Origin of the sequence: Halobacillus sp. SY10 (assembly GCF_045401165.1) — a bacterium.
Lineage (GTDB): Bacteria > Bacillota > Bacilli > Bacillales > Halobacillaceae > Halobacillus > Halobacillus aidingensis.
In genome coordinates this window covers 959,044-1,016,112 of sequence record NZ_CP174345.1, presented here as the reverse complement: position 1 = coordinate 1,016,112, position 57,069 = coordinate 959,044, and the positions used below count along the sequence as shown (strand labels likewise).

61 protein-coding genes and 1 other annotated feature (2 of these 62 cut by a window edge) are annotated in these 57,069 nt (G+C 43.3%); of the genes, 21 read left to right on the top strand and 40 right to left on the bottom strand.

The genetic code is table 11. The annotated features are described in order from the left end of the window. Positions 1 to 860, bottom strand: the 5' portion of a protein-coding gene (locus ACJA3J_RS05120) for a nucleotidyltransferase-like protein (protein WP_089653767.1). Its footprint begins 25 nt before the window's first position; the window shows 860 of its 885 coding nt (coding positions 1–860); it begins with the start codon at positions 858 to 860; its stop codon lies beyond the left edge, outside the window. 133 nt (positions 861 to 993) lie between these two features. Here ACJA3J_RS05120 and ACJA3J_RS05115 point away from each other — a divergent pair, with 133 nt between their 5' ends. Continuing rightward, positions 994 to 1,365: a YgzB family protein gene (locus tag ACJA3J_RS05115; RefSeq protein WP_089653769.1), complete on the top strand. Its 372-nt coding sequence runs from the start codon at positions 994 to 996 to the stop codon at positions 1,363 to 1,365. 106 nt (positions 1,366 to 1,471) lie between these two features. On the opposite strand, the gene perR is transcribed toward ACJA3J_RS05115, so the two are convergent. The 5 genes from perR to ACJA3J_RS05090 form a co-directional block, all read right to left on the bottom strand. Then, a complete protein-coding gene (gene perR, locus ACJA3J_RS05110) occupies positions 1,472 to 1,915 on the bottom strand; it encodes a peroxide-responsive transcriptional repressor PerR (RefSeq protein WP_089653921.1) in 444 nt (147 codons plus the stop codon). A gap of 122 nt (positions 1,916 to 2,037) precedes the next feature. Continuing rightward, positions 2,038 to 2,595 (bottom strand): cob(I)yrinic acid a,c-diamide adenosyltransferase, encoded by a 558-nt coding sequence (locus tag ACJA3J_RS05105; protein WP_406945687.1) that lies wholly within the window; start codon positions 2,593 to 2,595, stop codon positions 2,038 to 2,040. 1 nt (position 2,596) lies between these two features. Beyond that, positions 2,597 to 3,547: a D-2-hydroxyacid dehydrogenase gene (locus tag ACJA3J_RS05100; protein ID WP_406945686.1), complete on the bottom strand. Its 951-nt coding sequence runs from the start codon at positions 3,545 to 3,547 to the stop codon at positions 2,597 to 2,599. Between the two features lie 80 nt (positions 3,548 to 3,627). Beyond that, complete coding sequence (bcp, locus tag ACJA3J_RS05095) at positions 3,628 to 4,098, bottom strand: thioredoxin-dependent thiol peroxidase (protein WP_089653776.1); 471 nt, start codon at positions 4,096 to 4,098, stop codon at positions 3,628 to 3,630. Positions 4,099 to 4,162: 64 nt separating this feature from the next. Next, complete coding sequence (locus tag ACJA3J_RS05090; RefSeq protein ID WP_089653777.1) at positions 4,163 to 4,573, bottom strand: potassium channel family protein; 411 nt, start codon at positions 4,571 to 4,573, stop codon at positions 4,163 to 4,165. A gap of 190 nt (positions 4,574 to 4,763) precedes the next feature. Between ACJA3J_RS05090 and ACJA3J_RS05085 the strand changes: the two genes are divergently transcribed. From ACJA3J_RS05085 to ACJA3J_RS05075, 3 genes are all read left to right on the top strand, one after another. Further along, on the top strand, positions 4,764 to 4,850 hold the full coding sequence (locus ACJA3J_RS05085) for a YjcZ family sporulation protein (protein ID WP_089653779.1): 87 nt from the start codon (positions 4,764 to 4,766) through the stop codon (positions 4,848 to 4,850). A 199-nt stretch (positions 4,851 to 5,049) separates the two neighbouring features. After that, complete coding sequence (locus ACJA3J_RS05080; RefSeq protein WP_406945685.1) at positions 5,050 to 6,345, top strand: glutamate-1-semialdehyde 2,1-aminomutase; 1,296 nt, start codon at positions 5,050 to 5,052, stop codon at positions 6,343 to 6,345. 330 nt (positions 6,346 to 6,675) lie between these two features. Further along, entirely contained in the window at positions 6,676 to 7,743 is a 1,068-nt protein-coding gene (locus ACJA3J_RS05075; RefSeq protein ID WP_115894712.1) for an aromatic acid exporter family protein, read from the top strand. A gap of 151 nt (positions 7,744 to 7,894) precedes the next feature. Here ACJA3J_RS05075 and ACJA3J_RS05070 read toward each other — a convergent pair whose 3' ends face one another. The 4 genes from ACJA3J_RS05070 to ACJA3J_RS05055 form a co-directional block, all read right to left on the bottom strand. After that, positions 7,895 to 9,667 carry an ABC transporter ATP-binding protein gene (locus tag ACJA3J_RS05070; RefSeq protein WP_089653786.1) on the bottom strand — a complete coding sequence of 591 codons (1,773 nt, stop codon included), beginning with the start codon at positions 9,665 to 9,667 and terminating at the stop codon, positions 7,895 to 7,897. 69 nt (positions 9,668 to 9,736) lie between these two features. Then, positions 9,737 to 10,264: a DUF402 domain-containing protein gene (locus ACJA3J_RS05065; RefSeq protein WP_089653788.1), complete on the bottom strand. Its 528-nt coding sequence runs from the start codon at positions 10,262 to 10,264 to the stop codon at positions 9,737 to 9,739. A gap of 799 nt (positions 10,265 to 11,063) precedes the next feature. Then, positions 11,064 to 11,240: a gamma-type small acid-soluble spore protein gene (locus ACJA3J_RS05060; protein WP_089653790.1), complete on the bottom strand. Its 177-nt coding sequence runs from the start codon at positions 11,238 to 11,240 to the stop codon at positions 11,064 to 11,066. 100 nt (positions 11,241 to 11,340) lie between these two features. Then, complete coding sequence (locus tag ACJA3J_RS05055) at positions 11,341 to 12,390, bottom strand: LysM peptidoglycan-binding domain-containing protein (RefSeq protein WP_406945684.1); 1,050 nt, start codon at positions 12,388 to 12,390, stop codon at positions 11,341 to 11,343. 265 nt (positions 12,391 to 12,655) lie between these two features. Between ACJA3J_RS05055 and ACJA3J_RS05050 the strand changes: the two genes are divergently transcribed. Then, positions 12,656 to 12,880, top strand: coding sequence for a cytosolic protein (locus tag ACJA3J_RS05050; protein ID WP_089653794.1), 225 nt, complete (start codon positions 12,656 to 12,658; stop codon positions 12,878 to 12,880). Here ACJA3J_RS05050 and mutY read toward each other — a convergent pair. Further along, complete coding sequence (gene mutY / locus ACJA3J_RS05045; protein ID WP_406945683.1) at positions 12,870 to 13,958, bottom strand: A/G-specific adenine glycosylase; 1,089 nt, start codon at positions 13,956 to 13,958, stop codon at positions 12,870 to 12,872. The two genes, ACJA3J_RS05050 and mutY, sit on opposite strands and share 11 nt — an antisense overlap. A 64-nt stretch (positions 13,959 to 14,022) precedes the next feature. Here mutY and ACJA3J_RS05040 point away from each other — a divergent pair, with 64 nt between their 5' ends. Next, positions 14,023 to 15,012, top strand: a complete 990-nt coding sequence (locus ACJA3J_RS05040) for a metal-dependent hydrolase (protein WP_406945682.1) — start codon at positions 14,023 to 14,025, stop codon at positions 15,010 to 15,012. A gap of 76 nt (positions 15,013 to 15,088) precedes the next feature. Here ACJA3J_RS05040 and ACJA3J_RS05035 read toward each other — a convergent pair whose 3' ends face one another. Continuing rightward, on the bottom strand, positions 15,089 to 15,355 hold the full coding sequence (locus tag ACJA3J_RS05035) for a YfhJ family protein (protein WP_089653800.1): 267 nt from the start codon (positions 15,353 to 15,355) through the stop codon (positions 15,089 to 15,091). 108 nt (positions 15,356 to 15,463) lie between these two features. Here ACJA3J_RS05035 and sspK point away from each other — a divergent pair, with 108 nt between their 5' ends. Both sspK and ACJA3J_RS05025 read left to right on the top strand, forming a co-directional pair. Further along, entirely contained in the window at positions 15,464 to 15,640 is a 177-nt protein-coding gene (gene sspK, locus ACJA3J_RS05030) for a small acid-soluble spore protein K (RefSeq protein ID WP_370632777.1), read from the top strand. After that, a complete protein-coding gene (locus tag ACJA3J_RS05025; protein ID WP_115824006.1) occupies positions 15,633 to 15,776 on the top strand; it encodes a YpzG family protein in 144 nt (47 codons plus the stop codon). The genes sspK and ACJA3J_RS05025 overlap by 8 nt, the downstream gene beginning before the upstream one ends. A gap of 34 nt (positions 15,777 to 15,810) precedes the next feature. Here ACJA3J_RS05025 and ACJA3J_RS05020 read toward each other — a convergent pair whose 3' ends face one another. After that, complete coding sequence (locus tag ACJA3J_RS05020) at positions 15,811 to 16,152, bottom strand: YfhH family protein (protein WP_089653805.1); 342 nt, start codon at positions 16,150 to 16,152, stop codon at positions 15,811 to 15,813. A gap of 91 nt (positions 16,153 to 16,243) precedes the next feature. Between ACJA3J_RS05020 and ACJA3J_RS05015 the strand changes: the two genes are divergently transcribed. Then, positions 16,244 to 16,903, top strand: a complete 660-nt coding sequence (locus tag ACJA3J_RS05015) for an SDR family oxidoreductase (protein ID WP_089653806.1) — start codon at positions 16,244 to 16,246, stop codon at positions 16,901 to 16,903. A 160-nt stretch (positions 16,904 to 17,063) separates the two neighbouring features. On the opposite strand, the gene ACJA3J_RS05010 is transcribed toward ACJA3J_RS05015, so the two are convergent. The 3 genes from ACJA3J_RS05010 to glcT all read right to left on the bottom strand — a co-directional run bounded on the left by ACJA3J_RS05010 (position 17,064) and on the right by glcT (position 20,498). After that, a complete protein-coding gene (locus tag ACJA3J_RS05010) occupies positions 17,064 to 17,330 on the bottom strand; it encodes a phosphocarrier protein HPr (protein WP_089653809.1) in 267 nt (88 codons plus the stop codon). 15 nt (positions 17,331 to 17,345) lie between these two features. Beyond that, positions 17,346 to 19,382, bottom strand: a complete 2,037-nt coding sequence (gene ptsG / locus ACJA3J_RS05005) for a glucose-specific PTS transporter subunit IIBC (RefSeq protein ID WP_406945681.1) — start codon at positions 19,380 to 19,382, stop codon at positions 17,346 to 17,348. A gap of 273 nt (positions 19,383 to 19,655) precedes the next feature. After that, complete coding sequence (gene glcT, locus ACJA3J_RS05000; RefSeq protein WP_089653813.1) at positions 19,656 to 20,498, bottom strand: glucose PTS transporter transcription antiterminator GlcT; 843 nt, start codon at positions 20,496 to 20,498, stop codon at positions 19,656 to 19,658. A 188-nt stretch (positions 20,499 to 20,686) separates the two neighbouring features. Here glcT and ACJA3J_RS04995 point away from each other — a divergent pair, with 188 nt between their 5' ends. Next, on the top strand, positions 20,687 to 21,505 hold the full coding sequence (locus ACJA3J_RS04995) for an HAD family hydrolase (RefSeq protein WP_089653815.1): 819 nt from the start codon (positions 20,687 to 20,689) through the stop codon (positions 21,503 to 21,505). A 21-nt stretch (positions 21,506 to 21,526) separates the two neighbouring features. On the opposite strand, the gene recX is transcribed toward ACJA3J_RS04995, so the two are convergent. Further along, positions 21,527 to 22,339, bottom strand: a complete 813-nt coding sequence (gene recX, locus ACJA3J_RS04990) for a recombination regulator RecX (RefSeq protein ID WP_089653816.1) — start codon at positions 22,337 to 22,339, stop codon at positions 21,527 to 21,529. A gap of 110 nt (positions 22,340 to 22,449) precedes the next feature. On the opposite strand from recX, the gene ACJA3J_RS04985 reads away from it, so the two are divergent. From ACJA3J_RS04985 to ACJA3J_RS04965, 5 genes are all read left to right on the top strand, one after another. Then, complete coding sequence (locus tag ACJA3J_RS04985; RefSeq protein WP_406945680.1) at positions 22,450 to 23,355, top strand: TIGR01777 family oxidoreductase; 906 nt, start codon at positions 22,450 to 22,452, stop codon at positions 23,353 to 23,355. 98 nt (positions 23,356 to 23,453) lie between these two features. Then, positions 23,454 to 24,575, top strand: coding sequence for an amidohydrolase (locus ACJA3J_RS04980; RefSeq protein WP_406946274.1), 1,122 nt, complete (start codon positions 23,454 to 23,456; stop codon positions 24,573 to 24,575). Between the two features lie 218 nt (positions 24,576 to 24,793). Continuing rightward, positions 24,794 to 25,594, top strand: a complete 801-nt coding sequence (locus ACJA3J_RS04975) for a DUF4397 domain-containing protein (RefSeq protein ID WP_115824013.1) — start codon at positions 24,794 to 24,796, stop codon at positions 25,592 to 25,594. A 2-nt stretch (positions 25,595 to 25,596) separates the two neighbouring features. Further along, on the top strand, positions 25,597 to 26,277 hold the full coding sequence (locus ACJA3J_RS04970) for a class F sortase (protein ID WP_089653823.1): 681 nt from the start codon (positions 25,597 to 25,599) through the stop codon (positions 26,275 to 26,277). Between the two features lie 274 nt (positions 26,278 to 26,551). Beyond that, positions 26,552 to 27,100: a GNAT family N-acetyltransferase gene (locus tag ACJA3J_RS04965; protein ID WP_089653825.1), complete on the top strand. Its 549-nt coding sequence runs from the start codon at positions 26,552 to 26,554 to the stop codon at positions 27,098 to 27,100. Between the two features lie 184 nt (positions 27,101 to 27,284). Here the strand turns inward: ACJA3J_RS04965 and ACJA3J_RS04960 are convergent, their stop codons facing one another. The 4 genes from ACJA3J_RS04960 to ACJA3J_RS04945 form a co-directional block, all read right to left on the bottom strand. Continuing rightward, positions 27,285 to 27,968, bottom strand: a complete 684-nt coding sequence (locus tag ACJA3J_RS04960; RefSeq protein ID WP_244157229.1) for an RsiV family protein — start codon at positions 27,966 to 27,968, stop codon at positions 27,285 to 27,287. A gap of 157 nt (positions 27,969 to 28,125) precedes the next feature. Then, on the bottom strand, positions 28,126 to 29,133 hold the full coding sequence (locus ACJA3J_RS04955) for an aliphatic sulfonate ABC transporter substrate-binding protein (protein WP_115894701.1): 1,008 nt from the start codon (positions 29,131 to 29,133) through the stop codon (positions 28,126 to 28,128). Positions 29,134 to 29,151: 18 nt separating this feature from the next. Next, complete coding sequence (locus ACJA3J_RS04950) at positions 29,152 to 29,910, bottom strand: ABC transporter permease (RefSeq protein WP_089653829.1); 759 nt, start codon at positions 29,908 to 29,910, stop codon at positions 29,152 to 29,154. Continuing rightward, a complete protein-coding gene (locus tag ACJA3J_RS04945; protein WP_089653831.1) occupies positions 29,894 to 30,679 on the bottom strand; it encodes an ABC transporter ATP-binding protein in 786 nt (261 codons plus the stop codon). The genes ACJA3J_RS04950 and ACJA3J_RS04945 overlap by 17 nt, the downstream gene beginning before the upstream one ends. A gap of 206 nt (positions 30,680 to 30,885) precedes the next feature. Between ACJA3J_RS04945 and ACJA3J_RS04940 the strand changes: the two genes are divergently transcribed. Then, positions 30,886 to 31,245: a Lin0512 family protein gene (locus ACJA3J_RS04940; protein ID WP_089653833.1), complete on the top strand. Its 360-nt coding sequence runs from the start codon at positions 30,886 to 30,888 to the stop codon at positions 31,243 to 31,245. A 123-nt stretch (positions 31,246 to 31,368) separates the two neighbouring features. Next, entirely contained in the window at positions 31,369 to 31,728 is a 360-nt protein-coding gene (locus ACJA3J_RS04935) for a Lin0512 family protein (RefSeq protein ID WP_089653835.1), read from the top strand. Positions 31,729 to 31,777: 49 nt separating this feature from the next. Here the strand turns inward: ACJA3J_RS04935 and ACJA3J_RS04930 are convergent, their stop codons facing one another. The 6 genes from ACJA3J_RS04930 to ACJA3J_RS04905 form a co-directional block, all read right to left on the bottom strand. Next, positions 31,778 to 32,452 carry a TraR/DksA C4-type zinc finger protein gene (locus ACJA3J_RS04930; protein ID WP_089653837.1) on the bottom strand — a complete coding sequence of 225 codons (675 nt, stop codon included), beginning with the start codon at positions 32,450 to 32,452 and terminating at the stop codon, positions 31,778 to 31,780. A 100-nt stretch (positions 32,453 to 32,552) separates the two neighbouring features. Further along, a complete protein-coding gene (locus tag ACJA3J_RS04925) occupies positions 32,553 to 33,689 on the bottom strand; it encodes a bifunctional cystathionine gamma-lyase/homocysteine desulfhydrase (protein WP_089653839.1) in 1,137 nt (378 codons plus the stop codon). Between the two features lie 4 nt (positions 33,690 to 33,693). Further along, positions 33,694 to 34,611, bottom strand: coding sequence for a PLP-dependent cysteine synthase family protein (locus tag ACJA3J_RS04920; protein ID WP_406945679.1), 918 nt, complete (start codon positions 34,609 to 34,611; stop codon positions 33,694 to 33,696). A gap of 20 nt (positions 34,612 to 34,631) precedes the next feature. Further along, positions 34,632 to 35,093, bottom strand: coding sequence for an S-ribosylhomocysteine lyase (locus tag ACJA3J_RS04915; protein ID WP_089653843.1), 462 nt, complete (start codon positions 35,091 to 35,093; stop codon positions 34,632 to 34,634). Between the two features lie 4 nt (positions 35,094 to 35,097). Further along, a complete protein-coding gene (locus ACJA3J_RS04910) occupies positions 35,098 to 35,742 on the bottom strand; it encodes a class I SAM-dependent methyltransferase (protein ID WP_089653845.1) in 645 nt (214 codons plus the stop codon). 165 nt (positions 35,743 to 35,907) lie between these two features. Further along, a complete protein-coding gene (locus ACJA3J_RS04905; protein ID WP_115894699.1) occupies positions 35,908 to 37,080 on the bottom strand; it encodes a DEAD/DEAH box helicase in 1,173 nt (390 codons plus the stop codon). A 901-nt stretch (positions 37,081 to 37,981) separates the two neighbouring features. Between ACJA3J_RS04905 and ACJA3J_RS04900 the strand changes: the two genes are divergently transcribed. Then, a complete protein-coding gene (locus tag ACJA3J_RS04900; RefSeq protein ID WP_406945678.1) occupies positions 37,982 to 39,169 on the top strand; it encodes a M14 family metallopeptidase in 1,188 nt (395 codons plus the stop codon). A gap of 58 nt (positions 39,170 to 39,227) precedes the next feature. Here ACJA3J_RS04900 and ACJA3J_RS04895 read toward each other — a convergent pair whose 3' ends face one another. The 3 genes from ACJA3J_RS04895 to ACJA3J_RS04885 all read right to left on the bottom strand — a co-directional run bounded on the left by ACJA3J_RS04895 (position 39,228) and on the right by ACJA3J_RS04885 (position 42,274). After that, on the bottom strand, positions 39,228 to 39,566 hold the full coding sequence (locus ACJA3J_RS04895) for a hypothetical protein (RefSeq protein ID WP_406945677.1): 339 nt from the start codon (positions 39,564 to 39,566) through the stop codon (positions 39,228 to 39,230). A gap of 106 nt (positions 39,567 to 39,672) precedes the next feature. Beyond that, positions 39,673 to 41,046, bottom strand: coding sequence for an argininosuccinate lyase (gene argH, locus ACJA3J_RS04890; RefSeq protein WP_115894697.1), 1,374 nt, complete (start codon positions 41,044 to 41,046; stop codon positions 39,673 to 39,675). Continuing rightward, positions 41,039 to 42,274: an argininosuccinate synthase gene (locus ACJA3J_RS04885; RefSeq protein WP_115894696.1), complete on the bottom strand. Its 1,236-nt coding sequence runs from the start codon at positions 42,272 to 42,274 to the stop codon at positions 41,039 to 41,041. The genes argH and ACJA3J_RS04885 overlap by 8 nt, the downstream gene beginning before the upstream one ends. 52 nt (positions 42,275 to 42,326) lie before the next feature. After that, positions 42,327 to 42,539, bottom strand: a binding site (T-box leader). Positions 42,540 to 43,544: 1,005 nt separating this feature from the next. Here ACJA3J_RS04885 and queC point away from each other — a divergent pair. From queC to queE, 3 genes are read left to right on the top strand one after another with little or no spacing between them, the layout of a single operon-like run. After that, positions 43,545 to 44,210 carry a 7-cyano-7-deazaguanine synthase QueC gene (gene queC / locus ACJA3J_RS04880; RefSeq protein WP_115893333.1) on the top strand — a complete coding sequence of 222 codons (666 nt, stop codon included), beginning with the start codon at positions 43,545 to 43,547 and terminating at the stop codon, positions 44,208 to 44,210. After that, complete coding sequence (gene queD / locus ACJA3J_RS04875) at positions 44,210 to 44,677, top strand: 6-carboxytetrahydropterin synthase QueD (protein WP_406945676.1); 468 nt, start codon at positions 44,210 to 44,212, stop codon at positions 44,675 to 44,677. Before queC ends, queD begins: the two co-directional genes overlap by 1 nt. After that, positions 44,670 to 45,398, top strand: a complete 729-nt coding sequence (gene queE / locus ACJA3J_RS04870; protein ID WP_115893331.1) for a 7-carboxy-7-deazaguanine synthase QueE — start codon at positions 44,670 to 44,672, stop codon at positions 45,396 to 45,398. The genes queD and queE overlap by 8 nt, the downstream gene beginning before the upstream one ends. Before the next feature lie 44 nt (positions 45,399 to 45,442). On the opposite strand, the gene ACJA3J_RS04865 is transcribed toward queE, so the two are convergent. From ACJA3J_RS04865 to ACJA3J_RS04820, 10 genes are all read right to left on the bottom strand, one after another. Further along, complete coding sequence (locus tag ACJA3J_RS04865) at positions 45,443 to 45,610, bottom strand: YqaE/Pmp3 family membrane protein (RefSeq protein ID WP_089653864.1); 168 nt, start codon at positions 45,608 to 45,610, stop codon at positions 45,443 to 45,445. Positions 45,611 to 45,617: 7 nt separating this feature from the next. Beyond that, complete coding sequence (locus ACJA3J_RS04860; RefSeq protein WP_115893330.1) at positions 45,618 to 46,361, bottom strand: phosphatase PAP2 family protein; 744 nt, start codon at positions 46,359 to 46,361, stop codon at positions 45,618 to 45,620. Positions 46,362 to 46,849: 488 nt separating this feature from the next. Beyond that, positions 46,850 to 48,109, bottom strand: coding sequence for an OFA family MFS transporter (locus ACJA3J_RS04855; RefSeq protein ID WP_115893329.1), 1,260 nt, complete (start codon positions 48,107 to 48,109; stop codon positions 46,850 to 46,852). A gap of 686 nt (positions 48,110 to 48,795) precedes the next feature. Continuing rightward, positions 48,796 to 50,082 (bottom strand): IS110 family transposase, encoded by a 1,287-nt coding sequence (locus ACJA3J_RS04850; RefSeq protein WP_406945675.1) that lies wholly within the window; start codon positions 50,080 to 50,082, stop codon positions 48,796 to 48,798. A 636-nt stretch (positions 50,083 to 50,718) separates the two neighbouring features. After that, a complete protein-coding gene (locus ACJA3J_RS04845) occupies positions 50,719 to 51,507 on the bottom strand; it encodes an ABC transporter ATP-binding protein (protein ID WP_406945674.1) in 789 nt (262 codons plus the stop codon). Between the two features lie 53 nt (positions 51,508 to 51,560). Then, positions 51,561 to 52,742: an ABC transporter substrate-binding protein gene (locus tag ACJA3J_RS04840; RefSeq protein ID WP_406946273.1), complete on the bottom strand. Its 1,182-nt coding sequence runs from the start codon at positions 52,740 to 52,742 to the stop codon at positions 51,561 to 51,563. Between the two features lie 96 nt (positions 52,743 to 52,838). Then, on the bottom strand, positions 52,839 to 53,900 hold the full coding sequence (locus ACJA3J_RS04835) for a branched-chain amino acid ABC transporter permease (RefSeq protein ID WP_406945673.1): 1,062 nt from the start codon (positions 53,898 to 53,900) through the stop codon (positions 52,839 to 52,841). A gap of 4 nt (positions 53,901 to 53,904) precedes the next feature. Continuing rightward, positions 53,905 to 54,789 carry a branched-chain amino acid ABC transporter permease gene (locus ACJA3J_RS04830; protein ID WP_406945672.1) on the bottom strand — a complete coding sequence of 295 codons (885 nt, stop codon included), beginning with the start codon at positions 54,787 to 54,789 and terminating at the stop codon, positions 53,905 to 53,907. A gap of 1 nt (position 54,790) precedes the next feature. Continuing rightward, positions 54,791 to 56,674, bottom strand: coding sequence for an AMP-binding protein (locus ACJA3J_RS04825; protein ID WP_406945671.1), 1,884 nt, complete (start codon positions 56,672 to 56,674; stop codon positions 54,791 to 54,793). A gap of 15 nt (positions 56,675 to 56,689) precedes the next feature. After that, positions 56,690 to 57,069: the 3' end of an ABC transporter ATP-binding protein gene (locus tag ACJA3J_RS04820; RefSeq protein ID WP_115824041.1), read on the bottom strand. The gene runs 394 nt beyond the window's last position; 380 of the gene's 774 nt are visible here — the last part of the coding sequence; its start codon lies beyond the right edge, outside the window — the gene reads right to left on this strand; the stop codon is at positions 56,690 to 56,692.

Genomic DNA, 57,069 nt, shown 5'->3' with positions numbered 1-57,069 from the left:
GGCTTGTATCTTCTATGGAATATTTGCGGCCCTTTCGTATCCTGAGGCACAACTTCAATGACATGATGGTCTACAAGATATTCAATCATTGAAGATAAGTCCAAGATGTATTCTTGAATTTCAGGATGCACCTTCAGTTCTCCAAACGACCAGGGCTCTTCTCTTTCACTCATGAGCTGCAGCAAATGCTGAGCACTTGCCCTTGACCTTTTACTAATCGAGTGTTCCACAGCCAGGATCATTAACTGTATTCTTTTCTCTGTAGGTTCATCACTTTCAATGAGTTCCTGGTAAAGTTTATAGATTTCTGGTTCAATCCGCTTCACCTGGTTCCAAACCGTCACTTCTGGGTGGAACCCTTTTTCAATAATGGATAACCGCGCTAGATAATGAAGAGAGTTTACCATGCGACTGTAAGAATCCAAATACTGCTCGGAATCATACAAGTCTTTAGATTCGCTATAACTACGAATCAATTTTGCAAATTCAATCGCCTTCTTTAAATTGCGGGTTTGTTGAGGGAACTCCCGCAAGTGTTCCTTTAGATTCGTCAGATACTCATTTCTCTCAAAAATGACGTTGCCGTTAATGACCCATTCTACTGCTCGACGATAAGAACTTGTATCGATCCAATGCTGGAGGAGCTTTTCATCCACTATATGCATTGCTGCTGATTTATTTTCAAATTCATAATGTTTAACATACCATAGTTCCTCCGCGTCTCGGACAATAATGAATAGAATGACATCAAAATTATCCGTTACAGGACTAATCGGTTTCTTCTTCTCTAAAATAAGAATGCCCAGCGTGTTACTTTGACTGGCTTTCTCTTGATAAATCGGGCGTAATAGATCTTCCATATTCTTTCCCCCACATTCAATTTCCCTTTCTTTGTGTTTATTCGCTATGTTTAGGCAAAATCCTTTTTTCCTATTATATTTGCCTAAAGAAAATATGCTATACTACGTGGTAGATAGTAAGGAGGGACCCTGAGTGGCGTTAAAATACAGCAGCAAAATCAACAAGATTCGTTCCTTTGCTTTCTGGCTGATCTTCCTTGGCATCGGCGTGATGTACATCGGGTTGTTATTCAAAGATACGATGTGGGCAATGGCTACATTCATGATATTGGGCGTGGGGTTTGTCGGCCTCAGTACAGTCGTATACTTCTGGATCGGCATGCTTTCAACAAAAACCGTACAAATTGTTTGTCCGTCCTGTGAAAAACCGACCAAGATGCTCGGTCGTGTGGATGCATGCATGCACTGCGATCAGCCTTTGACGATGGACAAGTCTTTAGAAGGAAAAGATTTTGATGAGAAATATAATAAAAAGCGATATCAGAAGGAAACTCAAGGACAGTAATTCATGAACGATCCAATGATTTCAAGCAAAAAAACTCCGCTGCACGTGCAGCGGAGTTTTTTTTATGATTTATCATAAAAAAACTGAAAGCCTAGCGCTTCCAGTTTTAGTGAGCGTTATTCGATTGGCACTCTGTACATGTTCCATAGACTTCCATGCGATGATGACTTACATTAAATCCAGTCACCTGTTCAGCTAATGATTCCACTTCGTTCAAACTTGGATAGTGGAAGTCAACAATTTTACCGCATGATTCGCAAATCGCATGATAGTGATCGCTTGTATTACAATCAAAGCGGCTTGAAGAATCACCGTAAGTAAGCTCCCGTACGAGTCCAATTTCCCTGAATACACGGAGATTGTTATAAACCGTGGCTACACTCATATTCGGAAATTTACTTTCTAAAGCTTTATAAATTTCATCAGCTGTTGGGTGAGTCATAGAATTCAGCAGGTATTCAAGCACCGCATGACGCTGTGGAGTAATTCGTACACCAGAGCCTTTCAGTGTATCAATGGCATCTTGGAGTCGATGGTCTGACACGGTCATGCACCTCGCTTTCATAAACTGATTCTTGATTTATAATATTATTAAATTAGAATCCTTACAATTAGTGTAACCTTTCCTTAAAGGAATTGTCAATATAAAGCACTGCTCAAAAAGTTGGTCTCTCATACATCCGGGTCTAAAGGCGTCTCTGTTCCACCAAGTTGACGATTCACATATCGAGCCGCTACGAAGAGGAAATCAGATAGTCGATTCAAATAAGAGACGACGAGCTGGTTATCCAATTCTTCTTCTAGTGCCACCGATATCCTTTCTGCCCTGCGAACCACCGTCCGGGCAAGGTGAAGAGAGGCGGACGCCTGATGCCCGGAAGGCAGTATGAAATTCTTCAAAGGCTCAAGTGACTGATCCCATTCATCAATTTGTTTCTCCAACTCATCAATGTGCTCTTTTTTCAGCTTCCACATGACATCTTTCCCTTTAGGTGTAGCCAGTTCTGCCCCGACATGAAAAAGGACCGTCTGGATTTTCTGGAAGGTTTGAAGAAAAGCTTCCTTATCCGTCCAATCTTCACGATTCAAATGGCTGAGAGCAAGACCGATCATAGAGTTCGCTTCATCACATGTGCCATAAGCCTCTACTCGGATATCATTTTTAGCTACACGTTGACCATATATGAGAGAAGTTTCCCCTTTATCCCCTGAACGTGTGTAAATCCTCATCTTAATACCCCCGTTTTGGATCAATAATATTTCGTAATTCTCCATCTCCACTTATAAAAACAGACAGATTCTTTTCAAAGAGATCGAACCCTCTTGGGACATAGTGAGGAGAGATCCCTGATAAGTGCGGTGTTACCGTTACATTTTCTTCCCGCCATAGCGGATGATCTTCAGGTAAGGGCTCCTCCTCAAAGACATCGAGCACCGCGTGTGAAATCTCTTTCCGCACCGCATTTAAAATCACTTCCGATGCAACCAAGTCCCCTCTTCCCATATTGAGAAAAATAGCACGCTTGGGCATTACTTTAAAATGTTTCTCCTCAAGTAAATATTTCGTGTCAGGGGTACTCGGAAGAGCAGCCACAACGAAATCCGCGCGTGGAAGAACAAGTTCCAATTGTTGAACCGGAAAAGCCTGGTCGAAGTGCGGTTTCTTTTTCCCCGACTTGGATACACCGATCGTTTTCATTTGAAAAGCTTTTGCTAAACGGGCGACTTCTTGCTGAATGGCTCCTGTTCCGAGCAGAACCATCGTACGTCCGCTTATTTCATTCATTACGGGGCGGCGGCTCCATTCTGCATTCTCTTCTTGTTGTATGAGGGTTTTCGCTTTACGGGACACTTGCAGCAACATGGAAATCGCATACTCTCCCATAGGTTGTGCATGAATGCCTCTTACATTCGTTACGAGTATGTCTCTTTTGGCAATTTCATCAAAAGGCATCAGATCCATTCCTGCAGATAAGACCATAATCCATTTCAGTTTCTTAGCTGACTGTATCTTTTCTCTATCCAAATCTTCTCCATATGTAATGAAGACATCCGCTTCCTCAAGGTAATATTTAGCTTCTCCCATACCATGACAGAAAATGAAGGCAGCTTCAGGAAAACGTGTTTGAAGTCTCAGTTGGATTTCATCCGGGACTCTTTTAATGGCAGAAACGATCTTCATGAAATCAACTCCTTCCCCTTTACTTCTATATTAGACGATAAAGAAACCATAGTCACTTGTAGACTATGGTTCGGTTGATTTTACGATAGGTTTTCTCTAATATATTCCAGAGCGGATTCGACGTGGCCCTGGACTTTAACTTTCCGATATTCTTCAGCAAGCTTCCCTTCTTTATCAATGATAAAGGTGGAACGCTCAATGCCATAATATTCTTTCCCAAAGTTTTTCTTCAGTTTCCATACACCAAACTGTTCTGCCACTTGATGGTCTTCATCTGCAAGCAGAAGGAATGGAAGATCATGCTTGTTGATGAATTTTTCATGGGACTCCACTGGATCAGGACTGACACCTAAGATGACTGCATCCAGATCTTCGAAGCTCTCGTGATGATCACGAAAATCGCAAGCCTCCGTCGTGCAACCAGGAGTCATGTCTTTTGGATAAAAATAAAGGACTACGTTCTTCCCTTTATAATCAGAAAGGGATACGGATTCGCCGCTGTTTGCTGGTAGTGTGAAGTCTTGTACTTGTTTTCCTTTTTCAACTGTCATGATAAGACCCTCCTAAATGGTTTCTACCATTTAGGTTACCTTAAAAATAGACAAACTTCCAACTTCAGCGTTCCTCTTTATGCTTTAACCAAACTTTCGCAACAAGTGCAGCCGGTAGAGTATACCCCACCATCGCCTCGATGATTGCAATCCATTTTCCGATCCCTACAGGCGTCAAATCTCCATAACCGACAGTAAATAAGGTAACCCCGCTGAAGTACACACTTCTTATCATATCGTGAATCCAATAACCTTGGATAAACGGCACGTCTGCCTTGTAAACTTCTACCCCTTGGAGGATCAGGGCAGCATAAATAATTCCAAATCCAACCATGACAATCGTATATAACATCATAACAGACACAAAGAGTTGAACAGAAAATATTTTGTGTTCAAATTCGAGGGAGTGAAAAATCTGACGGAGACTCATTCCAATCAGTGCGAGGGAAAGAGTAGAAATAATGATCGTAATCATAGATAAGCCCCTTTTAAAACGAGTAAACAAGCCCTACTTGTTCATATGAATGCAAGGGGTCTTTTATGCTATGCCTCTTATAGATCGAACTGGTTGAAGGTCCATTTTTCAGGCAAAACCGGGCGAACGCACAGCCCGAGGATCAAAGTCTGCATAAGATACAGTAAACAATGGAAAGGGGGAATTGTGAATGAGTTACGGATATGGCGGAGGCTTTGCGCTAATCGTTGTTCTTTTCATCCTTCTAATCATCGTTGGTGCAGCATTCCTATACTAAGAACAGTTTTCACTGAGGCTTAAGTGTCCTCTGTGTTACTTTCCTCGTAATCGATCGGACTACTGTTTCAACGCTCTAGAGTGAAGGAACCTTTCAAAGGATGCTTTCCGGGTCCCTGGATCTGGGAAGCACCTTTGTGATTCAGGATGGACAAGCATGCTACAATAAACGTTGAAAAAGATTGTTTAGGAGGTAACTTATGAATTTTTCTCAATCGGAACACTTATATAAAGAAGCAAAAGAACATATCGTCGGGGGAGTCAACTCTCCTTCCCGCGCGTATAAAGGCGTAGGCGGCGGAACTCCTGTTTATATGGACCGAGCAGAAGGATCCCATTTCTATGATGTCGACGGAAATGAATACATTGATTACTTAGGAGCATATGGCCCAATTATCACGGGACATGCTCATCCGCATATCACAGAAGCCATAACCAAAGCTGCGCAGAACGGTGTACTGTACGGAACACCGACCGTCCTCGAAAACCGCTTTGCTAAAATGCTCAAAGAAGCCATTCCTTCATTGGACAAAGTAAGGTTCGTCAATTCAGGTACAGAAGCAGTGATGACGACCATTCGAGTTGCCCGCGCCTATACCGGCAGAAACAAAATCATTAAATTCGCCGGATGTTACCACGGGCACTCTGATTTAGTCCTCGTAGCTGCAGGTTCTGGTCCATCGACTCTAGGGACACCAGATTCTGCAGGTGTACCGGCATCGATTGCACAAGATGTCATCACCGTTCCTTTTAATGACATCGAACCATTCAAGCAGGCCCTTGAAAAATTCGGCGATGAAATTGCAGGTGTGCTCGTTGAACCGATTGTAGGAAACTTCGGAATCGTGGAACCAAAACCAGGTTTCCTCCAAGAAGTCAACGAACTTACCCACAACGCCGGCGCTTTAGTCATTTATGATGAGGTTATTACCGCTTTTCGCTTTACATACGGAAGCGCTCAGCAACTCTTAGATATAGAACCAGACATGACAGCTATGGGTAAAATCATTGGTGGCGGCCTTCCAATTGGTGCTTACGGTGGTCGCGCGGACATCATGGAACAAGTCGCTCCACTAGGACCTGCCTACCAAGCAGGAACGATGGCAGGTAATCCTGCTTCCATGTCTGCAGGTATCGCTTGTCTCGAGGTACTACAAGAAAACGGTGTATATGAAGAAATGGACAGGCTCGGCGCCCGTTTGGAAAAAGGAATTCTAGAACATGCCGAAAATTACGGCGTGCAAATTCAAATCAATCGTTTGAAAGGCGCGTTGACTGTATATTTCACGGATGAGAAAGTCGAAAATTATGAACAAGCAGAAAATACAGACGGAGACCGATTCGCTCGCTTCTTCAAGCTCATGCTTGCTGAGGGGATCAATCTCGCTCCATCTAAATATGAAGCATGGTTCTTGACGACCGCTCATACGGATGAAGATATCGACCAAACATTAAAAGCCGTCGAAAAAACATTCCAGACCATGGCCAACGATTAATCCCCCCTCTCCCCTATATCCCAGGGGAGATTTTTCTACTATTTTTTTCTGAATATTTAGTTGATTATATAAAATCTTCATGCTATTATATATACATAATTCTGAATATTCCCACGAATTATGATCTTTGTTTCATTTCTTTCCCTTTTCATAGGTTCCAGCTTAGGCTGGTTCCCCTTTGGCTTATGCGTATGACGCATAAGCTTTTTCTTTTGTTCTCCTCCATATAAAATGATGTATAATGGGAACATCCGGCTTTTCAATATAAAAGTCTCTTTTGTACGATTTTTCTTAATAAGATATTTTTACGGTTAAAGGATGATGACTTCCATGAAATTAGGCGCACGAATGATGAAGACAGGATTAGCTGTAGGGATTGCCCTTTATATCGGGCATTTGATCGGTTTCGTCTCCCCTCTACTCGCTGCGATCGCTGTCGTCTTTTCCATTCAACCTTCCATTTATCGATCTTATCAATCCATCATTGAGCAAGTACAAGGAAACACAATTGGTGCGTTGATTGCCATTATTGCCGTCTTTACCCTCGGCAACGACCCGTTCATCGTAGGTTTTGCAATCATTCTTGTCATCGGGATGACAACGACATTAAAAATGAACGAAAACACGATAGCCCTAGCCGTTGTAGCTGTTATTGCCCTGATGGATTCGACGGACCAAACCTTTTTATACTTCGCAGGTTCCAGGTTCACTTCCATGCTGCTCGGTATTCTCGCGGCATTTATCGTCAACCTTGTCTTTCTCCCACCGCGATATGAAACAAGGCTATTTACGAAAATTGACCGTGCAACCAACGATATTTTGCAATGGCTGAGAGTGACTACAAGAAACTTATCCGATGAACCTGCCCTTAAATATGAAATCACAAGAATCCAGGACGATATGCGTTGGATTGACCATACCTATCTTCTTTATTCAGAAGAAAGAACTTATTTCAAAGGGAGTCACTTCTCTAAAGGAAGAAAAATGGTGCTCTTCCGTCAATTGATTACAACAACAAAAAAATCTTTCGATGTCCTGAAAGCTTTTTACCGATTGGAACACAAAATTGAACAAATTCCAGAACAGTTTCAAGATGCCGTTGTACAAGAGCTCGATAAATTAGTCAATGCACATGAAAAATTAATTCTGAGTCTTAAGGGACGTATCAAGAATACTCACAAACAATCTTTGAGACGCATTGAAGAACCTGACATCCCTTTGCTCGTTGAACGACTGATGAGCGTTTATGAAAAAAGCAACAATCCTGATAAACTGGTATTCCTTCCCCTTGCCTCGCAATTGATGGAATACCACTATCAGTTAGAGCGACTCAAGAAGTTACTGAAAAGTTACCAGGCGCACCATCAAGATGACTTTATCCAAACATCAGAAAAATAGACGCCCAAAGCCGAGTATGCCTAGCATACTCGGCTTCTTTTATCCCCTTTACCAACACAGCTCCCCATTCTGTAAGACTCACATATTATTGAAAATCTCTTCATGCAAGAACGATAAAAAGAGCTCAAGGTTTTGAACCTTGAGCTCTTGATTACGTTCCCATATATTCTTGTTTATGATCATCCAGTTCCTGCACTTGGTACAGGTCATAATAATGGCCCTGCTTCTTCATTAACTCCTGGTGAGAACCGACCTCTACGATTTCACCATTCTCGATGTGGACGATCCGGTCCGCATGGGTGATAGTAGAAAGTCTATGAGCCACGATAAATGTTGTCCGTTCAGAAGCTAAACGTTCAAGAGCATTTTGAATAAGGTGCTCACTTTCCAAATCAAGAGCAGAAGTCGCTTCATCTAAAACGAGTAACGGTGGGTTTTTCAAGAATACCCGCGCGATTGCCACCCTCTGTTTTTGACCACCAGATAATTTCACACCTCTTTCACCGACTAACGTATCATAGCCATTCGGAAGCTCCATGATGAAGTCATGGGCATTAGCCGCTTTAGCAGCCTCGATCATCTGTTCATCGGTGGCTTCCGGGTTCCCCATTCGTATATTCATCGCAATGGATTCACTGAAGAGGATGTTATCCTGCAGCACCATTCCGATGTTATCTCTGAGAGACCTGGCTTCAAAGTCTCTAATATCTGTTCCATCAATAGAGATTCGACCTGCAGTGACATCGTAGAAGCGAGGGATTAAACTAATCAATGTCGACTTTCCTCCACCACTCATGCCGACAAAAGCGATGGTCTCTCCTTGTTTAATGTCCAAGTTAACATTTTTAAGGACGAGGGGATCTTCTTCATCATATCGAAAGGAGACATCCTCTACTTTGACATCGCCTCTCACGTGTTCCATTTTCTTTGCCCCCGGTTTATCGACAATGTCATATTTTTCATCCACAAATTCAAAAACACGATCCATGGAAGCAATGGATTGTGTAAGCACGGTCGCTGAATTCACGAGGCGCCGAAGTGGATTATACACCCGATCCATATATCCGACAAAAGCAACCATTGTACCGACGGTCAGGGAACCTGTAATGACTTGATACCCCGCAAAGGCAATGACTAATAATGGAGCAAGATCTGTAATCGTATTGGTCACAGAATAGGTGTAGGCGTTCCAGTTTGTATGGGTGATCGCTTTATCCAGGAAGTTCTTATTCTTCACATCAAACTGTTCCTGTTCATGATCCTCCAGAGCGAAACTCCTCGTTACAGGAACCCCCTGTACCCGTTCATGCAAATGTCCCTGAACTTCTGCAAGAGCCTGTGAACGATCGCGGGTAAGCTTTCGTAACCTCGCATAAAAATATTTGACCGCAAAGCCGTAAAAAGGGAACAAAGCAATAGATACCAATGTCAGCCACGGATCCATCGTCAACATAATAATGATCGCGATGACAATCGTAATCATATCCAGCCAAATGTTCATAAGGCCTGTAATGACGAACGTTTTCGTTTGCTCCACATCATGAATGACACGGGAGATGATTTCCCCTGTTTTCGTTCTAGAATAAAAGCGTAAACTCAAACGTTGGATATGGTCGAAAAGCTTCTCTCTAATATCATATAAGATGTTACTCCCAATCCATTGCGCCAAATATTGTCTGATGTATTCGATGGGCGGGCGCAAGATGAGGAAAACGAGAAAGGCTCCACCTAAAATGAGAAACAATTGATCCAGTCGTTCTGCCTGAGTCATGTCTTCCGCATTGATGATATCATCAATGACATATTTAATAATGAGCGGCATTAACAAAGGGATAGAAAATTTAACGATTCCTATAAGTACAGTGAGGATGATTTTCCCTTTGTAAGGCTGCACAAATCGCAAATACCTTTTTATACTGTCCAAAACAACACCTTCTTTCTAAACCATTCAAACAACAACGAAGCGCACTTTTTATAAGTGCGCAATCGGTCATTATCTATACGTTAAGTACCTTTCATACCACTGATCGATGAATTCTGGAGAAAACGGTCCTTTACGCTGACGAATCCATCTGATTAAAATATCAATGTTGTTATAGAGGATGCGATCCAACACATGAGGATAGTTCATCCGTTTTTTATGAATTTCATATTCATCTTCATCGAGTATTTTATAGGTCATATCAGGGAAAATTTTCACATCAAGGTCATAATCAATATATTTAATGGTTTCATCTTCATAAACGAAGGGAGAACTAATATTGCAGTAGTAATATACTCCATCATTCCTTAACATACCGATAATGTTGAACCAATATTTAGAGTGAAAATAACAGATGGCCGGTTCTCTGGTGATCCATCTTCTGCCATCACTTTCTGTTACTTCCGTACGGTCATTGGCACCGATGATCACATGTCTTGTCCCTTTCAATATTGTGGTACTATCCCAAACTCGGTGTAACTGCCCATTGTGCTTATAGCTCTGGATTTCTATCCGTTTACCTGCTTCTGGGCCGGGCATACAATCCCCCCTTCCCTTTCTATTCCATTTCACCTTCTACCTATTATAACGACAAATGAAGTGGATTGAAAACAATTGGACCAGAGCCAAGAGTATCACGAACAAAACATCCCCATTCTTCCACAATAGCTCCCTATTCTGGAAGACTCAGTTTCGAGACTTTTGGTGAGTGGATAGGGGCTGCGGGGAATAGCTCGCTTTCCGCGGGAGCGCGGTGAGCCTCCTCGGACTGCGTCCTGTGGGGTCTCACCATGCACTTTTTTCCCGCAGGAGTCTCGCCATTCCCCTCCGCCCCTTTGCCATATAAGGATCTCGAAACCACATCTGGAATAAGCTGCTATTATGCACATGGTAATTGGAGGGGAATCAACTCCCAAGGACGCTATTACGTATGCTAAAAGGTTGTTATAGTGCGCTTTATGCTTAAAACACCAGGATAGTGGAAGGCACCCTCTCACAGTGAAGGGGTTCGTTTCCTCCTGCATCGAACGGGGTGGTTGAGAAGCTGCGAGACTCCCGTGGGAGAAGGAGAAAGGCGAGATCCCGCAGGACGTAGTCCGAGGAAGCTCGGCGCTCCCCCACAGGAAAGCGAGTTGCTTCCCAGCCACCCCCACCGCTCAATACGGCAAACGAAACCCGAAACATCTCGAAATCAAGTCTTCAAGAAACCTGCCATATTGTTGAATAACATTATAAAGATATGTAAATAAAAGAAGCCGCCCGCTAAAGGGGCGACTTCTTCAATCGGGGGATTGATACAGGCTAAAAGGCAGCCTGGCCAACCTACCAACGACTCAGGTTATTTTTTCTTAGCCTGAGATTTTTGGTTCTGCTGCTGTACGTGCTGAGCGTCAGTTTGTTGAGCGAATTCAGCACCGTATTGGGATTTCCCTTGTGCAGCTTGTTGGTTTTGTTGTTTCACGTGGTTAACGTCTGTACCAGCTGCTGTTTTGTTTTGTTTCGGTTGCTTAGCCATGTTTATCACCTCCGCAAAAATTATTGTGCACAGGAGATGGGATTTTCATTCAAAAATCTTCTCAAAAAATAAACCGCTCCTTAAAAAGAGCGGTTTTGGATTAATGGGATAATCTTTTCGTACCGATATAACGTTGACTCCAGTAGTTACTGGACAATGAACTAATCTCAACACCATTTGTAGATCCAGTGTGGATGAAACTGTTATTACCTACATAAATCCCGGCATGGGAAGCACCTGGCTTATAAGTTTCAAAAAACACAAGATCTCCAACCTGACGATTTGAACCACTTACAGAATCCATTCTGCTATCTGCATATATAGATGCAACGGTACGTGGGATGCTTAAGCCTTCCTGAGCAAACACGTATTGAAGGAAACCACTGCAATCGAATCCTGCCGGGCTTGTACCTCCCCACTGATATGGTGTGCCTATATGCTTTTTCGCTTCCGCTATAAGACCAGAGCTTGACGCGGTGTTATTGTTCGTAGAAGTTTGCGTCGGTGAAGGAGTGACTTCACCGGCCACTTTTAACTTTTGCCCTGAATGAATAACATTACTGGATAGGTCATTCAAGTTCTTAAGATGAGAGACAGAAATTCCGTATTTAGTAGCAATCACCCATAAGGAATCTCCACTCTTTACCGTATATGTATCATTTGTTTCTTGTTTTGGCTCAGCCTTCTGTTCCTCGGACGTTCCTTTTTTAACAGGAGCGGATGGTTTTGGACTCACTTCTCCTGTGACGGTTAAATTTTGCCCCGAATAAATCACGTTACTTGTCAATCCATTCAACTCTTTCAGTTCTGACACCGACAAACCATAACGTTTAGCAATGGCCCATAGAGAATCTCCACTCTGCACTTTATAAGTAGTGGCTGAAACGGTTTCTGTCTTTTCTGGCTGTGTTTGTGGTGCAGCATCAGTCCCCTTTTCGACGACCAAGGTCTGTCCTACACGGATAAGATTTGAATCAAGTTTGTTCCATGATTTGATTTCGGAAACGGATGCATCGTATTTCGTGCTGATCCTCCATAATGTTTCCCCGGATTTGACTTTATGTAATTCATCAGCAAAAACGGAACTCCCCCACAATGACGCTCCAATCAAAGACCCACAGACAGCGGTTACCACTTTCGTTTTATTCATCTATAAAACCCTCTCATATGTATGGTATAAGTCAAAATGGATAATCGTTATGTTCTATTACTAATTATTCACAAATGACACCGAATTGTAAATAGTCTAAAACTTCGCCAAACGAGGTCATTTTTTGTCTTATCCTTGTCACATAAAGGATTGGATGGTTACGTTACATTTAAGTTACAAGTTTGTTACGTTTTATTAGGTGACTTTTTACATGTATGAGGAGGTCAGATGTACATAAAGTATCTAAGAAGGAGGATGAAATGGTATGTATGTAGGACGAGATTTATCCGCTTTATCTATGGAACCGAAACAAAAGTGGCAGGAAAAAGAGCTTGGTTACTTTCACTATGCACTTTCACAGTCTTCTCCGTATTTGAACTCGGAAGGAATCACCCTTTTACGTGAAATCAATGAAGAAATTAAGCGCCGCGGCGGCTTGGAGCAGCAAGAAGCTACTTGGACCAGCGGCACTCATCCTGTCATCGATTAATATGAGGGTGTGCTTTCTGATGGGACACCGGAAATGGATAGTCTTCCATGTCTTCAGGTGCAATGAATATTGCACGCTCATGGTCAAGCGTTCCTTCTTTTACAGTAACCTTGATGACTTCCATTTCCCATATCAAATGAGAAAATACGTGTTTGATGCGATCCACAGATTCCCCAACTTCCACCTTCAAACCATATTCACCATAAAACCAATTTGCAACCGCTTCATGACCTACGTCTTCAAGAGGAACCATCGGGTACTGCCATAAGGAAGCGAGCAGACCTGTGTCCGGTCTTTGCTCTATAAGTACATCTCCCTTTTCGTTTTGCACGAGAAGCAGTAAATATGGAGATTTCTTCTGTTTCTTTTTAGAAGCTTTAACCGGCAGCTCTGTTTCCACTCCTTCATCAAAGGCTCTACAGTGCTCTTGGACTGGACATAGCATACAGGAAGGGGTTTTGGGTGTACAGACAAGGGCCCCAAGTTCCATCAATCCCTGATTAAAAGAAGAGGGATCCTCATCAGATATCAATTCTTTTACAAGCCCTTCAAAAAGCTTCCTCGTACTTTGTTTGCTAATGTCATCTTCAACACGAAGAATTCTGGATAGGACCCTCATCACATTCCCATCCACAGCCGGTTCCGGTATATCATAGGCTATACTTAAAATAGCCCCTCGCGTATAGGGTCCTACGCCTTTAAGGTTGCCTAATTCTTCAGCATCAGCGGGAACGACTCCCTCGTACTCAGATACAACCTCTCTCACAGCGTTTTGCAAATTTCGCGCACGGGAATAGTATCCTAAGCCCTCCCACGCTTTCAAGACCTCCTGTTCATCTGCCTGGGCTAAAGCGTCAGGTGTAGGAAACTTATCCATAAAATGATTAAAATAGGGAATGACCGTATCAACACGTGTTTGTTGGAGCATAATTTCTGATACCCACACACGGTAAGGATCTTGATTTTCCCTCCATGGGAGAATCCGCTGCTCTTCTTTAAACCAATGAATCAGATCCTTTCTGTAGGATTCCTTGTCGAAGTTATTTAAAATATGTTTAATTCTTTCGGCTCTTTTCATCTTTCTTCACCCTTCGTGATAAACTACTGTTGGAATGTCCGACCTGCCAAAGGAGGTATGGAACTTGGATACAGGCACACATGTCGTCATGGGCGTCGCCTTAGGGGGACTGGCTACGCTTGATCCTGTTGTTAATGCAGACCCCGATCTTTTCAATGCTGTTCTAATAGGAACAATGATCGGATCACAGGCGCCCGACTCAGACACGGTACTAAAATTAAGGAACAATGCGGTCTACATTCGGCACCACCGCGGCATCACACATTCCATTCCTGCTGTGATGCTCTGGGGGATCAGCATTCCCAGCATCATTTATCTGTTCACTCCTGAGGTGAATTTTCTGCACCTTTGGCTTTGGACTTTTCTTGCTGTCATACTGCATGTGTTCGTTGATGTATTTAATGCTTATGGTACCCAAGCGTATCGCCCTATTTCCAAAAGATGGGTCGCTTATGGGTTCATTAATACATTCGATCCGTATATTTTCACCCTTCACATTGCAGGGATTGTCGCATGGAACTTAGGGGCAAACCCCGGAACTTTATGGCTGATCATATATTTTGTCATCGCACTCTATTACCTGAAAAGGTACTTTGACAAAAGAGAACTTGTTCGTCTGATTCATGAAAACATCAAGGATGTTAAACAAATTGCGACCTCCCCTACAATGAAGCAAAATGTTTGGAGGATTGCCATCACTACGCCTACTCATTATTACGTGGGAAGGGCGGAAAACGGACATTTAACTATCCTTGATACATTCACCAATAAACCAATCGATTATGAAGATCCCGTCATTCAAAAAGCTTTGACCGATCATAACATCAAAGCCTTTTTATCATTTTCTCCCGTGTACAGGTACGAGATGAGCTACTATGATGAATATACAGAAGTAAGGTTCATTGATCTTCGGTATCGCTCACGGGGACGTTACCCGTTTGTTGCATTGGCTCAAATTGATGATGAGCATGGAGACAATTTAAAAATTCTCAATTCCTATACAGGATGGGTGTTTACAGAAGAAAAACTTCAAAACAAAGTAAGCCCCATGTGAACGTATTGTAAGCGGGAGGAAAACATAAAGAAGGAGTCTCTCAAGATGAGAGGCTCCTTTTCAAATCCTGTGCTTTTTAATGGAAATACCCTTTTTTCTCAAGCATCTTTTTGTATTTGGGATTTGTAGCGACAAACTCATGAAGCTTCGGGCCATAATGGTGGATCCACTGCACGACAATCTGTTCAGTCACCTGTTTCCCTTGGTAATCATGCCCAGCTTTTGCTCTTGTTGATTCAAAATCTTCCCATAAAAGTTCCACCCATGTTCTTGCTTCGTCTATCGTAAGTTCCGGATTCTTCTCATATAATTTTTCAGCTAAACGCTGGTATATTTCATTCATGTGACCACTCCATATTTGGCAATGTTTACACTGCAATTGTAACACATACAGACGCAAAGAAGGTACATACTAATATTGTCTCTTCATTGAGACTCCTGAGGAGGGTAACTGATGCGTAATAAGGCAAAGAATTTCCCTAATGTAAAAATGACGCATGCACCGGATGATCAAAGCGAATATCTCGCGAAGCGTCCAGACGGTACGATCAATAGCAAACCTCAAGAGAGAGCGGCTAGATCGAGACATCGTGATGTCAACGATGTAGGGAGGAATTACCATGGGTAAACGTAATTTCAAATCGAAGGCCTCTGCCAACTATTCACACCGCAGCATCAAACATTTAAGCAGCCGTGTGAATGGGGAAACAGAACAAACGCAAGCAGACCAAATCACTGAAATCCAAATGCGTAAACGTAACTAAAAATACCGGGCACGTGTATACGTGCCCGGCTTCTTTAAATGTCGTCCAATTTGTGCCCTAACATAGAAATCGGCAAAGCTTCTTCGTCGTCGCTTGCTTTCTCCCCCTGTTTAGTTTTCCTGTATCCCCATGCAAACACGCCGTTCATATATTCAATATAAAACGTGTGCTCCGGATCTCCATCAATTTCGTAGGTTTCCCCAGCTTTAAAATCACCCGGGTTCATCATATAGGATTTAGCCATAATGATTTTCCGTTCATGAACAGCAAATTCGTTTACCATTCCTAATTGTTCCGCCTTTTGAGCTTTTTCAGTCAACTCCGCAATTTCAAGGCGCAACTCTTCTTGTGTATATTCACTATATCTTTTTTCCATAAAGTAAACCTCCTCTATTGAAGCTCTCTTTACATTCTAGCAGGGTTTGTTCACAATGAATATAAAGCAATACAGATAAGGAGAGATGAGGATGAAGAATGTTTGGATTACAGGAGCCGGAACAGGCTTGGGACGTGCTCTTGCCCTGATTTACGCAAAGAACGATTATAAGGTATTCCTTTCAGGAAGAACGGCTGAGCATTTACAGGTCACTCAAAACGATATTATAAAACAAGGCGGAAAAGCAGAGGTTCTCATTTGTGATGTGACGGAGCAATCATCAATAAAAGAAGCTGTTAAACAGATCGATTCCTTACATGTATTGATCAACAACGCTGGTCTTGGACATTTCGGGGAGCTATCCTCCTATACCGAAGAAAAGATAGATCAACTTCTCAACACAAACGTCAAAGGGACCATGTTGACCACCCAACTTGCATTTCCGATGTTAGAATCCACAGAGGGTCGTGTATTGAACATCATCTCAACCGCCGGCCTACGCGGAAAGAAGAATGAAAGCATCTACTGTGCAAGTAAATTTGCTGTACGCGGATTTACTGAGAGCCTGCACAAAGAATGGGAAGACTCACCTATGACAGCGACTGCCATATACATGGGGGGTATGAACACTCCATTTTGGAACGAGACGGAGCATGTGGCAAATCCAGATAAGTTAAAAGGTCCAGAACTTGTGGCTGAACAAATCTTTGCAGAGGATGACGGTCGAAACGAAATTTTCATCGATCGCTAATCGTAAAAAGAGAACAATTGCTTTTAAATATGAAACGAGCGCCTATTTGGACCGGTACACGCGTTCTTTAGCGCGGTCCACCCGTCCTTTGGCGCGATCTCAATACGTACATAAAAAAGGCTTGCCGCAACGGCAAGCCCTTTTTTTATGATCAGTGAGATTACTCTCCAAGACCTTCTTCTTTTGCTTTTGCTACAACAGCTTCTACAGCTTCCGCTTCGTCAGAACCTTCCGCCTTGAACGTTACTTCTGCACCGTTCGGGATTCCTAGAGACATGACGCCCATGATGGACTTCATGTTTACAGATTTACCTTTATACTCGATGTTTACATCGGATTGGTATTTCCCTGCTACTTGTACAAGTGCTGTTGCTGGACGTGCGTGTACACCGTCAGCTGCTGTAATTTTCATTGTTTGTTCTGCCATGTTAAACTCTCCTCTTTATTCGTTAATTTCAATGATGTCTGGATCATTGTGATTGACTTGACCTGATGCCTTGATGTTTACAGACTGTCCTTCTTGAAGGTTCGTAAAGACAATCGGCGTTACGATGGATGGAGCATTTTCTTTCACGTAATCCAGGTCCACTTCCATCAATGCCTGACCTTGCTTCACTTCGTCTCCTTCAGAGATCTTAGCTGTAAATCCTTCCCCTTTTAATCCGACCGTATCGATTCCGATGTGGATCAGGATTTCCATGCCGTTTTCGGCTTCAAGGCCAATGGCATGTTTTGTAGGGAATACGTTCAGGACTTTACCATTAATCGGTGAAACAATATTACCATCTTCCGGCTCAATTGCAAAGCCATCGCCCATCATCTTACCAGAGAATACTTGATCCGGCACTTCTGTGATTGGCATGATCTTACCTTTGATAGGACTTACAAATTCCAGATCACCATCAGTGACCGGCGCTTCTGCAGCTTTTTCTGCGTTCTTCATTTCAGAAGCATCTTCTCTTGATTTTGGTGTTTTCCCATCAATGATGTCTTGCATTTGGCCACGCAAGGTATCGGATACTGGTCCGAAAATGGCCTGGATGTTGTTACCGACTTCCATTACACCGGAAGCACCAAGTTTTTTCAAGCGATTTTTGTTTACATCATTTTTATCATTCACGGAAACACGTAGTCGAGTGATACATGCATCCAAGTGGGCGATATTCTTTTGTCCACCCATCGCTTCTAGAATTTCGAACGGCAGATCGCCGACTTCGCCATCTTCATCTGCATCTTCTGCTTCATCTTCACGTCCAGGTGTCGCCAGGTTGAACTTGAGGATTGCCCAACGGAAACCAAAGTAGTAGATCACAGAGAATACGAGACCAACGATGATGACCCACCACCAGTCGGTACGGTTTGGAAGAACACCGAACAGAATGAAGTCAATCAGACCACCTGAGAAGGTTTGTCCAATTTTAACGCCAAGAATCTCCATTACCATGAAGGAGAAACCAGCAAATACAGCGTGAATCGCGAACAATAGTGGCGCAACGAATAGGAAAGAGAACTCAATTGGTTCTGTGATACCTGTCAAGAAAGAAGTCAAGGCTGCAGAAGCCATGATTCCTCCGACCACTTTTTTACGTTCAGGTTTTGCTGTGTGATAAATCGCAAGTGCAGCAGCTGGAAGACCGAACATCATGAATGGGAATTTACCAACCATGAATGTTCCTGCAGTAAATTCAACACCGTCTCTCAACTGTTCGAAGAAGATCGTTTGGTCTCCTCGGACAATCTCACCGGCAGCGTTCGTGTAAGAACCGAATTCAAACCAGAATGGTGAATAGAAAATGTGATGCAGGCCGAATGGAATCAAGGAACGCTCAATCAACCCGAAGAAGAAAGCAGAAACGGTCTGGTTCCCCTCCAACATTAAGTGTGAAAGAGCATTCAATCCTGTTTGAGCAAATGGCCATACCCACAGCATGATAATCCCTAAGAAAAGGGATGAAAAAGCGGTGATGATTGGTACGAAACGCTTCCCGGCAAAGAACCCGAGAAACTGCGGTAATTCAATATTGAAGAACCGGTTATAAAGAGCAGCGGCCAAAATACCAACGATGATACCGCCAAATACTCCTGTTTGAAGCGTCGGTATACCGAGGACTTCCGCATAAGCAGGATCAGAGGTCATATCGGCATCAACATTACCGAGTACCCCCATAACCACATTCATGATCAAATAACCGATGATGGCAGCAAGACCTGCTACCCCATCCCCTTTTGCTAAGCCGATGGCAACACCGACAGCGAATAACAACGGCAAGTTGTCAAATACAATTCCTCCGGCTTCAGCCATTACTTGCAGCAGTGTCTGAACCCAAGGTGTTCCGAAGAATGGCACTTTATCAACAAAGTTGTCTTGAGCAAAGCTTGTACCAAAAGCAAGAAGAATACCAGCCGCAGGCAAAAGTGCGACAGGAGTCATCAAGGCTTTACCAACTTTTTGCAGTGTGCCGAAAGCATTCTTGAACATTATGTTTTCCTCCTTTTTATTTTGTGACGCAAGCCTCTGGCCCCATAAAATCCATTTGTCAGAAAAATAAAACGTTTTCAACAACAAAGGAACATTAAGCGTCCTATTGAGGACGCCGATTATGGATAATAGCTCGTCCCACTATTCACCAGCAGGACAATAAAAAAACATGAGCACAAGAGGTGAATGGGTTCCATAAGGATAGTCCTATCCCTATGATAACCACTTCACCTTCATGTACTCATGCCTGATCGTGTCAGTAACACGTACGTTTTAGGTTTTATGGGTTAAACGCTGCAAATGGATCGTCAAATAAATCGCTTCCGACTCATCCACAGGCTTATTCAGTTGCTTTTGCATCACTTTTATCAATTTCCATGCTAAATTATAGCACACAGGATATTCTTCTTTCAACATATTAGCCAAACGAATTTCGTCTCCCACGTGTTCATCTTGATAAACCCGGTCGATGGCCCTGTGCAAATGCTGAACAAGTCTGTGGTAGTCCACACTCTTTTTATCAATTTGAACGTCCATCGTATCCTCAACAAGCTGCACAAGATGTGTGATGAGCTGGTTATGGCGGTTGAGTTCCCTTAATGTCTTGTCCGTTACCGCACTGTGAATATGAAGAGCGATGAACCCTACCTCTCCTTCTGGAAACTGGATGCCCATTTTATCGTAAATCATCGTCACGACTTCCATCGCAATTTGATATTCCTTCGGATAAAGGGATTCAATTTCAAGTAAGAATGGATTCGAGAACTGAAGGTCCTTTTTTGCTCGATTGATTGCAAATGCAAGGTGATCCGTCAGCGCGACGTGAATATGTTGGTTGAGCTCTTGTCCCATTCGCGATTCGACGTGATGGAGGATATCACTCATGAAGTCAATCAAATTCTCGTCGATGTACGGCAATAAACTCATATACTGTTCTTTTTCCTGTTCATTACTCAGTAAAAATGTCTTGTCGGCTTTTTCGGAAGAAATTTCGTCTCCCTTCTTCCGGTTAAAACCGATTCCTTTCCCAATTAATACCACTTCTTCATAAGTTGGGTGGGAAGCAATGACTACATTATTATTGAGCACTTTTTTTATCTTTATCTGCTTTTCCATAATGGTCCCCCACTTAAATTACACTAAAAGCGTTTTCAGTCATCTCATAACCTCTATCCTATATTTGATTTGTTTTTTTTACAAGTGGAAGGCTAAGGAATAAGCTTTCCTCTTTGTGTGAAAGCGATTACGTCGTGTACAATCATTTAGGTGCTGGGAAAAGCCCCGCAGAGAAAGGAGACGAAACAATGATCAAACTATTTGTCACAGACCTGGACGGTACCCTTCTTGGTGTCGATCATTATATTAAAAACGAAGATATTGATGCATTGAAACGAATGGTGGAAGATGGTCCCCCTCTTGCTGTCGCCTCCGGACGTATGGACCATGAAATTGCAGAGGTTCTAAAGCGTGTAGGTGTAAACGGTCATCGCGTCAGTCAAAATGGAGCTTTTGTATTCAACGATGAAGATACACCAATTCATGCCAAAACGTTTGAATCAGAACTTGCCCAACGAATCATTCAGACCATCGACCAAGAACCGATGATTAAAACAGTTTCTACAGCAGATGAAACGTTCACGAAAGAATCGAACGCTTTTGTGGATATGATTTCTGAACAGATGTTTCACGAGATCATCGTCAAACCTGAATTGAATGAACAGGTCGGCCAAACGATTATCCCTTCAAAAATTGCGTTGCACGGGAAAGAAGCCGATGTCATGAAAGCTGCCGAAAGGATTAAAGAGACATTCGGAGAAGAAATTGACAGTTTCATTTCTCATGAAACATGTGTCGATATGATGCCTAAATCGATCAACAAACAAAGCGGACTCAGGCAGTTAATTGAAGGCCTCGGCATTCAACCCGAAGAAATCGCTTGTGTCGGAGATTCTTTCAATGACTTGAGCATGTTTGAAATGACCCCTCACAGCTATGCCATGTCAACAGCTCATGATCAGGTGAAGGAAAAAGCAAGTACAGTTGTCGATCATGTGCATGAGGCGATTGAGGACTTGGATAAAAAAGGACTTTTGAGTAAAAAAGAACAAGCGGCTGACATTTAAGTCAGACGGCTTGTTCTTTTTTTATTCCTTCACATACTCATCGATAAAACGATCAATAAGATCGAATGTAAAACCTTTCCTGTATAAACCGGATTTGACTTTCTGCTTCAATTCATACCCTTCAGCTTTGGACTTAAATTTGCGAAGTAGCTTTTCCCCCTGATAAATGACTGCTTCCCATTCTGTGTCTTCATCCTCATCTTCCGGCAAGTTAGCAAGGACTTCTTGAATGACGTCTCCCTGAAATCCTTTTTGCATCAGCGTCTGTTGTACATTTTGAACTTGCTGACGATAAGATTTCCGGCCATCGTTCTTCAATTTCTTTTCCGCAAATTTCAACGCTTTATCATATTGCTTATCAAAAGAGTAATGAGTGATGGCTTCATCCGCTTTCACAGCAGAAACCCCTTTTTCCAGCAATTCCTTTTTCAAAAGAAGCGGCCCTTTGCTGGAAGTCATGATTCTTGTTCTCACCAGGGAATTTGCGAACTCCTGATCATCCAACAATCGTTCTTTGTTCAACCGTGAAACGATTTCTTCGATATGCTCCGGGTCCGTCTCTTTGTCTTTCAAATAATCACGGATCTCTTTTTCCGAACGCATGCGATAGCTTAAATAATTGATCGCAAGGGTATAAGATTTATGAAGCGTATCGGTCTGAATCAGTGCGTTGATTAAAGCATCATCAAGTTCCATGTTCTTCTGGAGACGATATTTCACGAGAACGTCTTCATCAACACTGAACCCGTACTCTTCTCCATTTCCTTTATCCAGGAAGATATTGTATCGATTCTTATGTTTTTTCTGTGTCGTAATTTTCGTAAGTTTAGCCATCCGCTTCACCTCTTTGACCATATTTTATCATGGAATTCGGCTTGCGTATCGTCAAACCGAACCAAATGGAGTAAACTATTGACAACCTCACACTCACAGGAGGAATGAACATGAAAATCGCCATCACAGGAGGTACTGGTTTTGTTGGTACCCAATTGAAAGAGAAGTTCGTACAAGAAGGGCATGACGTGTACATATTGACACGAAGTCCGAAGAAGTACAAAGGCACGAATCAAGTGACTTATGTCGGTTGGTTGAAAGAGGAATTCCATCCAGAAAAAGAACTTCCTGTTCTTGATGCCATTGTGAATTTAGCAGGGGAATCATTGAACAGTGGCCGTTGGACAGAGGAAAGAAAGCAGTCCATTTTAGAAAGTCGAATCAAATCGACAGAGGGCGTATTATACTTGATCGATGCACTGCCAGAAAAGCCGGAAGTGCTCGTTAACGCCTCCGCTGTAGGATATTACGGACAATCAAAAACCAAGACATTCACAGAAGAAACAACCGAACCCGGGAATGATTTTCTAGCCAATGTTGTGGAGGAATGGGAAGCTCGCGCTTCACAAGCAGCCGAAAAAGGGGTTCGGACAGTCTATGTCCGCTTCGGCATTATTTTAGGAGAAGAAGGAGCTCTTCCTAAAATGACCCTCCCCTATAAAATGATGATCGGTGGTAATTTAGGTTCAGGAGAGCAATGGATGTCCTGGGTCCATATCGATGATGTGATCGGGCTTGTTCATTTCGCAATCCAAAACAAAGATATTCACGGCCCTTTAAACGGAACAGCCCCCAACCCGAAAAGAAACAAAGATTTCGGCCAAACCCTTGGGGATGTATTGAATCGCCCCCATTGGATTCCGGCTCCCTCCTTTGCTCTGAAAGCTGCACTAGGAGATATGAGTACACTTCTATTAGATGGACAATGTGTCATTCCAAAAAAAGCGATGGCCTCTGGGTACACGTTTCACTACCCAGAATTACAAGCTGCACTCTCATCCGTTTTAAATAAGTAAACTTGCAATGAGCAAAGCTAAGCTTTGCTCATTTTTGTTATCCAAAAGGCTTTTTTAAAGTATAATAATGGTATATCGAAGGGAAAGGCTGTATGTCTATGAACACTGTTATAAAAAATGTCCATATCCACCCCATTACATCTCCTTCTATAAAAAATGGATATGTCCATGTGGTTGACGGAAAAATACACGATTACGGTAAAAACATCGAGTTACCGAAGCAAGCAGAATTTATCGATGGCAAAGGGTTGGATTTATACCCGGGATTCGTTGATGTCCACACCCACCTCGGCCTTTATGATGAGGGAACGGGCTGGGCTGGCAGTGATGCAAATGAAACGATTGAGGCCGTAACCCCACACCTGAGAGCAATCGACGGGGCCCACCCTCTTGACCCTGCATTTTTTAACGCGAGGAAAGCGGGCGTTACCACAGCCCATATCATGCCCGGGAGCGCAAATATGATCGGTGGTACGACCTCTGTTATCAAAACGGTAGGACATACGATTAATCATATGATTCTCAGACAGACGGCAGGCCTAAAACTTGCTTTAGGAGAAAACCCTAAACGAATCCACTCCCAGTCTAAAAATGCTTCCATCACTCGACTAGGCATTATGGGGACCTTAAGGGAGACCTTTTATGCAGCTATGAAAGATCCCGATCCCGGCCTTCGTGTAAAACCGATTCTCATGGCATTGAACAAAGAGATTCCTGTTAGAATTCATGCCCATAGAGCGGATGACATCATTACAGCCTTACGGTTTGCAGACGAGTTCGACCTCGATTTGAGAATCGAACATTGCACGGAAGGACATTTGATTGCGGATCAACTAGCAGGTAGAGAATTACAAGTCTCTGTCGGCCCCACTTTTACGAGATCATCTAAGATCGAGCTTAGAAATAAAACTTGGCAGACATATAAAATTTTGCATGATCACGGAATCCGCGTGTCGATTACAACTGACCACCCTTATACACCGATACAATACTTAAACATTTGTGCAGCACTCGCTGCTAGAGAAGGTCTGGACATCGAGGACGCTCTTCGCGGGATCACGATCACCCCCGCTAAGAACCTTGGTGTCGATGACCGGGTCGGTTCGATTGAAAAAGGGAAAGACGCTGATCTCGTATTATGGAGCGGGCATCCATTCGAGTATCTTTCTAAACCCATATGGACGATGATTGACGGAAAAATGGTATATTTCCAAGAATAGTGAAGCACTCTAACACCGGAAGGATTTTCCGGTGTTTTTCTATGTTCCCAAAAAACATATTGAGCATAGCCAAAGGTTTGAAAGTTGTACAAAGGGTGTATATGATTGATATACAAAACTTGCACAAGAGTTTCATAACGCATTGTGAAAACCCCCATTGTAGAAATTGCCGGTCTAACGCTCGGCAATGGATATAAAAAATTTTAAGGAGTGGGAACATGAAAAAATTGTTTTCGTCATTAGCTGTTGTTGTATTGATCTTGGGAATCTTCGCACCTTCTGTGTTGGCTGACAGTCACGATCAGAACGCCATGCTACGCGTTCTACACGCATCCCCTGACGCCCCTGCTGTTGATGTCTACTTGAATGATGAAGCTGTTGTTGAAGGTGCTGAATTCAAAGCTGCTACTGATTACATGGAAGTGCCGGCCGGCGAACATACCGTAGAAATTTATGCAGCTGGAACAAAAGGTGAACAAGATCCTGTCATTTCTACCACAGTGAATGTAGAGGCAGGTATGGCTTATACAGCTGCAGCGATTGATAACTTAGAAAACATTCAATTGAAGGCCATCCAAGATTCTATGGAAGCAACTGAAGGTATGGCCAAAGTCCGTGTCGGTCACTTTATTCCTGGTGCACCAGCCGTTGATGTAGGTCCAATTGGTGGAGATGCTTTATTCTCCGGTGCAGAATTCCCAATGGTCACCGATTATATGGAAATTGATCCAGGTTCCTACGACCTTGAAGTACGTACAACAGATGGAACACAGTTGATTGATCTTTCAGGTACAAACCTTGAAGCAGGAAAAGTTTACAGTGCTTTCGCTGTTGGAACAGCTGATAACCCAGAAGTATTGCTTCTCCAAGACTCTGCCGCTATGCCGACAATGATGCCTGCTACTGGTTTAGGTGGAACAGCTGACTCCTCATCGAATGCTTGGATGTATGCTGCTCTTCTAGGTGTACTAGCCATGGGTGCTGGCTTTATGCTGACACGTAAACGCTCAGAAGCCTAAAAATGGTAAGAAAACTTTTCCCTTTAGCCCTGGGTCTCCTCGTATTTTTCATCAGTTTCCAATGGCTGAATGAAGAACCTGTAGAGGACCCCAGGGTTCTTTCTACATCTGAAACAACACGCACCCAAGGTGTAGAAGTTAAAAAGGAATCTATAGTCACGGACCAATTAGAGAAGGCACCAGTTAAACAAAATTACAAGCCTGCTGTTCATGCGTCTTCCGAACAATATGGCATCACACCTGACCGGATTGAAATTCCTACGATAGACGTGGATGCCTCGATTCAAGCTCTTGGTTATACACCGGATGGCGGTATGGCGGTTCCAAAAAGCTTGACTGATGTCGGATGGTTTGAACCAGGGACGATGCCTGGAAATCAGGGGAACTCTGTCATTGCAGGACATGTGGATGGAAATAGCGGACCAGCCGTTTTTTATGACCTTAAGGATTTAAGTCCAGGTGATGAAATTCATGTGTACGATGAAAACACCAAGTTGACGTTTGAAGTAAGCAGAATCGAATCTTATCCCTATAAAAATGCTCCCATCAGGGAAATTTTCGGTCCCACAAACACACGCAATTTGAACCTCATCACATGTACAGGGCCTTATGATGATGAAGCTTCTACTTATTCAGAACGATTAGCTGTATTTACTGTTTTAACAGATCGACAGGAACTTTAAAAATTAGTAAAAAAATCCACGTCCATTTTACAAAGATTTTATTCACTTTTTTGATGGAGTGGATTATTATAAGTTTAGATGATATTTTATAAGCTTTTGGTGTAGGGAAGGCAAATGGTGCGCCACCAGTCATGACACTGGTTCTAGTGGGTTCGATTCCCACCCCGAATTTTTGTGAGCAATTGATAAAAATTCGAGGGTGGTCCGAACCGGCCAGTGAACGCCTATTTCCTATGCGTTCGGACCACCCTCCTCATTCAAGGAGGGATTTTTTATGCTAAAAAAGCGTGACTTACATGACGCCCCGGTTTTATTTGAGTTGATGAGCCATCCTGAAGTGTTTCCTTACGTCCGTCACAAAGCATCTTCCAGTGACGAGTTTTACTTTTTGACCAAACAAACCATAGAAGCTGAAGATCGGGGGGAATTGGTTTCACGTACCATCCTTGATGAGTGGGGGCAGCCCATTGGAACCATCAACCTATTCGATATACAGGAAAGCAAAGGCTTTTTAGCTACATGGATCGGTCAGCCTTATTTCGGCAAAGGATACAATCAAATGGCCAAGGAAGCGTTCTTTGAGGAATTGTTTTTCCAATTGAATATAGAAGCTATTTTTATGAAAATCAGACGTACCAACGTCCGTTCGATGAAAGCTGCTCTTAAAATTCCCTATGTATCCATTGGAAACGAGGCTTATCCTGAAGTGTTTTCTTGGATCAACCGCACAGATGATGTCTATGACCTGTATGTCATTACAAAAGATCAATATTTGTTTCATTACTACGGAGAGCAAAATGAAGAAGAAATGTTGGAAGCATAAGCAGTGCTTATGCTTCTTTTCTTTTTATGTTATTAACATTATCCACAAGGTTGTGCACAATGTGAGTAAACGGATTAAACAGCCTAAATACAGAGGTTCTAAACTGCATCCCTTTGTGGGTAAAACTCCCTCCACCAAATGTTAATTATGTGGATATCCTTTAAAAAACGCACTAATACACGATTCAATGTGTGGATAATGTATAGGAAGGTAAAGGAGGCACTTTTTTCTCTAATTCTTCCTTAAGAATTCCTTTTAAAGGGACTGAAATCTCAGGAGTTCCATGGACGCCAGCAGCGACTTCAAATTTATTGAATACGAGCACAAGATGGTCATCCTTCACATAAAAAGCGGTGTTATCTCTTACACCAGCAAACGGCTCTTGCAAATACATCTCCGGATCAGCTTCCAACGCTTTCTTCACTTCCTTATTTAATCGATCGATATACACGAGGTCTTTTAACTTCTTTATTGATCCCCCTCGGTCATCTTGAAAATTGATGGAAGTGACGGTTGAATTGTAGCGATTTCCCCTGGATATGTGGGAGGTCATCACTATAGAATAAAAGGTCTTTTCTTTAAATACCGATGTTTCTTCATAATAAAGATAAGGGACACCCATCATTTCTCCGGCCCCTCTCTTTACGTCTCTCAACGTATCTTCAAGTTTCTGAACGATTTGAAAATTAACGGTATCTTGAAGATCTTTACTTTCCAAGTGCTCAAACCTTGGATAATCGACATGGACTTCCCAATCTTCCGTCACTTTATCTTTATGGACAATTTTATATTCGCTTTCAGCCGTAACCGACTGCCCTGAAATCATAAGTACTCCAATGATGAAAAAAACGATTGAAAAGCGCTTCAAAGAGCATCCCTCCTGTACCTTTTAGTTTGACCTAAATTCCTAAAACTAATGGGATGTTTTAAATAATATTGGCTTTTCACATGCTGATTCCTTTTAAAGAAGAATCAAAAGAAGTCAAGAAAAAAGAGACGGTTGAAATCCCCGCCTCTTTCCTCATTCAATCAAGAAAGCTTGTGTCCACCAGACCAGTCAAGTCCGGCTTTTCTTTCAGAAACTCAAGATCATAAGAAGCATCCGCGAATTTCTGAAGGTTTTCTTCTTTCACTTCATACGTGAAATCAATACGCTCCCATGCACGATCGATAACTTCTTTTGAAAGTTCTTGATCCGTGATGTCTTTGATTTTATTAATGGCGATCTGTTTCGCTTCTTCCGGGTTTTCATTAATAAAGTCTGTCGCTTTTTTGTGAGCTTCTACGATGCTTTCCACCATATCAGGATTTTCATCCACAAGTTTTTGAGAAGTGACGAACACGGCTGCGGGCAATGTTTCACCAAAAGCAACATCCTGGGTGTCGACAAGGACTTTACCGCTTCCTTGTTCCTCTATAGAAGATGCCCAAGGTTCAGGAACGGTGGCCACATCAACATTTTTCGTCTCAAACAAGCTTGCATATGTCGCAGGTTTTCCTGTGACGTGCTTCATTTCTCCATCAATACGGTCGGATGTCAAGCCGAATTCCTCTTTCATCATCGTTTCAAATTGCACATCATGTGTACACCCTACTCTTGGTGAAACAAATGTCTTACCTGCTAAGTCTTCCGGAGATTTAATATCCGATCCTTCTCTAGCCATGATCACTGTACCACCCGTTGAGCCTGCTGCAACAACATTGACTTCCGCTCCACTTGTGAAGTGGTTCATCGCTGGGCCGGGTCCTACAAGTCCTCCTTGGATGTCACCTGTTTCGATTGCTGTCATAAACGAGGAACCATCCGGGAAGTATTGGTAGTTCACTTTTGTCCCGTCCGGCAATGTTTCAGCATACAAATCCTTCGTTTCTGCCACCATACCCGCTACGTGGTTGATATTCGGAAAGTAACCAATCGTAATTTCTTCTGTACTGCCACCATCTTCAGAATTCGCTCCAGCATCATCACTACCGCAAGCAGCGAGCACCAGACTCATGACAGTAAGTGCAACAATGGATAACCACTTTTTCATATTCTCCTCATCTCCTATCTATGATTTCAATAATCCCCAGCGTTTCCTTACATTTCTTTCTAACTTAGAAAAGACCACTTGATCGACCACGGCACCAATGACACCAATGATAATAATAATAGCAATCACTTGATCCATACGTGCATAATCCTGAGCGTACCGTAAAGAGTAACCCAATCCAGGTCCATTGCTTAACAACTCACCAGCCATAAGGGCTCTCCAACTGAAGGCCCAAGCGAGCCTGAGACCTGTCATAAAATAAGGAATACTCGATGGAACTTCCACTCTGAAAAACAAGGGAATTCCATTGGTCCCCATCGTCCTCGCAGCCCGGACCAACTGCGGGGGAACACTATAGATGGCCGTCCGTACGTTCAAAGCCATGACGAACGTACCTCCAAGGACGACAACGAATACAACGGCAAATTCAGAAAAACCAAAAAGCATGATCGCAAGCGGCACCCAAACAATGCTCGGAATACTCTGTAAGGCGATGAGATACATTCCTGCCGTTTCATCCGCCTGCTTCGATTTCCCGAGCAGGACCCCTATTACGGTCCCAAACAAAATAGCAAGGGACAAGCCCATGAATAAATGACGGAAACTCGCGCCCAATGCTTTAATGAAATCACCATCAGCAAAACCTTCGTACAAAGCGCCGGCCACTTTGATTGGTGATGGAAACACGATATCTTCAAATACACCGATGGAATACACTAACTGCCATAAACCTAAAACAACAACTAAAAATCCAATCCTCTTAATAGCTAGCTTCATGAAGTTCTTCCCTCAATACTTTATTGATTTCACCTTCCAGCAAATCCATCACCTTCCGCTCAAGCTCGATGACTCTTTCATCGTCCCTCTTCCTAGGCCGTGGAAGGTCGATGGAAAAGTCAGCGATGATCCGTCCTGGTCGTGTACCCATGACGACGACCCGATCCGATAATTTAATCGCTTCCTGAATGCTGTGGGTGACGAACAGAATGGTCTTTTGTGTCTCCTGCCAAATCTTCATCAGTTCTTCATGCAGAATATGTCTCGTCTGTTCATCCAGGGCCCCGAACGGTTCATCCATGAGTAACACTTTAGGATCCATGGCAAGGGCTCTTGCAATCGCTACCCGCTGCTGCATTCCTCCAGAAAGCTCATGGGTGTAATTTTCTTTAAATCTGCTGAGGTGGACCATCTGTAAGAAACGATCCGCTCTCTCTTCCGCCTCTTTTTTTGACCCATGCCCCTTCAAAGGAAAAAGAACATTTTCCTTTACATTCAGCCATGGAAAAAGCGACGGTTGTTGAAAGACCATTCCTCGGTCAGGTCCAGCTTTCTTAATTTCTTCTCCCTCCAACCGGATGGAACCTGATGTGACGTCTTCCAGCCCTGCAACCATTGAAAGAAGCGTCGATTTTCCACATCCGGAGGGGCCTAGGAGTGAAACAAATTGATTCTCCTCAATATTCAAATCGATTTCAGAAAAGACCTCAAAACTGCCTTCTTCTTTATCGTTAAAGGTCTTTCCGACTTCCTCCATCTTTAAAAACAATATGCCTCACCCTTATCATTATAATTCCTATCGAAATAGTATGCTTTGTGGTTATATTATTAGATTATACAGTTGAACAGAATATTGTGTCAATGGACGGTTAATATTCCTTCCACTGTCTTTAAACTCTTCATGTTTCACTTCGTTTATTACGTGTTAAACACTTAGTAAAGCAACAAAAATTTATTTAGAAGGGTGGTTAGCCAATGGATCAAATAATCTTCATTCAGACAGGTACTGGAATTGATGTTCATGGTCAAGATATTACAAAGGCATCCGTTCGCGCCATCGAGAATGCCATCCATTCAAATTCAATGCCGGGTGTCCAGGAAGCATTGCCAGAAGAATCTATGGAAAATATGAAAACCACTGTCAAACTAGCCTTACCTTGCGACATTGATGAATTAAATTACACCAAAATTAAAGAAGCGATTCCGTACGGGCAGGTGGAAATCAAGTTAATGGATGGCGGAATGCGCACGACAAGTGGCATCACTTTAAATGAAGAGGGAGATCATAACGACCAAATGTATATGGTCAATGCTTCTGTAGAAGTGGGATATTGATCTTCTAAAAGTCAGGGACTACTCCCTGACTTTTTATATAAGAATAGCGATAACGCTATGGAAATCAAAGTAGTTGCTTTTCACATTATGCTATGATGGAGAAAAAGAAAAGGTGGAATATAAGTGGAACAATTGATGTTTATTCAAACTGGAATGGGAACAGATGTGCATGGTCAAGATGTGACAAAAGCTTCAATTAGGGCCATCAAAAATGCCATACATACGAATTCCATGCCAGGAATCCGTTCTGTACTTCCTCAAAAGTCTTTAGACAATATGAAAATTAACGTGAAATTAGCATTACCCTGCGACTTGGACAAAATTGATTATGATCAAGTCAAAGAAGCCATTCCTTACGGGGAAGTTAACGTAGAAGTATTGGAAGGCGGTATGCTCACTACGAGTGGCATCGTCTTAGAGGATAAACAAGATAAAAATGACCTCATGTATATTGTCAACGCAGCAGTAGAAGTCGGATATTGAAAGAGACATTTCCATACAAAACGCCAGGGCGATCGCCCTGGCGTTTTAGTTAGTACTTATCTTCTGCTTCATCCTGACTATCCATGTATTTATCATAATGCTCATTACGCTGAAAGCTTACCCCATCAGGGCCTGTATAACCATTCATATCTGTAGATACAAAAGGCTCGAATTCTTCTACATACCCCACACCATCTTGATTATCCATTAAAGATGAATCGTCATAAGTCATGCTGCTCTGATTAAAAGAAGCTACTTGTTCATAAGCATTTTGTTCATTATACTCCGGATCATCAGCGTTACGACCATAGTTATTTTCTAAATCTGTAATCACATCTTCTTCCACAGGTCGATCTCCTGATATATCTTGATTCGACGAAGCTTTCGCAATGGTCCGTGCAGTCGGAATCGCCGCTAACCTTTCCTTCGGAATTTGTCTTCCTGTTTCTTCACAAATTCCATAGGTACCCTGTTGAATTTGTTTTAATGAGTATTGAATATCTGATAATTCTTCTTCCAAATGCCCAAGCAAGGCCATATCTTTTTCACGCTCATAAAGTTCAGTGCCTGAATCAGCTGGGTGATTGTCATATTGTGACAATTCCCCTGATGCCATATCACTTGCGAAACCTCTATCTAAGCCAAAGTGATTATTGTCAATCAAACGTTGTTCGATTTCTCTTTTACGATCTTCCAATTGTTTTTTATAATGTGTGTAATCCATGTCATCTTCACTCCTGATCGATTATCCTTTTTAGTGTGGCTCAGGTGATCAGGAGCTATACAAAAAGGAGCGCCGCTTTACAGAAGTGCTCCTTTTCCTACTACTTTCTTAATGCTTGTAAAAAATCTTCCTTCAGATCCTCGATATCTTCAAGGCCGATGGATACGCGGACGAGACCATCTGTAATGCCGAGTTCTGCACGTCGCTCTTTTGGAATAGAGGCGTGAGTCATCATCGCAGGGACTGAGATAAGACTTTCGACGGCTCCAAGGCTTTCTGCCAATGTGAAATATTTTACGTTGCGGAGAACTTGATCGGCTTTTTCTCCACTGCCGACATCAAAGCTGATCATACCGCCGTTCCCGCGCGCTTGTTTTTGGTGAACGCCGCTTCCTTTATGATGGTCGAGGCCTGGATAATAGATATCTGTCACTTCTGGAAGTTCTTGTAGAAACTCGACGAATTGTCTTGTGTTTTCTTCAATTTCTTCCATGCGGATCCCGAGGGTTTTGATTCCTCTCATAAGAAGCCATGAGTCCTGGGGACCTAAAACACCGCCAGTAGAATTCAGTACAAAATGGACATCTTCTGCAAGCTGCTCATTGTTCACTACGACAAGCCCAGCAACGACATCGCTGTGCCCTCCTAGATATTTGGTTGCACTATGCAAGACAATGTCAGCTCCAAACTCAATGGGATTTTGCCAGTATGGGGTGCTGAAGGTATTATCGACGATAAACGTCAAGTCTTGTTCATTCGCCAAAGCGGACACTTTTTCTAAGTCCGTCACTTTAAGCAACGGATTTGTTGGTGTTTCCACATAGATGGCTTTTGTACGATCCGTGATCGCTGACTTGATATTATCTACGTCACTTGTATCAATAAAGCTTGCTTCTAATCCAAAACGCTGGATGACTTTGGATACAAGACGGTACGTGCCCCCGTACACATCATCTGTAAAAATCACATGATCTCCATGATTAAAAGTCATAAGCACAGCTGTGATGGCAGCCATACCTGAACCAAAAGCGAAACCTTTGTGGCCGCCTTCTAAATCCTTGATCAGTTCTTCCAATGCAAAACGTGTCGGATTTCCCGTTCGAGAGTATTCATATCCACGATGTTGACCGACTCCATCTTGTTTGTAGGTACTCACCTGATAGATAGGAACGCTGACAGCTCCGGTCTTTTCATCCCCTGTAATTCCCCCGTGGATGAGCTGTGTTTTTTTCCTCATGTCATCACTCCTCATATATGCCTTGGCTTAAATATCGTTCGCTACTGTCCGGAAAGATGGTTACGATTCTTGCTCCTGGCTTCGCCTTTTCAGCTTCTCTCCATGCAGCTTCAAAGGCTGCTCCAGATGAACTGGCTACGAGCAAACCTTCATTTAAAGCCAGTTCTTTTACACGGCGGAAAGCTATTTCATCTGAAATGGTATGAATCGCATCAAAATAATCGGGATTCATATAAAAAGGCAGAAACTCCATTCCTATTCCCTCTGTACGGTGCGGTCCAGGTTCTCCCCCATTTAAAATGGAGCCTTCTGGTTCAACGATCACAGTTTTAACATGTTCCATTCGCTCTTTTAAATAACGGGAAGTCCCCATAAATGTACCACCAGTACCAGCACCAGCGACGAAAACATCAACATCTCCATTCATATCATTAAAAATTTCCGGTCCGAGGGTATCATAATAAGCATCTGGATTCGCTTGATTATGAAACTGCTGAGGGCTGAATGAAGAAGGAATTTCCTTGCACAATTGTTCGGCTTTCTCTATAGCGCCCTTCATCCCTTTTTCAGTAGGCGTGTTTACGACTTGAGCTCCTAAGGCTCTCATCAAAGTTTGTTTCTCTTGACTGAACTTCTCTGGTGTCACAAAAATGACGGTGATTTCTTTTCCAATCGTAGCAAGTGCAAGGCCAATTCCTGTATTTCCTGCCGTGGGTTCAATGATCGTTCCCCCAGCCTTCAACAATCCACGTTCTACCGCATCCTCAATCAGTTTTAAACCCAGACGGTCTTTGATGCTTCCGCCTGGGTTCATGAATTCAAGCTTAGCAAAAATTCTAGCTTGATTCGGGATTTCGGAATGAGTGAGTTCGATCATAGGTGTCTGACCAATTAATGATTGTATATTCTTCACGTAACCCATCGCATCCTCATCTCCCGTTATTATTGAAAAACTTCCGTCCATTCATCGCGTTTTTCCAGTAATTCTTTCGCAAGCTTCTGTGCTCCTTCAAGGCTGTGACTCGCAGCAAATCCGCACTGCACTTCATTGCAGGCAGGAACTTCGTCCGCTTCCAAAACATCCTGAAGAGTCTTCTCGATTACATCAAGCACGTTATCATAGCTGTCGTCATTCAGGATGGCAATATAGAAGCCTGTTTGGCAGCCCATCGGTCCAATATCGACAATGCGATCATGGTGATTCCGGCTGTTTTCTGCCATCAAATGCTCGAGAGAATGAAGGGCTGGCATTTCCATATGTTCCTGGTTCGGCTGCTTGATACGAAGATCATATTTGTAGATTTTATCTCCGTTTTCTCCTTCTGTCACTCCTACTAGACGTACGTAAGGGGCACTAACTTTCGTGTGGTCAAGATTAAAGCTTTCAACATTCATTTTTGGCATGTGATCATCCTTCTCCTTTTTCAGCCTGAATGAGCCAGGCGTATTTGTTCAGTTGTTCAAAATTCACCTCAAACCCGTTGAGGACAAACATCTCTCTTAGTTCTTCTAGAAATGGGTAGTATTCTTCCTGCAAATCCTGCGCTAAATTTAAAAATCCTTGTTTTTCTGCGGATATAATTAACTGTTGTTTATGTTCTTCGTTCTTAAAGATGGTGTCTATAAAAACTACTTTCCCATCATTTTCAAGACGATTTCGAAAGCTCTGAATGGCTTCGACTTTCTCACTGGTCGTCAAATGATGAAAAGCGAATGAACTGATAATGGACCGGATGGGTGTTAAGAGTTTAGGGTAATCCAGAAAGTTGCCATCATAAATAGCTGCTTCCGGGCACTTGACTTTAGCGATTCTTCGCATTTCAGAGGAAGGCTCAATGCCAAGCACGACCTTGTTCTGATCGATGACCTTTCTCGTCAAATTTGCTGTACCCACTCCGAATTCCATAACCGGGGATACGGAAAGCTCCGCTAAGCGCGCCAACATTTCATCGTACCCTTCAAACACTTCACGATATTCCGGATCTTTACCAGCCACTGTATCGTCATATGAACTCGCCCATTGGTTGAATAGGTCGACGAATTCCATCCCCATAAATTTCATCTCTCCTCATTATTTATAATTCCAATGCGTTAACTCGGAATTATGTTTATAATGTATCATATTTCATAACTCCCCTCAATGTTATTGTTTTTTATCAGTAATTTTTTTTAATGAAAAAAGCAAAAACCAGAGTCTAGAAGGGACTCTGGTTTTTGCTTATCTTCTTCGTTTTTTATGTCGGGAAGTTTTTTCTTCCTCTTTTTCTCTTTTTCCAGGGGAAAGATGCTCCATAGACCTTCTTTCTAACTTTTGTTTGATATGCTGTTCAATTTGTTTAAGAGCAGTCTTATCTTTAGGCGCAGCAAAAGTAATCGCCAACCCTTTGCCTCCTGCTCTTCCTGTTCTGCCGATCCTGTGAATATAACTTTCAGGGTCTTGTGGAATATCATAGTTGAACACATGGGTGATTCCTTCTACATCCAGGCCTCTAGCCGCTACGTCTGTAGCTACAAGGTACTGAATTTTAGCATCACGGAAACGCTGCATGACTTTCTCCCTTTTGGCTTGAGAAAGGTCACCGTGCAGCTCATCGGATTCATATCCTTTGGCGGTCAAGGCGTCATTCAACTTTTTCGCTCTGCGTTTCGTTCTACAGAAAATGACCGCAAGAAATGGTCGGTGTTCACTCATGATTTGAATAAGAGCATCTTGTTTAGCTCGATCGGTCGTTTCATATAACAGTTGTTTGATGTTAGAGACCGTCACTTTCTCTTCTTTCACTTCAATACGCTCTGGATCATGCGTGATTTTTTTTGCTAAGGAATGGACTTGTGAAGTGATTGTCGCTGAAAATAACATCGTTTGCCTTTCTGCTCCACACTGTCCAATAATCTCTTGCACATCAGGAAGAAATCCTGCTTCCAACATTTGATCGGCTTCATCAATGACAAGCTGCTGAATATTGGTCAGTTCGACAGTTTCTCGTCTTAAATGATCCAACAAACGACCTGGAGTCGCGATGACAATATGGGCTTTTCCATTCAATTTGTTCGCTTGTTTAGCTACATCCTGCCCACCATACACCGCAAGGACATGAGTTTCATCATTTTTCAGCTTGTTCACTTCATGAGTGATCTGCAAAGCTAATTCTCTTGTCGGGGTGATGATTAAAGCTTGAACAGTTCCCAAGGACGGGTCTACCTTTTCTAAAATAGGCAAAACAAATGCGAACGTCTTCCCTGTCCCGGTCTGTGCTTGGGCAATGATGTCTTTTCCATCCATTAGAGGTGGAATCGCACGTTCCTGTACAGGAGTCGGAGAAGCAATCCCCTGCTTCTGCAGCTTTTCAGTCAACTCTTTCGATATTCCTAATTTTTCAAATGGTTTCATCTATTATTCACTACTTTCTATAAAATTAATTCCGTCATTCATCCCACATAAGCTCCCGATTGTGGAAGACTCAGTTTCGAGACTTTTGTTGAGTGGATGGGGGCTGCGGGGAATAGCTCGCTTTCCGCGGGAGCGCGGTGAGCCTCCTCGGACTACGTCCTGTGGGGTCTCACCAAGCACTTTTTTCCTCTTAGGTATCCGGTTCCGGCGCCTAGCTGCTAGTGAGACTTCCCTCGCTTCTGTACGATAAGTCAACATCGAATCCCTACGTTCTTCGTGTTTCCTTTATCTCCGCCAGCTCAGTCCAGTCCATACGCCGCTGATCGAGGCGCCTCCACACTTAAGATAGGAGTCTCGCCATTCCCCTCCGCCCTTTGCCATATAAGTATCTCGAAACCACTTCCGGAATAAGCCGCTTTTATGCCCATGGTAATTGGAAGGGAATGAACTCCTAAGGACGCTATTCTGCATACGAAAAGCTTGTTATAGAGCGCTTTATGCTTATAACAACAGGATAGTGGAAGGCACCCTCACACAGTAAAGGGGTTCGTTTCTCATCTTCATGGAATGGGGTGGTTGGGAAGCTGCGAGACTCCCGTGGGAGAAGGAGACAGGCGAGATCCCGCAGGGCGGTAGCCCGAGGAAGCTCGGCGCTCCCCCACAGGAAAGCGAGTTGCTTCCCAGCCACCCCTGACGCGCAACTCAGCAACGAACCCCAAAACATCTCGAAACTGAGTCTTCCACAATCCTGCCAGTTAGTTGAAGAAGACCATTCCTTTATTGTACCTGAAAAAAGATCGTTATGTTGGGATTGTAGAAAATTGAAGGCGAGATGTTCGTTCATTAATTGAGCTATTTTCCATATAGTTATAAAAAGGACTGTAAAAAAGGAGGGGCTCTTATGGACGTTAAAGTAAGAAGTGGGGACACGTTATGGTACTATTCGAATCTTTTTAACGTACCGTTGGATTTAATCATAGATTCTAATCCACAAGCGGACCCATCTTCACTTCAGATTGGACAAACCATTCGTATCCCCGGCTATGAAACGAGTCAATATCGGATACAATCCGGAGATACTTTTTGGAAAATCGCCAGCGAGCGTCGTATTTCATTAGATGCGATTGCTTTATTAAACCCTTCCGTCAATCCTAGAATGCTTCAAATCGGTCAGGTTTTATTCCTTCCCGTTCAAGTAACCTATAGAGTTGTAGATGGAAACCGTCCTTATGATTTCAACGTGCTCACAACTGATTTGAATGAACTTTACGAACTCTACCCGTTTGTTAGAAGAGAGACGATTGGAAGTAGTGTGATGGGAAAAGATCTTGTTGAACTTCAAATCGGCCGTGGTCCGAAAGTTGTGCATTGGAACGGCTCGTTTCATGCAAATGAATGGATTACCACAGCAGTGATCATGCAATTTCTTAATGACTACTTGCTGGCCTTAACAAATAAAGAGACCATTCGAGGGCTGGAAATCGACCCTTTTTACAATGAAGTGACACTCTCCATTGTTCCCATGGTCGACCCTGATGGTGTAGACCTCGTTTTGAACGGACCGCCTGAAGGGGAATTTGGGGAGTTGGCACTAACTATCAATGACGGGAACACTGATTTCTCTGGCTGGAAAGCAAATATTCGCGGAGTGGATTTGAATAACCAATACCCTGCCAAATGGGAAGTGGATGCAGCAAGAAAACCAACCTCCCCTGCGCCAAGAGATTTCCCTGGCTATCAACCATTGACGGAGCCTGAGACGGTTGCAATGGCTGAGCTTGCCGGTGCCCGTAATTTCGAAAAGATGCTTGCTTTCCATACACAAGGAGAAGTAATTTATTGGGGATATGAGGGGCTTGAACCTCCTCGCTCCATGACGATTGTCAACGAATTTGAAAGAGTCAGCGGTTACAAACCCATCCGTTATGTAGATAGTTTTTCCGGCTATAAGGACTGGTTTATACAGGATTTCCGACAACCTGGCTTCACTGTAGAACTTGGGCTTGGAGTAAATCCTCTACCTCTTGAACAGTTTGATGAAATCTACCAGGAAACAATGGGGATCTTTTTGGCAAGTTTGTACATGTAGACACAATGGAAAGTTTCTAACAAAACCCCTGCGGAATTTAGTCTCCGCAGGGGTTTTGTTAGAAATCTTTTTTGTCCATATGACCATTGTGATCTTTGATCACTTGAATGGCCCGATCGTACTCCTCTTCTTTTACAGAAAAATGAAGTACGTGGGTCAAATGCTTTTTATCAGATAGTGCACTATCACGGTCATGCTTAGGGGAGACGACCTCTGTAAAGTTAAACGTTCCTCCACCTGAATTCGTTGAACCTGCCACAGGGACAATTGGGGTCATATCTGTATCCTCAGGAATCGCTTCTACTGTATCCTTATCAACCGATAAAGATTGCAACGATGCTTTTGCACTTTCTGCATCATTTTCTGTTGAAAAGTAAGCTTGAATGGTCTTCGCCATACGATCATCCCTCTCTATAAAAGGTAGTATGGTTATATTATCCTTCCCTCCTCATTTTCAAACCCTTGACGAACCTCTGGGTGGGCCAAAGAAAAGAACACCTCTCCTACGAGAGATGTTCTTTTGCCAATTGGATTTGTTTATTCACTTGATCGAATCCTGTTCCACCCTCACTGTTACGGGCAGCTACGACTTGGTTCGGATTCAATTTTTCAAAAATATCCGCTTCAAAAAGTGGGGAGAAATCCTGGTATTCCTCCAGGGTCAGATCCAACAAATATTTTTCTTGTTGAATAGAATACAAAACAATTTTCCCGATCACTTCATGCGCTTCTCTGAACGGCATGCCTTTGACTGCCAAATAATCCGCTATATCTGTGGCATTCGAATAATCTTCATTTACAGCATTCTTCATTTGATCCCCTTTAACATGCATCGATGCAAGCATCGGCGCTAACAAAGACAAGGCTCCTTCAAGAGTCTCAACCGTATCGAACATCCCCTCTTTGTCTTCCTGCATATCTTTGTTGTAAGCGAGAGGCAGCCCTTTCAGTAAGGTGAGCAATCCCATCAAATGCCCATAGATTCTTCCCGTTTTTCCACGGAGGAGTTCTGGAACATCAGGGTTCTTCTTCTGAGGCATGATGCTTGAACCTGTACAAAAGGCATCATCCAATTCAACGAATTGAAACTCCTGGCTTCCCCATAAAATCATCTCTTCGGACAAGCGTGAAATGTGTGTAATCATAATAGAGGAAATAGATAAGAACTCAAGTATAAAATCACGATCACTGACGGCATCCAATGAATTCGGATAAGGCTGATCGAACCCTAAAGCATCGGATGTCATTTGTCTGTCAATCGGATAGGGCGTTCCTGCAAGAGCCGCAGCCCCAAGCGGAGACCAGTTGATCCGCTTCAAACTATCCTGCAAACGTTCCTTATCCCTTTCAAACATCCAAAAGTAAGCCATTAAATGGTGACCAAAAGAGACGGGCTGGGCACGCTGCAAATGGGTGTACCCCGGCAGAATGGTTTCCACATGCTTCTCCGCCTGCTCCACTAAGGACGATTGAACCGCCTCTACCAGCTCCATCAATCCATTCGTTTTTTCACGTAAATAAAGGTGCATATCTGTCGCCACTTGATCGTTCCGGCTTCTTCCGGTATGCAACTTCCCTCCGACCGGTCCGATCTCATCAATGAGCAGTTTTTCTATATTCATGTGAATATCTTCGTGCTCCACAGAAAAAGTGACGTCCCCTTTTTTCACCTTCTCTTTGATCGTAAGCAGCCCTTCCTTGATTTGCATCACTTCACTCATTTCGATAATGTCACACGCACCGAGCATTTCCACATGAGCGATACTACCTTCGATATCCTGTAATGCCAGCTTTTGATCAAAAGTGATGGAAGAGGTGTACTCTTCCACCAATTTATTTGTGGGCTTTGTAAACCGGCCGCCCCATAGTTTAGTCATGCTGGCTCACCACCGCTTGGTCAAGTAACTTCTCTCCTTTATGAACGTCTGCATGGACTTTTGTCGGCAGTCCCCACAACTTAATGAATCCGACAGCTGCATTATGATCAAACGCATCTTCTTTCGAATAAGTGGAAAGTTCTTCATTATATAGACTGACCGGTGATTTCTTACCAATCACTGTATGGTGTCCCTTGAACAACTTCACTCTAACGGTTCCTGTGACAACCTGCTGTGTCGAATCAATGAATGCAGATAGAGCCGGTTGTAGTGGTGAATACCATAGACCATCGTATATGATTTTGGAAAGCTGCTGATCAACATTAGCTTTATATTGGGAAACCTCTCTTGTTTGTGTCAAAAATTCCAGTTCTTTATGGGCATTGATCAAAATCATAGCTCCAGGGTTTTCATACACTTCTCTCGATTTAATTCCTACAAGACGATTTTCTGTATGATCAATTCTACCAACCCCATGTTTGCCGCCGAGTTCGTTCAAGTACTCAATTAAAGGAACAAGATCCATTTTTTCTCCGTTCAATCCGACTGGCTTTCCTTCTATGAAATCAATCTCAATGGTATCCGGCTGATCTGGCGTCTCTTCAATCGGATTGGTCCAGGCATATGCCGCTTCCGGAGCTTCTTTCCAAGGATCTTCAAGAACTCCTGCTTCACAAGCACGCCCCCAGATGTTTGCATCAATAGAGAATGGGTTTTCTAGATTGACAGGAACCGGGATTCCTTTTTCTTCTGCATAAATGATTTGTTCATCACGTGTCATTCCCCATTCACGAACAGGAGCAATGACTTCAAGATCAGGATTCAATGCCTGTATGGAAACTTCAAAACGCACCTGGTCGTTTCCCTTTCCTGTACAACCGTGAGCGACAGCGACCGCTCCCTCCTGCTCTGCCACTTCAACGAGCAGTTTAGAGATGAGCGGGCGGGAAAGAGCAGAAGATAATGGATACTTCCCTTCATAAAGAGCATTTGCTTTAAGAGCCGGCATCAAATATTCTTCAGCCAATATCTCTTTGGCATCTACCATAATTGCCTTGATCGCTCCTACATCCAGCGCCTTTTTACGAATGGTTTCCAAGTCTTTCCCTTCACCAACATCCAATCCTAGAGCGATCACATCATACCCATACTTTTCTTGAATCCACTTAACAGAAATCGATGTGTCCAATCCACCGGAATAAGCTAATACTACTTTTGGTTTTGTCATATTAATAACCTCCTCGTTTATTGTCCATAAAAAAATCCGTCTCCTACCTGGGGTAAGAGACGGATTTTGAATCATCCGCGGTGCCACTCTCATTGTCTGTATGTCAGACCAACTCGAAGCTGATAACGGGGGCTCCCGGTTCTGGCTACTTTATTCACCGAACATCTCAGAAGTGCGTTTCCGTATCAATCCGTCACCAGGCTTCCACCACCCCCGGCTCGCTGTCGACCAACTTCATACGTACTCTCTTCGTCCACGAATGTATTTTTATAATGAATTGTTTATAATTATACAAAATCATATGCAGAAGTCAACACATAAAATACATTCATAGAAAAAGTTTTTTTCAGATTGCCATTTTCATAGCCTTATATTCAACTAAAGATCCCGATTGTGGAAGACTCAGTTTCGAGACTTTTGTTGAGTGAATGGAGGCTGCGGGGAATGGCTCGCTTTCCGCGGGAGCGCGGTGAGCCTCCTCGAGCTTCGCTCTGCGGGGTCTCACCAAGCACTTTTTTCCTCTTAGTTATCCGGTTTCGGCGCCTAGCGGCTAGTGAGACTTCCCTCGCTTCTGTACGATAAGTCAACATCGAATCACTCCGTTCTTCGTGTTTCCTTTATCTCCGCCAGCTCAGTCCAGTCCATACGCCGCTGATCGAGGCGCCTGCACACTTAAAGTAGGAGTCTCCCCATTTCCCTCCGCCCCTCTACCATATATGTGTCTCGAAAGCACTTCCGGGATAAGATGTTTTTACTCATAAGGAAAATAGAGCTATATGATTTTCCATAACCGCTATTCTGGATGAAAAAGCTTGCTATAGAGCGATTTATAACTATAAATCAGGAAATGTGAAAGACATTCATCCTCGGGAAAGGGGTTCGTTTCACGTATGCATCGAATGGGGTGGTTGGGAAGCTGCGAGACTCCCGTGGGAGAAGGAGATAGGCGAGATCCCGCAGGACGTAGTCCGAGGAAGCTCGGCGCTCCCCCACAGGAAAGCGAGTAGCTTCCCGACCACCCCTGACGCTCAACACAGCAACGAACCTTTGAAATCCTGCCATAAAGAAAGTACAGGGTTTCCAGGGGCATATTCTCGTGTTAAGATGAGTAGGGTAAATTAAATAAAGTCTGCTTCAGGGCAGGAGAGGTTCTAGCGACACCCTCTATAAAAAACTAAGGATGGAACTGTACCTTGCCTTAGGTGCGGTTTTTTTAATGGTTTTGGGTGTGTAGAATTCTCTTTTTCGATGATGAAAGGAGAATTTTTTAATGGAAAAAAATAATAAAGCTGTGGTTGTATTCAGCGGCGGCCAGGACAGTACGACTTGTTTGTTCTGGGCATTGAAGAAGTTCGATTCCGTTGAGGTCGTTACTTTCGATTACAACCAACGTCATAAAGAAGAAATTGAAGTGGCGAAAGAAATTGCTGAAGATCAGCAGGTTCGCCATCATATCCTTGATATGTCTTTACTTAACCAACTTGCCCCTAATGCTTTAACCAGGGATGATATTGAAGTGAAAGATGGCGAAGATGGGGAACTTCCTTCTACCTTTGTACCGGGAAGGAATCAATTATTCTTGTCTTTCGCCACAATTCTTGCACGGCAAATCGGCGCGAAACATATTGTTACAGGGGTTTGTGAGACAGACTTCAGCGGTTATCCAGACTGCCGCGATGTCTTTGTTAAATCCTTGAATGTCACACTGAATCTATCGATGGATGATGAATTCGTTATTCATACCCCACTTATGTGGCTGGACAAAGCAGAAACATGGGAAATGGCTGATGATTTGGATGCCTTTGACTACGTCCGTGAAAAAACGTTGACTTGCTACAACGGTATCCGAGGGGATGGCTGCGGGGAATGCCCGGCTTGTGAACTTCGCAGGAATGGCCTTCATACTTACCTCGCTAAAAAAGAGGTGACCAAATAATGTACGGGTTTACGATTGTTGAAAACTTGCAGAAAATGGATCAGGACATCAAACATCATGAGTTAAAATACCACCAAAAGCGAGTACTCGTCAGCAAAGAATTCACTTTTGACGCTGCTCACCACCTGCATTGTTATGAAGGAAAATGTAAAAATCTCCATGGACATACGTATAAAGTGATTTTTGGCGTCAGCGGCTTTGTGGATGACATTGGGCTTGTCATCGATTTTGGTGACATCAAGAAAATTTGGAAAGAACAGATCGAGGTCCATCTCGATCACAGGTATTTGAATGATACACTGCCGAACATGAATACAACAGCTGAAAATATGGTCGTTTGGATTTATGAAAAAATGGAAGAAGCTTTGAAAGATGATCCGAATAAGTGTCGTGTTGAATTTGTAAAACTTTACGAAACACCGACAAGTTTCGCAGAAGCAAGACGGGAGTGGATGATGGATGAATAAATTCCCCGTTCTCGAAATCTTTGGCCCTACGATCCAAGGCGAGGGAATGGTTGTCGGGAGAAAAACGATGTTTGTCCGTACAGCCGGATGTGATTACAGTTGTTCGTGGTGCGATTCCGCTTTTACATGGGATGGAAGCGCCAAGCATGACATCGAGCGGTTAACTTCCGAAGAAATTGTGACCCGACTGATCGACACCGGTGGAGAGCAATTCGATCATGTCACAATATCAGGTGGTAACCCTGCCCTCTTAAAAAATTTACATGAGCTTATCGTCCCTCTTCATGAAAGAGGAATTGAAGTGGCCCTTGAGACACAGGGCAGCCGTTGGCAGGAATGGTTCACTCAAATTGATGACCTGACTATCTCTCCTAAACCACCCAGCTCCGGGATGAAAACGGATTGGAACATTCTCGATGATATCTTAATCCGCTTGGAAGGCGCTGACCGACTTCAAAACACTAGTATAAAAGTGGTCATTTTTAATAAAGAGGACTTGAGCTATGCTGAAAAAGTCCATGAGCATTATCCCAATGTGCCCTTCTTTTTACAAGTCGGAAATGATGATTTGGAAGAAAACGAAGCAGGAACATTAGCCAGCCACCTCCTTGATCAATACGAATGGCTCATTGATCAAGTTGTTGCCTCATCCAAGCTGAATAAAGTCCGCGTTCTCCCACAAGTGCATGCACTTGTCTGGGGGAATAAACGAGGAGTATAAAAGAAAAAGCCTGACCGCATCACACATGCGGTCAGGCTTTTTGCTTATCCACGTTTTTTGCTGTCGTAATGACCCTTCACTACTACGGCCGCGTGGACCGCTCCTGGAACATAAAAAATCAAAGTTAAAATTAAATTCAATAGAGCCTTTAGTGGTTTTCCTGTAAACAATACAGCTAAAGGTGGTAAAAATATGGCTAGTATATACAACATGGTTGAATCATCCTTTCTCTTGCTTCCTTTCAGTTTTCCCTTTTGAAAGGGTTTGAACACTCCCTGATTGTCTCCTTCTCTGATTCCATATCGTGATTTCCAGTGCCGCTATGCAAACGAGCAGCCATGCAAGACCGAATAACATGCCTCCAACGACATCCGTAAGAAAGTGCACCCCTAGATAAACTCTAGAAAGACCGATAAGTGCAATTAACATTCCAAGCGCTATATTTACCGTCCATTTCCAAGGTTTCTTCAAAGGGCTGATTACGATTAAGTAAATGAGAAAGCCGTAAAAAACGACGGATCCTGTTGTATGTCCACTCGGGAAGCTGAAACCCGTCCCATCATATTCCGCCAGCACTTCTGGACGTTGGCGTTCGAAGGAAACCTTCAGCAATTTGGTCAAAGCACTGATGCCGATCATGACGATGGCAAAATAAATACCTACCCACCGGCTGAACGGAGAAAAAAACAATAAAAAGATAAGTAATGCTACAGAGGCTATGGATATGAATAAAACGGAGCCCAAGTCTGTCGTCCATCCCCAAAACGTATCCATCCACGGGGTAGTAATTGACCTCACTACATCTGTCGCTGTCTCGTCCACAAAGAATTTTTCCTGTTCAAGGACATCTGCCGCAAGCTCAGTAAAGAAATAAACGGCTCCGCCTACCAATGCGAAGCCCGCCAAAATAATAATAATAGACGCTTTCGAAAGGTCTGAAAGCTTCGTTCCTGAAAACAACATCACAATTCCTCCTGACTGCCAATGACTCTTAATTCAACCCTTCCCCTAATCGCTATCGATTAACCTTGAAATGCAATCCTCAGTGCTCTCTGGTCGCAAATCAAGCTTCTGTTATGAAAAACAAAATGAACCGTTCCTATTGCTTTCACACGTAAAAACTAGACCTGTGACTAGTCTTACCTTTTAATCATAAATGAAACCATGAGCATCATTCATAATCGAATGCGCGCCCGCTTCTCCCTCTTAGCCAATCAACAATCTTCTTCCTTGTAAAAAGATAAGCCATTAAGAGTATGATTCAGTCTTCCATTGATAAGAACCGTGGAAAAACAATGGAGGAAGGATGATCTCATTCATTTGTAACCACTGTTTTCTGTACAACTTTCTGACTTTCCCTTCTGTTCATCCGTCCTTTTTTTCATTTATAATAGATGGTTTCAAAAACGAAAACTCGGATGCTGTCCCTGCATCCGAGTTTCGTTTTTAATTTATGCTGTTTTCTCTTTGTTCATTAATGCTTTTCGCTTTTTCTGTTCATCGACCTTGGTCAGAATAGATACCACCAAGGCGATGACGAATAGACCAGAGAAGAAAATGAGGCTGTTCTCATAGCTTCCTGTCGTATCTTTCATCCAAGCTGCAAAGATAGGACCAGCAAGTCCGGCAGCCGCCCAAGCGGTCAAAATATAGCCATGAATGGCACCAAGTTCTTTTGTTCCAAACAAGTCCCCGATAAACGCGGGGATGGTAGCAAAGCCGCCACCATAACAAGTGTAAATAATAGAAAAAGCAATAACAAAAATCCAAGTCGCGGTTGTCCAAGGAAGAACAAGGAATAAACCGATCTGCAGAACAAAGAAAGTAATATAAGTATTCGCACGACCTATATAATCGGAGGCACTTGCCCAACCGATTCTTCCGAGTCCATTGAAAACCCCCATCACACCCACGAGAGTGGCTGCAGTGGCTGTCGATACCCCGACACTTTCCTCCAACAATGGTTTAGCTGCAGAAATAACAGCGATCCCACAAGTGACATTAATAAATAACATTGTCCAGAGGTAATAAAAACGCTTGGTCTTTAACGCTTCCTTTGCACGCAAGTTTGCTAAATCTTGATTTTCCGTATCCGTTTCCTTATCTGGATCATAGCCTTTAGGTGTCCAACCTTCTGGAGGGCGGGACATGTAAAGGGACGAACCAATCATAACGACAAAATAACTGATTCCCAAAATATAAAAGGTAGATGCAATTCCAACTGAATTGATAAGAAAATCCATTAATGGACTGGCGATAGCGGCTGCAAACCCGAAGCCCATAATCGCCATCCCTGTTGCCAAACCTCTACGGTCAGGGAACCATTTTACTAAAGTAGAAACAGGTGCGATATAACCGACACCTAAACCTATTCCTCCAAGCACCCCGTAAAATATGTACAGCATCCATAATGATCCTGCGCTTACAGCGATTCCTGACCCGGCCACACCAATCCCGAAAAAGATGGCAGCTGTGATTCCGGCGACCCTCGGTCCATACTTTTCCACAAACCATCCTAAAAAGGCTGCAGATAATCCTAAAAATAAAATTGCAATACTGAAGGTCAGCTGAACTTGACTTGCTGACCAGCCAAATTCTTCGCTCAGTGGGCCTGTAAAGTTACTCCAGGCATAAACAGAACCGATAGATATATGAATCCCTACCGCTCCTAAGGCGATCAACCATCTGTTCTTTACTTTTCTTTCTGACATTTTTTCACCTCTTTATCATTAATTACCTGTCTTTTTCCTATAATCTCAAATTCTAAACAAAATTCCATTTATTATGACACATTCTGTCCATATTCTTCCTCATTTGGATTATTTCCTGGACAATAAAAAAACACCTCCTATCCAGAAAGTGTCCATTAAGTATAAGCTCCCGTTTGTGTAAGACTCAGTTTCGAAATAACCGGGGTTCGTTTGCCATATTAAGAGTCAGGGGTGGTTGGGAAGCAGCTCGCTTTCCTGCGGGGATGGCGGAGAGCCTCCCTCAGTAAACGGATTCGTTCTCAAAAATCCTTGGTTTTTCTCTGGTATTCTTCTTCTTTGAATATTGAAACATAGGTCATTCATTCAAATATATTCCATTTTTTAATGAATATGGAATACGTATAGGCGCTTAAACAGACTGGAGAGGTTAAGTTCCAGTAAATGGGTTTTATAATCGCACCTTGGATCTCCACATTAAACATGGTGGTGGACCCTCCCATATCTCTCGGCGTCTGTGCGCGCAAATTCCTTCGTTCGACCTGACCATGTGTGGATGCCGGAAAAGCTCCTCGGGTGGGTCTGTGCCCTAATGCTCGGAATGTGACCAGCTTATCCGTGCTTCAATTGTAAGAAGATCAAAAACCATTGTTAAACCAAATTCATAATAAGACACGAAACGTCTATAGTTAGGCGGCTGCCTGTTCTTGAGAAAGATGAGGGATATCTCGAAGCATTCGTTCTTCACTAAACGCGCGTTGTCGGGTTCCCATCATAAAGAAGATCTTAATAAGCTTACGACCAATGGCGACGTAGGCTTGCTTTCCCGTCAATGGATTTTGCGGCCGGTCTCTAAAATACCGATATAATACGTGGAACCCGTCATTGTTTTGCGCTAAAGGACGAGCGACTTTATACAAGATGGATCGCAATTTCCGCCTGCCCCGTTTGGTAATTGTCGTCTGTCCTGCGTATTTGCCTGATTGGTTCATCATGATGTTGAGTCCCGCTAATTTAATAATTTGGCGTGGATCTCTATAGTTTGAGAGGTCACCAACTTCAGCGAAAAAACCAGCGACGGACATTGGACCGACACCTTTAATCGCAATCATAAGGTCTGCGCCAGGGATTTGTAGAACGAGCTCTTCCAGTTGATCCTGAAGACGATCAAGACGTTTCTCCAATTCTCTATACTGATCCGCAAGAAAACGGAGTTCTTCTCTAGCCATACCCAGACCGGTTTTTATTCCTACACTAGAGGCCGCGGCTTCTTTAAGTTTTTGAACGGTAACACGTGGTGTGCCCTTGTACACATTCGTCTTAAGCTCTTGAAGGAGATCCTCTTCTGTCCTTTGACAAAGGTCTCCCGGGAGATAACCTTGGTCTAAAATATAGGAAGCTGTTTTCCCTGTCCACTTACTAAATACGGTGAGAAACTCTGGGAAATAGCGATCCAAAAGATTATGCATTTGCGCTTTGATGGATGAAAGGTCTTCCTGAATCATATCGTGAAGCTTCATCCCTTCGCGCAACTCGGCATAAACCCCTTCAGGCATTGTCGGCTCATGATAACGACCGTCGCGAATGATTTGGGCGATGACCTTCGCATCCTTCGTATCATTTTTCGTAGGCGAATCATCATCCATCTCTTTCATGCGCTGAACTTTCATAGGATTTACAACGACAGGCGTTAGTCTCTGTTCTTTTAGATAGTGTGCTAAGTTCAGCCAGTAATGGCCGGTAGGTTCCATCCCAATCATGACTTGGGTACGTCCTGTTTGCGCTTTTAAAGCCTGAATCCATTTCTGTAACTTTTGAAAACCTTCTAGTGAATTGGAGAAAACCATGCGTTTGGCAAGGTCAACCCCACGATCATCCACCGTTCGGGCCACGTGTTTGTGTTTCGCCACGTCCACCCCTATAGCGATCGTGTGTTCATTGGTTTGCATTATTCTTTGATTTTGTGTAGTATCCATAATTGAAGTCTCCCTTCGGTACTTAATTCGAGGTCATGCATGACACTCTCTATCGTACCAAGGGGGATTTTTTTATGCACACCGCAAACTATTCAATATTTCCTCAAATCGTTTCCCTACAGGAATGCTCCTCGAGCTAAAGCTCTGCGGGGTCTCTCCAGCCAATCCATTCCCGCGGGAGTCTCCCAGCTTCCCAACCACCCCATTCGTTGAATGTGAGAAACGAACCCCTTTCCCAAGTTGGATTGTCTTCCACTACCCCGCTGTTTAGAAGCATAAATCGCTCTGTATCAAGCTCTCATGAACCTGAACATGGGAGTTTAATCTTACACTCCCATCAAGCTGGATAGCTAACTTATCCAAGGAGTGGTTTCGAGAATCTTCCATGGCAAAGGGGCGTAGGGGAATGGCGAGACTCCTACCTTAAGTGTGCAGGCGCCTCGATCAGCGGCGTATGGACTGGACTGAGCTGGCGGAGATAAAGGAAACACGAAGAACGGAGTGATTCGATGTTGACTTATCGTCGGAAAGCGAGCTATTCCCCGTAGCCCCCATCCACTCAACAAAAGTCTCGAAACTGAGTCTTCCACAATCCTGCCTTTTATTTGAATATTACTATTCTACAAAGCTCACCTTCTAAATCCAGCGTTGTTTTTTTCGGTAGGATTTTACGTCTCTGTAATTTTTACGTCCCTCTTCATTCATACCTAAATAGTGTTCTTGTACTTCCTGGTTAGAAAGCAGTTCTGATACAGGAGCTTCCAAAACAGAGCGCCCGTCCTCAATGATATATCCATAATCAGCGATGGAGAGCGCTACATTGGCATTTTGCTCAACGACCAAGATGGACATCCCTTCTTCTTCATTGATCTGTTTAATGTTTTGAAAGATCTCTTTGACGAGAAGCGGGGCAATCCCAAGAGACGGTTCGTCTAACAACAATAGCTTCGGTTTCGCCATGATTCCTCTTCCGATGGCGAGCATTTGTTGTTCACCTCCTGAGAGCAATCCTGCATGACGGGAACGTAATGTTTTCAGCTTTGGAAAATAATGATAGACACGCTCCATATCATTCTTTATGTTCCTTCGATCTTTTCTTGTGTGAGCGCCTGCTGTTAAATTTTCTTCGACTGTGAGATGCTTAAAAACTCTTCTTCCTTCCATACTTTGAAAAATACCTTTTTGAACAATTTTATCAGGACTCATTGAAGTCAAATCTTCTTCTTGATACGTAATTCTCCCCTTCGTCACCTGCCCGTTATCTCCCCCAAGCAAACCTGAGATCGCCTTAAGCGTCGTGGATTTTCCTGCTCCATTGCTTCCTAACAAAGCGACGATGTCTCCATCCGGCACCTCGATGGACATCCCTTTTAAGACTAGAATCATCTTCGAATACACCACTTCAATATTATCGACTTTCAACATAAGGCTTTACCCTCCTTTTGAAAAAAGGGGCCTCACCATGAGACCCCACACTCTTAATCTTCATAACTGAAATAATCCGTGATGACTTCGAACTTCCCATTCTTTACTTCAGCCAGACGCACTTGGTTCGTACCCGCATGGTTGTCTTCTGAGAAAGTAACTGGTGCAGCTAGACCACCTAAGTCCATGTCTTTGATTTGTTCGATTCCTTTACGGATGCCTTCTCCGTTCAACTCTTCAGCATTTCCTATCCCTTCGGCCATAATTTTAGCTGTGACCCACCCTTGAACGAATTTTTGACTGACATCTTCAAGACTCTCTCCCTTGGACTCCAGGTACTCTTCCATTTCAGCCAGCCCTTCCAAGTCTTCATATGGGAAAGCGTGAGTGACGACTCCTAACATTCCTTCTGCCGCGTCCCCGGCTATTTCTACAACTCCTTCTCCAGTCGCCCAGTTCAAACCGATGAATTGGGTATCAATGCCCAGCGTCTGAGCTTCCCGTAAAATCGTCGCTGTCGCTCCCCATGTTTGCTGAATGATGGCATAGTCTGGAGCCGCCTCTTGCATATTCAACATTTGGGACTGTGCTTCTGTCGCCGTCACCGGAATAACTTGTTCATCCACCACTTCGACACCGACTTCGGCCGCGTAGGCTTTAATATCCTCAATTGGTGAACGCCCGAAAGCAGTATCGTTATAAAGGAGAGCGAGGGTCGGATTGTCTCCTTCGTGATTCTCCTTGATCCACTGCACAACAGCTCGTCCCTGGTCAGAGTATGTAGCTGCTGTCAAAAAGTTGTATGGACTCTCCTCTAAATTTTTCAGATTTTCTGAGTAGGAAGCAGAGAAGTATGGAAGTTGATCGTTCGCTACTTGCTGACGAAGTGCTTCCGTATCCGCCGTTCCCCAACCGAGAATGGCCGATACATTGTCTTTATCACGGAGCTCTTGATACAAACGCTGTCCTTTCGCCATGTCGTAGGCGTAATCATCACCAATGAGTTCAACTTGAACACCATCAATTCCGCCTTGACTATTCAAATATTCATAGTAAGCTTTCTCACCTTCTGAATATGGAGTCCCAACATCACCCGTACCGCCTGTAATATCAAAGAGTGCTCCAATTTTCACGGTGTTTCCGTCAGAAGCTTCGGCGTCTCCACCAGCCGCTCCTTCATCTCCGCTACAAGCAGCCAGCATCCCCATTAACAGCATGAAACACAACATAAGCATCGTTGATTTTGCGTATGTTTTGATCAAATCCTCGACTCCCTTTCTATTTGTTATATAGTTTAGAGTAAAAAAGGCAAAGACCCTTCCCTCCACTTGCTAATAAGAAAATGGCCAAACTTTGAAGTAATTTTTGATGTTACTCCACATATGCGCCAACCCGCCTGGTTCAAAGATGAGAAACAGGATGATGGCTGCACCAAAAGCAAGTTCCTGGAAGGCTGCTAATGTGTTTTGCATATCCGGCATATAGAGAGCGAGATAATCCATGATAAAACCGAGGCCCACAGGCAAAAGTGTAATAAATATGGCTCCAAGAATGGATCCAAGGATACTCCCGAGGCCACCGACTAAAATCATCGCCAAGTATTGAATCGAAACTGTGATGCTGTATAGTTCGGGGCTGACAATCATCGTATAATGAGCGAGCAATGCGCCGGCGATCCCAACAAAAAAGGAGCTGATTGCGAAGGAAAGCACCTTGTATGTGAACAAATTGATGCCCATGATTTCTGCTGCTACGTCACGATCGCGAACAGCTAAAAAGGCTCTACCTGTACGGCTCCGGAATAAATTCAGGGCATATACGATGGTGAAAAGCAAAATGATGAGACACAAATAGTAGTAGCTGCTTGCAGACATCAAAGAAAACGATCCGATGGACGGACGTTGAAGTACCATTCCAGAGGTTCCACCTGTCAAACCTGTCCACCGGCTAATGACAAACAGGATAATGAATTGAGCCGCTAGTGTCGCAATCGCCAAATAAAGACCTTTCAATCTTAGCGACGGAATTCCGAACAGTGCTCCTACAGAAGCTGTGATGAGACCTGCAACAGGTAAAGCCACCCAAAAACTTAAACCCAGAGTACTTGTTAAAATGGCGGATGTATATCCTCCTACACCCAGGAAGGCACCGACCCCGATGGAGATCTGACCAGTGAATCCTGTCAAAATGTTCAACCCGATAGCGCCTATGGAAGCAATCGCACATAAAGTCGCAAGACCGATGACGTAATTATCAGCCAGCAAAGGAAACAGAAAGGCTAGAATGGCCAGTCCAAGCATCCTGATTTTCACCCGTTTGATTGAGAAAATAGCCATATCTTTCTCGTATCGAGTTTTGTAATTGCCACATTCCATTACAAATGGATTTTTCACATCCTCACACCCTTTCCATTCCACCTTTTCCAAAGAGACCATATGGTTTGATCATTAATATCAAAATGACTATGATGAACGGAAACACTTCTTTCAATCCTCCACCGACAAGGGGGTCGATATATCCACCCGCCATACTTTGCAATATTCCTATTATAAATCCACCAACAATGGCTCCAGGGATACTATCCAGTCCTCCCAGAATGACCACAGGTAAAACGGTAAGGCCGATCACGCTCATTGTTGCGTTCACTCCGTTTATATTTCCAAGCAGCACCCCGCCGACAGCAGCGACGATACAAGCAATCGCCCAGGTGATAGCAAATACTCGTTTCACATTGATTCCCATACTGGCGGCTGCCTGAAGGTCATCCGCTACCGCGCGCATGGCCACCCCCATTTTTGAGAATTTAAAGAAGATAGTAAAAGCAAGGAGCAGAGCCATAACAATAATGAACGACCATAAATAGACAGGTGTAATAAGAACTTCACCAAAAGTCACCGGAGTGTTCGGAAAGAGGTTTGGATACACACGAGTCTGGTGTCCCCATACCATATGGACCAACCCTGCGAGCAGGTTACCGAGACCAATCGTCGCCATAATGACCGAAATGGTAGGTGCATTCAGTAACGGTCTTAGTACGACCCTCTCAACCAATAACCCAAGTACACCACACACGCCCAGGGTAACCGCAAGAGCCACTAAGAAAGGCAGTTTCAAAGCAGTGACAAGTGTCAAACAAATATATGATCCGATAAGTACGAATTCACCATTTGCCAGATTCAAAGCATCGCTAGCTTTATAGATGAGGACGAACCCTAATGCTACGAGTGCATAAATACTTCCTACTACAATTCCACCGACGAGCATTTGCATAAAGAAAGTCAACTCAAGCCACCCCCTGTGATCGATCTAATAAGATGACGGGCACGATTTCCCCCTCGTTCGTTTGTTCAGAATATAGATTTGACAGTGTATCGAACTGTCCGCCATCATTATATAATGCAGCTAAATAACGCTTGTAATTCTTTTCCACAGTTCTCCGTACCGTTTTCTGCGTGGACGTCATTTCCCCATCACTCAGCCGTAACTCTTCAGGAAGGATGACGAACCGTTTGATTCGACTTTCTTCAGGTAAAGATGCCATCATTTCGACGACTTGGTCCCTGATGAGTTCTATAACCTCCGGATTCATCGTCAAATCCCGGTAACTGGTATAAGAGATTTGATTCTTTTCTGCCCAACGCCCCACGCTGGCTCGATGAATCGTGACCATGGCCGTCAAATATGAACGACCTTCGCCGAAGACCAAAGCTTCTTGTAAGTAGTGACTCTTCCGAAGCTCGGTTTCGATTTCACTGGAGGATCGTCCATCTGTTGAATCCAAAGCCAATCGCTCCTCCATTCTTCCACGGATTTCGATTTCTCCTGAATCTAGGATTTTGCCGTAATCTCCAGTAGAAAATTCCGTGACAGGGTGTCCCCCAAAATAACCAGCGAAAACTTGTAGACCTTCCACTTGAATTTCCCCTCTGGACGCTATACTCATAGATAAACCAGGCAGTGGTTTTCCCGCACCTTCAGCCGACCATTCGTGATCCCTCTGAATAGAAGCATAGCCTGTCGTTTCAACCGTTCCATACGTTTGTTTCACATTGACTCCCAATCCTTGGAAAAACTCAAAAGCATCCTTATTTAACCTGCCGCCCGTCACGTAAGCCCTTCTTAAACGTGAAAGCCCTAAATGGTCACGAATGGCACTGTACATAAAGAAGTCATTCAGTGAGTAACTGATTTTCGATAAAAAAGAGACTGAACGGTTGCTCAATTTTGCTCGTGCGTTTTTTTCTATGCCGGATTTGGTAAGTGTATATATTTTTTTCTTCAATCGTGTGGAATCATTCAGTCGAATTTGGAAGCGTGTCCATATGTTCTCAAATGTTCGTGGAGGTGCTTGGATCAAGTGTGGTCCGATTTCTCTTAAATCGTTTAAAATGGTAGAAGGTTCTTCAGGAAAATTGATGGTCATCCCTCTCGTCAAGGACAATCCGACCGCCATCACTTGTTCACAAATCCAAGCGAGAGACAAGAAGGATAAATAGTCATCATCAGCTTTTACAGGGTCTACTTCATGTATAGATAAAGCTGTTTGGATCAGGTTGGTATGCGTGAAAGTAGCGGCTTTCGGGTGACGTGTCACCCCAGAAGTGAACGTAATGAAAGCAATATCCAACGGTTTTACTTTTTGGATTTGATGCTCAAAGAAAGACGGATCTTCACTAGCTCTTGTTCTACCGATGGACTGCACGTTTTTTAAATCCATAAGCTTGTCATGCGAATAGGACCGGAGACCTTTTTCATTATAGAAAAGAATGGATTCAATGGTTGGAAACGAATCGATGATATCAAGAAGCTTGTCCACCTGTTCCTGGTCCTCAACCACTAAGATTCTCGGTTCACATTCGTGTAAGCAATGGGCCATCGCGTCAGGCGAAGCATCCTGATAAATCCCCACAGGGACTGCGCCAATCGATTGGGCCGCAAGTTCTGTAACAATCCAATGCGGTCGATTATCCCCGATGATTCCGATGCGGTCTCCTGCTTGGATCGAAAACTCTTCTTGGAATCCAAGGGCTAGTGATTCTACCTCTCTGTAATATTTATGCCAGGTCCATTCTTTCCAAATGCCCAAATTCTTCTGGCGGAAGGCCACTTTCCCCCCTTCTTTATCTGCTTTTTCAAACAAAAGCTGAGGCAGCGTTCGGTGCGTCATTCCACAATCCCCTCCTTATGTGGTCACTTCTTGTTCACCCAAATAAGCTTTGATGACTTCGGGGTTCTTCTGAATTTCTTCAGGTGTACCAAACCCGATTCGTTTCCCAAAGTCCAGGACAGCAATTTTGTCAGAAAGATCCATGATGACCCCCATATCGTGTTCAATAAGGAACACCGTAATTCCATTCAGTTCATGCATATCCAATATGAACCGGGCCATGTCTTCTTTTTCAGCACTATTCATCCCGGCCATCGGTTCATCCAGCAAAATCAATTCAGGTTCAAGGGCAAGCGCACGTCCTACCTCCACCCTTTTTTTCAATCCGTATGGAAGTGTACCGACTGGTGTATGACGGATATCCTGCATCTCGAGAAATTCAATGACTTCCTCCA

Bases quoted from the DNA above. Each gene is read 5' to 3' on its own strand.
- perR (WP_089653921.1), bottom strand. From the start codon at position 1,915: ATGACCGTGTCAGACCATCGACTCCAAGATGCCATTGATACACTGAAA.
- ACJA3J_RS05105 (WP_406945687.1), bottom strand. From the start codon at position 2,595: ATGAGGATTTACACACGTTCAGGGGATAAAGGGGAAACTTCTCTCATA.
- ACJA3J_RS05100 (WP_406945686.1), bottom strand. From the start codon at position 3,547: ATGAAGATCGTTTCTGCCATTAAAAGAGTCCCGGATGAAATCCAACTG.
- bcp (WP_089653776.1), bottom strand. From the start codon at position 4,098: ATGACAGTTGAAAAAGGAAAACAAGTACAAGACTTCACACTACCAGCA.
- ACJA3J_RS05090 (WP_089653777.1), bottom strand. From the start codon at position 4,573: ATGATTACGATCATTATTTCTACTCTTTCCCTCGCACTGATTGGAATG.
- ACJA3J_RS05085 (WP_089653779.1), top strand. From the start codon at position 4,764: ATGAGTTACGGATATGGCGGAGGCTTTGCGCTAATCGTTGTTCTTTTC.
- ACJA3J_RS05080 (WP_406945685.1), top strand. From the start codon at position 5,050: ATGAATTTTTCTCAATCGGAACACTTATATAAAGAAGCAAAAGAACAT.
- ACJA3J_RS05075 (WP_115894712.1), top strand. From the start codon at position 6,676: ATGAAATTAGGCGCACGAATGATGAAGACAGGATTAGCTGTAGGGATT.
- ACJA3J_RS05065 (WP_089653788.1), bottom strand. From the start codon at position 10,264: ATGCCCGGCCCAGAAGCAGGTAAACGGATAGAAATCCAGAGCTATAAG.
- ACJA3J_RS05060 (WP_089653790.1), bottom strand. From the start codon at position 11,240: ATGGCTAAGCAACCGAAACAAAACAAAACAGCAGCTGGTACAGACGTT.
- ACJA3J_RS05055 (WP_406945684.1), bottom strand. From the start codon at position 12,390: ATGAATAAAACGAAAGTGGTAACCGCTGTCTGTGGGTCTTTGATTGGA.
- ACJA3J_RS05050 (WP_089653794.1), top strand. From the start codon at position 12,656: ATGTATGTAGGACGAGATTTATCCGCTTTATCTATGGAACCGAAACAA.
- mutY (WP_406945683.1), bottom strand. From the start codon at position 13,958: ATGAAAAGAGCCGAAAGAATTAAACATATTTTAAATAACTTCGACAAG.
- ACJA3J_RS05035 (WP_089653800.1), bottom strand. From the start codon at position 15,355: ATGAATGAAATATACCAGCGTTTAGCTGAAAAATTATATGAGAAGAAT.
- ACJA3J_RS05025 (WP_115824006.1), top strand. From the start codon at position 15,633: ATGGGTAAACGTAATTTCAAATCGAAGGCCTCTGCCAACTATTCACAC.
- ACJA3J_RS05020 (WP_089653805.1), bottom strand. From the start codon at position 16,152: ATGGAAAAAAGATATAGTGAATATACACAAGAAGAGTTGCGCCTTGAA.
- ACJA3J_RS05015 (WP_089653806.1), top strand. From the start codon at position 16,244: ATGAAGAATGTTTGGATTACAGGAGCCGGAACAGGCTTGGGACGTGCT.
- ACJA3J_RS05010 (WP_089653809.1), bottom strand. From the start codon at position 17,330: ATGGCAGAACAAACAATGAAAATTACAGCAGCTGACGGTGTACACGCA.
- ptsG (WP_406945681.1), bottom strand. From the start codon at position 19,382: ATGTTCAAGAATGCTTTCGGCACACTGCAAAAAGTTGGTAAAGCCTTG.
- glcT (WP_089653813.1), bottom strand. From the start codon at position 20,498: ATGGAAAAGCAGATAAAGATAAAAAAAGTGCTCAATAATAATGTAGTC.
- ACJA3J_RS04995 (WP_089653815.1), top strand. From the start codon at position 20,687: ATGATCAAACTATTTGTCACAGACCTGGACGGTACCCTTCTTGGTGTC.
- recX (WP_089653816.1), bottom strand. From the start codon at position 22,339: ATGGCTAAACTTACGAAAATTACGACACAGAAAAAACATAAGAATCGA.
- ACJA3J_RS04985 (WP_406945680.1), top strand. From the start codon at position 22,450: ATGAAAATCGCCATCACAGGAGGTACTGGTTTTGTTGGTACCCAATTG.
- ACJA3J_RS04980 (WP_406946274.1), top strand. From the start codon at position 23,454: ATGAACACTGTTATAAAAAATGTCCATATCCACCCCATTACATCTCCT.
- ACJA3J_RS04975 (WP_115824013.1), top strand. From the start codon at position 24,794: ATGAAAAAATTGTTTTCGTCATTAGCTGTTGTTGTATTGATCTTGGGA.
- ACJA3J_RS04970 (WP_089653823.1), top strand. From the start codon at position 25,597: ATGGTAAGAAAACTTTTCCCTTTAGCCCTGGGTCTCCTCGTATTTTTC.
- ACJA3J_RS04965 (WP_089653825.1), top strand. From the start codon at position 26,552: ATGCTAAAAAAGCGTGACTTACATGACGCCCCGGTTTTATTTGAGTTG.
- ACJA3J_RS04955 (WP_115894701.1), bottom strand. From the start codon at position 29,133: ATGAAAAAGTGGTTATCCATTGTTGCACTTACTGTCATGAGTCTGGTG.
- ACJA3J_RS04950 (WP_089653829.1), bottom strand. From the start codon at position 29,910: ATGAAGCTAGCTATTAAGAGGATTGGATTTTTAGTTGTTGTTTTAGGT.
- ACJA3J_RS04940 (WP_089653833.1), top strand. From the start codon at position 30,886: ATGGATCAAATAATCTTCATTCAGACAGGTACTGGAATTGATGTTCAT.
- ACJA3J_RS04930 (WP_089653837.1), bottom strand. From the start codon at position 32,452: ATGGATTACACACATTATAAAAAACAATTGGAAGATCGTAAAAGAGAA.
- ACJA3J_RS04925 (WP_089653839.1), bottom strand. From the start codon at position 33,689: ATGAGGAAAAAAACACAGCTCATCCACGGGGGAATTACAGGGGATGAA.
- ACJA3J_RS04920 (WP_406945679.1), bottom strand. From the start codon at position 34,611: ATGGGTTACGTGAAGAATATACAATCATTAATTGGTCAGACACCTATG.
- ACJA3J_RS04915 (WP_089653843.1), bottom strand. From the start codon at position 35,093: ATGCCAAAAATGAATGTTGAAAGCTTTAATCTTGACCACACGAAAGTT.
- ACJA3J_RS04910 (WP_089653845.1), bottom strand. From the start codon at position 35,742: ATGGGGATGGAATTCGTCGACCTATTCAACCAATGGGCGAGTTCATAT.
- ACJA3J_RS04905 (WP_115894699.1), bottom strand. From the start codon at position 37,080: ATGAAACCATTTGAAAAATTAGGAATATCGAAAGAGTTGACTGAAAAG.
- ACJA3J_RS04900 (WP_406945678.1), top strand. From the start codon at position 37,982: ATGGACGTTAAAGTAAGAAGTGGGGACACGTTATGGTACTATTCGAAT.
- ACJA3J_RS04895 (WP_406945677.1), bottom strand. From the start codon at position 39,566: ATGGCGAAGACCATTCAAGCTTACTTTTCAACAGAAAATGATGCAGAA.
- argH (WP_115894697.1), bottom strand. From the start codon at position 41,046: ATGACTAAACTATGGGGCGGCCGGTTTACAAAGCCCACAAATAAATTG.
- ACJA3J_RS04885 (WP_115894696.1), bottom strand. From the start codon at position 42,274: ATGACAAAACCAAAAGTAGTATTAGCTTATTCCGGTGGATTGGACACA.
- queC (WP_115893333.1), top strand. From the start codon at position 43,545: ATGGAAAAAAATAATAAAGCTGTGGTTGTATTCAGCGGCGGCCAGGAC.
- queD (WP_406945676.1), top strand. From the start codon at position 44,210: ATGTACGGGTTTACGATTGTTGAAAACTTGCAGAAAATGGATCAGGAC.
- queE (WP_115893331.1), top strand. From the start codon at position 44,670: ATGAATAAATTCCCCGTTCTCGAAATCTTTGGCCCTACGATCCAAGGC.
- ACJA3J_RS04865 (WP_089653864.1), bottom strand. From the start codon at position 45,610: ATGTTGTATATACTAGCCATATTTTTACCACCTTTAGCTGTATTGTTT.
- ACJA3J_RS04860 (WP_115893330.1), bottom strand. From the start codon at position 46,361: ATGTTGTTTTCAGGAACGAAGCTTTCAGACCTTTCGAAAGCGTCTATT.
- ACJA3J_RS04855 (WP_115893329.1), bottom strand. From the start codon at position 48,109: ATGTCAGAAAGAAAAGTAAAGAACAGATGGTTGATCGCCTTAGGAGCG.
- ACJA3J_RS04850 (WP_406945675.1), bottom strand. From the start codon at position 50,082: ATGGATACTACACAAAATCAAAGAATAATGCAAACCAATGAACACACG.
- ACJA3J_RS04845 (WP_406945674.1), bottom strand. From the start codon at position 51,507: ATGTTGAAAGTCGATAATATTGAAGTGGTGTATTCGAAGATGATTCTA.
- ACJA3J_RS04840 (WP_406946273.1), bottom strand. From the start codon at position 52,742: ATGCTTATGTTGTGTTTCATGCTGTTAATGGGGATGCTGGCTGCTTGT.
- ACJA3J_RS04825 (WP_406945671.1), bottom strand. From the start codon at position 56,674: ATGACGCACCGAACGCTGCCTCAGCTTTTGTTTGAAAAAGCAGATAAA.